The 56,654-nt window shown below is 37.3% G+C and carries 62 protein-coding genes, 1 other RNA gene and 1 pseudogene (1 of these 64 running past the window's edge); 28 read left to right on the top strand and 36 right to left on the bottom strand.

Features of this window, described 5'->3' with window-relative positions:
• Nucleotides 1-705, bottom strand: the 5' portion of a protein-coding gene (locus tag BM207_RS17650) for a GlxA family transcriptional regulator (RefSeq protein ID WP_090997562.1). 258 nt of this gene lie to the left of the window's left edge; 705 of the gene's 963 nt are visible here — the first part of the coding sequence; it begins with the start codon at nucleotides 703-705; its stop codon lies beyond the left edge, outside the window.
• A gap of 121 nt (nucleotides 706-826) precedes the next feature.
• Here BM207_RS17650 and BM207_RS17645 point away from each other — a divergent pair, with 121 nt between their 5' ends.
• The 9 genes from BM207_RS17645 to BM207_RS17605 all read left to right on the top strand — a co-directional run bounded on the left by BM207_RS17645 (nucleotide 827) and on the right by BM207_RS17605 (nucleotide 10,135).
• Complete coding sequence (locus BM207_RS17645) at nucleotides 827-1,321, top strand: hypothetical protein (RefSeq protein ID WP_090997752.1); 495 nt, start codon at nucleotides 827-829, stop codon at nucleotides 1,319-1,321.
• A gap of 1 nt (nucleotide 1,322) precedes the next feature.
• Nucleotides 1,323-1,835, top strand: a complete 513-nt coding sequence (locus BM207_RS17640) for a DinB family protein (protein ID WP_090997560.1) — start codon at nucleotides 1,323-1,325, stop codon at nucleotides 1,833-1,835.
• 33 nt (nucleotides 1,836-1,868) lie between these two features.
• Nucleotides 1,869-2,102 (top strand): hypothetical protein, encoded by a 234-nt coding sequence (locus BM207_RS17635; RefSeq protein ID WP_090997559.1) that lies wholly within the window; start codon nucleotides 1,869-1,871, stop codon nucleotides 2,100-2,102.
• A gap of 75 nt (nucleotides 2,103-2,177) precedes the next feature.
• Nucleotides 2,178-2,612: a DUF2147 domain-containing protein gene (locus BM207_RS17630; RefSeq protein WP_090997557.1), complete on the top strand. Its 435-nt coding sequence runs from the start codon at nucleotides 2,178-2,180 to the stop codon at nucleotides 2,610-2,612.
• Nucleotides 2,613-2,635: 23 nt separating this feature from the next.
• A complete protein-coding gene (locus tag BM207_RS17625) occupies nucleotides 2,636-3,667 on the top strand; it encodes a WD40/YVTN/BNR-like repeat-containing protein (RefSeq protein ID WP_090997555.1) in 1,032 nt (343 codons plus the stop codon).
• A 79-nt stretch (nucleotides 3,668-3,746) separates the two neighbouring features.
• Complete coding sequence (locus BM207_RS17620; protein ID WP_090997553.1) at nucleotides 3,747-4,331, top strand: TetR/AcrR family transcriptional regulator; 585 nt, start codon at nucleotides 3,747-3,749, stop codon at nucleotides 4,329-4,331.
• A 34-nt stretch (nucleotides 4,332-4,365) separates the two neighbouring features.
• Nucleotides 4,366-5,535, top strand: coding sequence for an efflux RND transporter periplasmic adaptor subunit (locus BM207_RS17615; RefSeq protein ID WP_090997749.1), 1,170 nt, complete (start codon nucleotides 4,366-4,368; stop codon nucleotides 5,533-5,535).
• Nucleotides 5,536-5,544: 9 nt separating this feature from the next.
• A complete protein-coding gene (locus BM207_RS17610) occupies nucleotides 5,545-8,721 on the top strand; it encodes an efflux RND transporter permease subunit (protein ID WP_090997551.1) in 3,177 nt (1,058 codons plus the stop codon).
• 10 nt (nucleotides 8,722-8,731) lie between these two features.
• Nucleotides 8,732-10,135, top strand: coding sequence for an efflux transporter outer membrane subunit (locus BM207_RS17605; RefSeq protein WP_090997746.1), 1,404 nt, complete (start codon nucleotides 8,732-8,734; stop codon nucleotides 10,133-10,135).
• Nucleotides 10,136-10,152: 17 nt separating this feature from the next.
• Here BM207_RS17605 and BM207_RS17600 read toward each other — a convergent pair whose 3' ends face one another.
• Both BM207_RS17600 and BM207_RS17595 read right to left on the bottom strand, forming a co-directional pair.
• Nucleotides 10,153-10,860 carry a LytR/AlgR family response regulator transcription factor gene (locus tag BM207_RS17600; protein ID WP_090997548.1) on the bottom strand — a complete coding sequence of 236 codons (708 nt, stop codon included), beginning with the start codon at nucleotides 10,858-10,860 and terminating at the stop codon, nucleotides 10,153-10,155.
• Nucleotides 10,857-12,353, bottom strand: a complete 1,497-nt coding sequence (locus BM207_RS17595) for a sensor histidine kinase (RefSeq protein WP_090997545.1) — start codon at nucleotides 12,351-12,353, stop codon at nucleotides 10,857-10,859. Before BM207_RS17595 ends, BM207_RS17600 begins: the two co-directional genes overlap by 4 nt.
• Nucleotides 12,354-12,365: 12 nt before the next feature.
• Here BM207_RS17595 and BM207_RS17590 point away from each other — a divergent pair, with 12 nt between their 5' ends.
• From BM207_RS17590 to BM207_RS17570, 5 genes are all read left to right on the top strand, one after another.
• Nucleotides 12,366-13,382 carry an ABC transporter ATP-binding protein gene (locus BM207_RS17590; RefSeq protein ID WP_245768160.1) on the top strand — a complete coding sequence of 339 codons (1,017 nt, stop codon included), beginning with the start codon at nucleotides 12,366-12,368 and terminating at the stop codon, nucleotides 13,380-13,382.
• Between the two features lie 5 nt (nucleotides 13,383-13,387).
• Complete coding sequence (locus BM207_RS17585) at nucleotides 13,388-16,906, top strand: ABC transporter permease/M1 family aminopeptidase (protein WP_177217171.1); 3,519 nt, start codon at nucleotides 13,388-13,390, stop codon at nucleotides 16,904-16,906.
• Between the two features lie 131 nt (nucleotides 16,907-17,037).
• Complete coding sequence (locus BM207_RS17580) at nucleotides 17,038-18,393, top strand: sn-glycerol-1-phosphate dehydrogenase (protein WP_090997539.1); 1,356 nt, start codon at nucleotides 17,038-17,040, stop codon at nucleotides 18,391-18,393.
• Nucleotides 18,394-18,410: 17 nt separating this feature from the next.
• Nucleotides 18,411-19,904 carry an MFS transporter gene (locus tag BM207_RS17575; RefSeq protein ID WP_090997536.1) on the top strand — a complete coding sequence of 498 codons (1,494 nt, stop codon included), beginning with the start codon at nucleotides 18,411-18,413 and terminating at the stop codon, nucleotides 19,902-19,904.
• 5 nt (nucleotides 19,905-19,909) lie between these two features.
• Entirely contained in the window at nucleotides 19,910-20,785 is an 876-nt protein-coding gene (locus BM207_RS17570) for an HAD-IIA family hydrolase (RefSeq protein WP_090997534.1), read from the top strand.
• Between the two features lie 10 nt (nucleotides 20,786-20,795).
• Here BM207_RS17570 and BM207_RS17565 read toward each other — a convergent pair whose 3' ends face one another.
• A complete protein-coding gene (locus BM207_RS17565) occupies nucleotides 20,796-21,137 on the bottom strand; it encodes a carboxypeptidase-like regulatory domain-containing protein (protein ID WP_090997531.1) in 342 nt (113 codons plus the stop codon).
• 150 nt (nucleotides 21,138-21,287) lie between these two features.
• Between BM207_RS17565 and BM207_RS17560 the strand changes: the two genes are divergently transcribed.
• A complete protein-coding gene (locus BM207_RS17560) occupies nucleotides 21,288-22,121 on the top strand; it encodes an SDR family oxidoreductase (RefSeq protein ID WP_245768159.1) in 834 nt (277 codons plus the stop codon).
• 4 nt (nucleotides 22,122-22,125) lie between these two features.
• On the opposite strand, the gene BM207_RS17555 is transcribed toward BM207_RS17560, so the two are convergent.
• From BM207_RS17555 to BM207_RS17545, 3 genes are all read right to left on the bottom strand, one after another.
• Entirely contained in the window at nucleotides 22,126-22,323 is a 198-nt protein-coding gene (locus tag BM207_RS17555; protein WP_090997529.1) for a hypothetical protein, read from the bottom strand.
• 210 nt (nucleotides 22,324-22,533) lie between these two features.
• On the bottom strand, nucleotides 22,534-22,995 hold the full coding sequence (locus BM207_RS17550) for a GNAT family N-acetyltransferase (RefSeq protein ID WP_090997526.1): 462 nt from the start codon (nucleotides 22,993-22,995) through the stop codon (nucleotides 22,534-22,536).
• A gap of 24 nt (nucleotides 22,996-23,019) precedes the next feature.
• Entirely contained in the window at nucleotides 23,020-23,397 is a 378-nt protein-coding gene (locus BM207_RS17545) for a hypothetical protein (protein ID WP_090997523.1), read from the bottom strand.
• Nucleotides 23,398-23,557: 160 nt separating this feature from the next.
• Between BM207_RS17545 and BM207_RS17540 the strand changes: the two genes are divergently transcribed.
• Nucleotides 23,558-23,782: a helix-turn-helix domain-containing protein gene (locus BM207_RS17540; RefSeq protein WP_090997520.1), complete on the top strand. Its 225-nt coding sequence runs from the start codon at nucleotides 23,558-23,560 to the stop codon at nucleotides 23,780-23,782.
• Between the two features lie 15 nt (nucleotides 23,783-23,797).
• Here BM207_RS17540 and BM207_RS19170 read toward each other — a convergent pair whose 3' ends face one another.
• Nucleotides 23,798-24,313, bottom strand: a complete 516-nt coding sequence (locus BM207_RS19170; protein WP_177217170.1) for a hypothetical protein — start codon at nucleotides 24,311-24,313, stop codon at nucleotides 23,798-23,800.
• A 144-nt stretch (nucleotides 24,314-24,457) separates the two neighbouring features.
• Here BM207_RS19170 and BM207_RS17530 point away from each other — a divergent pair, with 144 nt between their 5' ends.
• Entirely contained in the window at nucleotides 24,458-24,652 is a 195-nt protein-coding gene (locus BM207_RS17530; protein WP_090997517.1) for a hypothetical protein, read from the top strand.
• A gap of 12 nt (nucleotides 24,653-24,664) precedes the next feature.
• Here BM207_RS17530 and BM207_RS17525 read toward each other — a convergent pair whose 3' ends face one another.
• On the bottom strand, nucleotides 24,665-25,408 hold the full coding sequence (locus BM207_RS17525) for an SIMPL domain-containing protein (protein WP_090997513.1): 744 nt from the start codon (nucleotides 25,406-25,408) through the stop codon (nucleotides 24,665-24,667).
• A 54-nt stretch (nucleotides 25,409-25,462) separates the two neighbouring features.
• Complete coding sequence (locus tag BM207_RS17520) at nucleotides 25,463-25,825, bottom strand: response regulator transcription factor (RefSeq protein ID WP_090997511.1); 363 nt, start codon at nucleotides 25,823-25,825, stop codon at nucleotides 25,463-25,465.
• Between the two features lie 459 nt (nucleotides 25,826-26,284).
• On the opposite strand from BM207_RS17520, the gene BM207_RS17515 reads away from it, so the two are divergent.
• Nucleotides 26,285-26,875: a hypothetical protein gene (locus BM207_RS17515; protein WP_090997508.1), complete on the top strand. Its 591-nt coding sequence runs from the start codon at nucleotides 26,285-26,287 to the stop codon at nucleotides 26,873-26,875.
• Between the two features lie 8 nt (nucleotides 26,876-26,883).
• Here the strand turns inward: BM207_RS17515 and BM207_RS17510 are convergent, their stop codons facing one another.
• Nucleotides 26,884-27,219, bottom strand: coding sequence for a MerR family transcriptional regulator (locus BM207_RS17510; protein WP_090997504.1), 336 nt, complete (start codon nucleotides 27,217-27,219; stop codon nucleotides 26,884-26,886).
• Nucleotides 27,220-27,319: 100 nt separating this feature from the next.
• On the opposite strand from BM207_RS17510, the gene alaS reads away from it, so the two are divergent.
• Both alaS and BM207_RS17500 read left to right on the top strand, forming a co-directional pair.
• The gene (gene alaS / locus BM207_RS17505; RefSeq protein ID WP_090997501.1) at nucleotides 27,320-29,953 is read left to right on the top strand and encodes an alanine--tRNA ligase; all 2,634 of its coding nucleotides are present in this window, start codon (nucleotides 27,320-27,322) and stop codon (nucleotides 29,951-29,953) included.
• 53 nt (nucleotides 29,954-30,006) lie between these two features.
• Nucleotides 30,007-30,588 (top strand): DUF3575 domain-containing protein, encoded by a 582-nt coding sequence (locus tag BM207_RS17500; RefSeq protein WP_090997497.1) that lies wholly within the window; start codon nucleotides 30,007-30,009, stop codon nucleotides 30,586-30,588.
• 93 nt (nucleotides 30,589-30,681) lie between these two features.
• Here BM207_RS17500 and BM207_RS17495 read toward each other — a convergent pair whose 3' ends face one another.
• Nucleotides 30,682-31,122 (bottom strand): hypothetical protein, encoded by a 441-nt coding sequence (locus BM207_RS17495; protein ID WP_090997494.1) that lies wholly within the window; start codon nucleotides 31,120-31,122, stop codon nucleotides 30,682-30,684.
• 139 nt (nucleotides 31,123-31,261) lie between these two features.
• Between BM207_RS17495 and gatB the strand changes: the two genes are divergently transcribed.
• From gatB to BM207_RS17480, 3 genes are all read left to right on the top strand, one after another.
• The gene (gatB, locus tag BM207_RS17490) at nucleotides 31,262-32,707 is read left to right on the top strand and encodes an Asp-tRNA(Asn)/Glu-tRNA(Gln) amidotransferase subunit GatB (protein WP_090997491.1); all 1,446 of its coding nucleotides are present in this window, start codon (nucleotides 31,262-31,264) and stop codon (nucleotides 32,705-32,707) included.
• Between the two features lie 3 nt (nucleotides 32,708-32,710).
• Nucleotides 32,711-33,820 carry a TlpA disulfide reductase family protein gene (locus BM207_RS17485; protein ID WP_090997488.1) on the top strand — a complete coding sequence of 370 codons (1,110 nt, stop codon included), beginning with the start codon at nucleotides 32,711-32,713 and terminating at the stop codon, nucleotides 33,818-33,820.
• 102 nt (nucleotides 33,821-33,922) lie between these two features.
• Nucleotides 33,923-34,612, top strand: coding sequence for a response regulator transcription factor (locus tag BM207_RS17480; RefSeq protein WP_090997484.1), 690 nt, complete (start codon nucleotides 33,923-33,925; stop codon nucleotides 34,610-34,612).
• Here BM207_RS17480 and BM207_RS17475 read toward each other — a convergent pair.
• From BM207_RS17475 to BM207_RS17430, 10 genes are all read right to left on the bottom strand, one after another.
• Nucleotides 34,609-35,331, bottom strand: a complete 723-nt coding sequence (locus tag BM207_RS17475; protein WP_090997481.1) for an RluA family pseudouridine synthase — start codon at nucleotides 35,329-35,331, stop codon at nucleotides 34,609-34,611. The genes BM207_RS17480 and BM207_RS17475 overlap by 4 nt on opposite strands.
• A 73-nt stretch (nucleotides 35,332-35,404) precedes the next feature.
• Nucleotides 35,405-36,796: a sigma-54-dependent transcriptional regulator gene (locus BM207_RS17470; RefSeq protein WP_090997478.1), complete on the bottom strand. Its 1,392-nt coding sequence runs from the start codon at nucleotides 36,794-36,796 to the stop codon at nucleotides 35,405-35,407.
• Between the two features lie 149 nt (nucleotides 36,797-36,945).
• Nucleotides 36,946-37,315: RNase P RNA component class A (gene rnpB / locus BM207_RS17465), an RNA gene on the bottom strand.
• 69 nt (nucleotides 37,316-37,384) lie between these two features.
• On the bottom strand, nucleotides 37,385-37,822 hold the full coding sequence (locus BM207_RS17460; RefSeq protein ID WP_245768158.1) for a c-type cytochrome: 438 nt from the start codon (nucleotides 37,820-37,822) through the stop codon (nucleotides 37,385-37,387).
• On the bottom strand, nucleotides 37,806-38,444 hold the full coding sequence (locus BM207_RS17455) for an SCO family protein (protein WP_090997475.1): 639 nt from the start codon (nucleotides 38,442-38,444) through the stop codon (nucleotides 37,806-37,808). Before BM207_RS17455 ends, BM207_RS17460 begins: the two co-directional genes overlap by 17 nt.
• Before the next feature lie 70 nt (nucleotides 38,445-38,514).
• Nucleotides 38,515-39,432, bottom strand: coding sequence for a transporter (locus BM207_RS17450; protein WP_090997472.1), 918 nt, complete (start codon nucleotides 39,430-39,432; stop codon nucleotides 38,515-38,517).
• 1 nt (nucleotide 39,433) lies between these two features.
• The gene (locus BM207_RS17445) at nucleotides 39,434-40,456 is read right to left on the bottom strand and encodes a cytochrome-c peroxidase (protein WP_245768157.1); all 1,023 of its coding nucleotides are present in this window, start codon (nucleotides 40,454-40,456) and stop codon (nucleotides 39,434-39,436) included.
• A 29-nt stretch (nucleotides 40,457-40,485) separates the two neighbouring features.
• A complete protein-coding gene (locus BM207_RS17440) occupies nucleotides 40,486-41,322 on the bottom strand; it encodes an MbnP family protein (protein ID WP_090997465.1) in 837 nt (278 codons plus the stop codon).
• 94 nt (nucleotides 41,323-41,416) lie between these two features.
• Entirely contained in the window at nucleotides 41,417-41,794 is a 378-nt protein-coding gene (locus tag BM207_RS17435; protein WP_090997463.1) for a hypothetical protein, read from the bottom strand.
• Between the two features lie 403 nt (nucleotides 41,795-42,197).
• Complete coding sequence (locus tag BM207_RS17430; protein WP_090997460.1) at nucleotides 42,198-43,934, bottom strand: phospho-sugar mutase; 1,737 nt, start codon at nucleotides 43,932-43,934, stop codon at nucleotides 42,198-42,200.
• 117 nt (nucleotides 43,935-44,051) lie between these two features.
• Between BM207_RS17430 and BM207_RS17425 the strand changes: the two genes are divergently transcribed.
• Complete coding sequence (locus BM207_RS17425) at nucleotides 44,052-45,365, top strand: aspartate kinase (RefSeq protein ID WP_090997458.1); 1,314 nt, start codon at nucleotides 44,052-44,054, stop codon at nucleotides 45,363-45,365.
• Nucleotides 45,366-45,541: 176 nt separating this feature from the next.
• Nucleotides 45,542-46,699, top strand: coding sequence for a diaminopimelate decarboxylase (lysA, locus tag BM207_RS17420; RefSeq protein ID WP_090997455.1), 1,158 nt, complete (start codon nucleotides 45,542-45,544; stop codon nucleotides 46,697-46,699).
• On the opposite strand, the gene BM207_RS17415 is transcribed toward lysA, so the two are convergent.
• The 4 genes from BM207_RS17415 to BM207_RS17400 are packed head-to-tail and all read right to left on the bottom strand — an operon-like array spanning nucleotide 46,696 to nucleotide 48,941.
• Nucleotides 46,696-46,914, bottom strand: coding sequence for a YidH family protein (locus BM207_RS17415; protein WP_090997452.1), 219 nt, complete (start codon nucleotides 46,912-46,914; stop codon nucleotides 46,696-46,698). The two genes, lysA and BM207_RS17415, sit on opposite strands and share 4 nt — an antisense overlap.
• A 52-nt stretch (nucleotides 46,915-46,966) precedes the next feature.
• Nucleotides 46,967-47,320, bottom strand: coding sequence for a DUF1801 domain-containing protein (locus tag BM207_RS17410; protein WP_090997449.1), 354 nt, complete (start codon nucleotides 47,318-47,320; stop codon nucleotides 46,967-46,969).
• 2 nt (nucleotides 47,321-47,322) lie between these two features.
• A complete protein-coding gene (locus tag BM207_RS17405) occupies nucleotides 47,323-47,706 on the bottom strand; it encodes an SRPBCC domain-containing protein (protein ID WP_090997446.1) in 384 nt (127 codons plus the stop codon).
• Between the two features lie 44 nt (nucleotides 47,707-47,750).
• Entirely contained in the window at nucleotides 47,751-48,941 is a 1,191-nt protein-coding gene (locus BM207_RS17400) for an acyl-CoA dehydrogenase family protein (protein WP_090997444.1), read from the bottom strand.
• Nucleotides 48,942-49,033: 92 nt separating this feature from the next.
• Here BM207_RS17400 and BM207_RS17395 point away from each other — a divergent pair, with 92 nt between their 5' ends.
• Nucleotides 49,034-49,393: a dihydroneopterin aldolase gene (locus tag BM207_RS17395; RefSeq protein WP_090997441.1), complete on the top strand. Its 360-nt coding sequence runs from the start codon at nucleotides 49,034-49,036 to the stop codon at nucleotides 49,391-49,393.
• A gap of 6 nt (nucleotides 49,394-49,399) precedes the next feature.
• Here BM207_RS17395 and BM207_RS17390 read toward each other — a convergent pair whose 3' ends face one another.
• Entirely contained in the window at nucleotides 49,400-49,882 is a 483-nt protein-coding gene (locus BM207_RS17390; protein ID WP_090997438.1) for an acyl-CoA thioesterase, read from the bottom strand.
• Between the two features lie 75 nt (nucleotides 49,883-49,957).
• Here BM207_RS17390 and BM207_RS17385 point away from each other — a divergent pair, with 75 nt between their 5' ends.
• Nucleotides 49,958-50,392, top strand: a complete 435-nt coding sequence (locus BM207_RS17385; protein ID WP_090997435.1) for an Hsp20/alpha crystallin family protein — start codon at nucleotides 49,958-49,960, stop codon at nucleotides 50,390-50,392.
• 68 nt (nucleotides 50,393-50,460) lie between these two features.
• Here BM207_RS17385 and BM207_RS17380 read toward each other — a convergent pair whose 3' ends face one another.
• The 9 genes and pseudogenes from BM207_RS17380 to BM207_RS17340 all read right to left on the bottom strand — a co-directional run bounded on the left by BM207_RS17380 (nucleotide 50,461) and on the right by BM207_RS17340 (nucleotide 56,173).
• Nucleotides 50,461-51,030, bottom strand: coding sequence for a dihydrofolate reductase family protein (locus BM207_RS17380; protein ID WP_090997734.1), 570 nt, complete (start codon nucleotides 51,028-51,030; stop codon nucleotides 50,461-50,463).
• A 97-nt stretch (nucleotides 51,031-51,127) separates the two neighbouring features.
• Nucleotides 51,128-51,694 (bottom strand): dihydrofolate reductase family protein, encoded by a 567-nt coding sequence (locus tag BM207_RS17375; protein WP_090997432.1) that lies wholly within the window; start codon nucleotides 51,692-51,694, stop codon nucleotides 51,128-51,130.
• A 35-nt stretch (nucleotides 51,695-51,729) separates the two neighbouring features.
• The gene (locus BM207_RS17370) at nucleotides 51,730-52,566 is read right to left on the bottom strand and encodes a hypothetical protein (protein WP_143095996.1); all 837 of its coding nucleotides are present in this window, start codon (nucleotides 52,564-52,566) and stop codon (nucleotides 51,730-51,732) included.
• Between the two features lie 278 nt (nucleotides 52,567-52,844).
• Nucleotides 52,845-53,603, bottom strand: a pseudogene (locus tag BM207_RS19470) (PDDEXK nuclease domain-containing protein); the annotation flags it as partial.
• 361 nt (nucleotides 53,604-53,964) lie between these two features.
• Nucleotides 53,965-54,255, bottom strand: coding sequence for a helix-turn-helix domain-containing protein (locus BM207_RS17360; protein ID WP_090997427.1), 291 nt, complete (start codon nucleotides 54,253-54,255; stop codon nucleotides 53,965-53,967).
• A complete protein-coding gene (locus BM207_RS17355) occupies nucleotides 54,245-54,604 on the bottom strand; it encodes a type II toxin-antitoxin system RelE/ParE family toxin (protein WP_090997424.1) in 360 nt (119 codons plus the stop codon). The genes BM207_RS17360 and BM207_RS17355 overlap by 11 nt, the downstream gene beginning before the upstream one ends.
• A gap of 197 nt (nucleotides 54,605-54,801) precedes the next feature.
• Complete coding sequence (locus BM207_RS17350; protein WP_090997421.1) at nucleotides 54,802-55,107, bottom strand: helix-turn-helix domain-containing protein; 306 nt, start codon at nucleotides 55,105-55,107, stop codon at nucleotides 54,802-54,804.
• Complete coding sequence (locus BM207_RS17345; RefSeq protein ID WP_177217169.1) at nucleotides 55,091-55,441, bottom strand: type II toxin-antitoxin system RelE/ParE family toxin; 351 nt, start codon at nucleotides 55,439-55,441, stop codon at nucleotides 55,091-55,093. The genes BM207_RS17350 and BM207_RS17345 overlap by 17 nt, the downstream gene beginning before the upstream one ends.
• Before the next feature lie 207 nt (nucleotides 55,442-55,648).
• Entirely contained in the window at nucleotides 55,649-56,173 is a 525-nt protein-coding gene (locus BM207_RS17340) for a hypothetical protein (protein ID WP_245768156.1), read from the bottom strand.
• 313 nt (nucleotides 56,174-56,486) lie between these two features.
• Here BM207_RS17340 and BM207_RS17335 point away from each other — a divergent pair.
• Nucleotides 56,487-56,654: LuxR C-terminal-related transcriptional regulator (locus BM207_RS17335; protein ID WP_177217168.1), on the top strand; the 168-nt coding region annotated here is incomplete at its 3' end.

Raw genomic sequence — 56,654 nt, 5'->3', positions numbered from 1 at the left:
TTCAATGGTAGCTGTATCGTGATAATTGCTTTCTATTTTTTGCTGTGCCGAGGCGACTAGCTCATCTTTATGGTTTTTTGAAGGCTGAAATGTGCTAAAGTATGATTGCTTATCTCTATCCATATCAATTGCAAAAAGCTTGGCGGTTTTAACTGCCATTCGATTCCCGCAAAACTCGTGAATTATATGCAGAAGCAAGTGAAAAGATGAAGTTGCCCCACCACTTGTGTACAATCTGCCATCTTGTGTTACTGTCTTGTCGGCCTTTAATTTCACCTCTGGAAAGGCGAGTGCGAAAGTACTGCAGGCGTCGACGTGCGTAGTGGCGATTTTTCCATTTAATAATCCGCTTGCGCCAAGCAAGAATGCACCAGTACATACAGTGCCAATACTTGCTCCTTTTTGAAACTGTTTAAGGAGGTAAGGGATGTAGATACTATTTTCTTTTAAAGTTTCTGGCATATTCGGAGAAGTAAATGCCGGAATTAGGATTAAATCTACTGTTTCTGAATCATGAATAGATTTTATTGGATAGCCAAAGGCCTCTTTTTCAATGGCATTATCTACCCCTAAAAGGTTAATTTTAAATGGGATTTCTTGTTGCTCATCAGCATGAAATTTATTGACAGTTTCGAATACCTCCAAAATAGCCGCAATGCTCAGGAGTTTATAGTTTTTGGTTAATAACACGCCTATTTTCCTCATTGTTAAATAATTATTGATTAAAGATAGGGATTTTGTCGCAAATGCCCCCTATTGTTGACTTTAATAGCTATCAATTTATGTTTTAAGATGTAATATCTTAGTATTATTAAAACCAATGACCATGAAACAAGCACCAATCAGTAACAGATTGTATGCATTAATAGATTTATTCGATTTGCATACTACTTATTTTAACAATGCCCTGGAAGGAATATCAGATGAGAATTCTTTAAATCGTTTGGGTACCAAAGCAAATCATATTGCGTGGCTTGCTGGTAGTTTAGTTCAAGAGCGGTACGAATTAGCTAATTTATTTGGCTCAAGCTTGAAGTCGTCGGCTAACGAACTTTTCAAAGATCATAAAGGTATCCAAGAAGGCGCAGTTTATCCCTCTTTGGATTCTTATAAAAACGATTGGAAACAGATCTCCCCAGATTTGAAAGAGCACTTACTTAAGGCAACTGAAGAAGAACTTGATCGCATACTTGAATTTCCGGAAATGAGCTTTCCGATGTACGAAATGATTTCTTTTCAAATGTATAGAGAAGCAAATTGTATCGGTCAAATTGCCTTATGGCGTAGGTTATTGAATTATGAAGCTATGAAATATATGTAAGATGGAAAGACAAATAGTATTAAATGATTTTACCCAAACATTTTCTGATTTAGAAAATGTAATAAGCTTATTTAAAAGTGAGAATTTTAATGAGGTACCTTTTAATGACAGTTGGACACCAGCGCAGGTTGTTCAGCATCTTATCCTGGCAAATGAAAATTTTGCTGCAATATTAAATGGATCTACAAAGGAAACAACTAGGGCTATAGATGAACAGCTTAGCAGGTTGAAATCTCTTTTTTTAAATTTTGAATTAAAGATGAAGTCGCCGGTATTTATTTTACCTGCCATTGGCCCTTATGATCAGCAGCAACAAGTCGAAATTATCAGCAATATTAAAAATGACTGTCTCAATGCGATTACTGCACTTGATCTTTCGAGAACCTGTTTGGATTTTGAATTACCTTCTTTTGAGTTATTAACAAGGTTAGAAGCCATATATTTTGTGATTTACCACACGCAAAGGCATACCCGTCAATTAAAGGAAATTGCTAAATTTTTAAAACTATATTGAAACCCATTATCCTATAAGCTATATCAAAAAAATATGGTAGAAGTTTTTAAAACCAATGTGACCGAAACCGAAGATGCGCAAGAAATAATCGACGAGATCCACCGTAGTTTTAGTCATTATCGAGCCAATTTTGCATTGGATGATTGTGACAAGATATTAAGGATTAAGTGTACATGGGGGATAGTTTCTACAACTGAGGTCATAGCAATCGTTTCTGCACATGGCTTCGAGGCAGCCATTTTGCCTGAGTTAATTATTCCTGTATAGACTTAGTCTTATCTGATGAGAAGGTTTTATTTTTTAAAAAGATTACTAACTTTATAGGAGCATATAATTATCCCTATGATTAAGAAATTATCTTTTATACTCTTTTTACTGGCTCTTACGGCGACTGCTTTTGCTCAAAATAAAGATGCGGTTTTAGGAAAGTGGCTTAATGCTACAGGAGAGGGACAGATTGAGATTTACAAAAGAGCGGATAAATATTTCGGTAAACTTGTGTGGGTTAAAGAACCAAATGATCAAGCGGGAAAGCCCAAAACAGATCATAAAAATCCAAACGCCAATTTAAAGTCAAAACCCATTTTAGGGTTAGAAATTTTAAAAGACTTTGTTTTTGAAGATGGGCGTTGGACAGATGGGACTGTTTATGATCCCAAGACTGGTAAAACTTATTCCTGTAATTTGAGCCTGAAAGAAAATGGTCAACTTAATATTCGGGGCTATATCGGCGTTTCTTTAATTGGACGTTCAGAAAGTTGGAAAAGAGTTAAATAATCAATCATACAATCAACCTTTTTATGAAAAATCTATTCCTATTTTTGTTTTTATTCCCTCTGTTTTGCTTTTCACAGCAATACTCTCTTAAACAACTTACTACAGGCAAAAATACGAGTATGCGTGGCATTGCAGTTGTATCTGATCAAGTAGCATGGGTAAGTGGCAGCAATGGCCATGTTGGTAAAACCAAAGATGGTGGGGGAACGTGGGAGTGGACTCAGCCAAAAGGTTATGAAAAGTTAGACTTTAGAGATATTGAAGCATTTGATGATCAGCATGCAATTGTGGTAAATGCAGGTTCACCGGCATATATTCTCATTACATCCGATGGGGGAAAGCACTGGAAGGAAGTCTATAAAAATGCTGACTCTTTAATCTTTTTAGACGGAATGGGCTTTTGGAACAGGAACGAAGGAATCATTTTTGGCGATCCGATCAATAATAAAATGCAGTTATTGAAGACTAATGATGGTGGCCTAACCTGGAATGATATTTCGGCTAATTTAAAACAAGATCTCGCGATTGGGGAAGCGGGTTTTGCTGCAAGTGGTACTACAATCAGAACCAGTGACGACGGTAAGGTATGGATAGCTAGCGGGGGGAAAGTTTCTAACATTTATTATTCTCCCAATTATGGAAAAAAATGGGAAATCTATAGCTGTCCGATTATACAAGGTGAAAGTAGTACCGGTCCGTTTTCTATTGCTTTTGCAGATAACAAAAGAGGTATTGTAGTAGGGGGCAATTATTTAAAGGATAAAGAAAACAGTAATAATGTGTTATTGACCAAAAACGGGGGTAAAAAATGGACTAGACCTGCAACGCCTGTTTTAGGATATAGATCGGCTGTTGAACATATCAAAGATCAATTTTGGGTTGCCACAGGGAGTTCAGGCACTGATTATTCAATAGACGGTGGTCAAAACTGGACCAATATCTCTACTTTAAATTTTAATGCCATTCAAAAAGCGAAAAATGGTAAATTGGTGCTGTTAACTGGTAATCGCGGAAATATTTATCAATTACTTTATCAATCCTCTGTCATAAATTAGCGACAATTTCGATAGGTATAAATTAGTTCTGCATATATGTATACTTTTGGTTTAACAAAATTGTTAAACATAATTGTAAATGGCGCAAAGAGATACCGGAACGGAGCAATTAATTAAGGATACTGCCAAGCGAATTTTCTTTTCAGAAGGTAAACTACATGCTACCACGCAAGATATTGCGGATGCTGCTGGCGTGAACAGAACCTTGGTTAATTATTATTTTAGATCGCGCGATATTTTGTTTGAGCAGGTTGCCGATGAAGCCAGAGCAGAAATGTCTGCGGTATTGGATTCAGTTTTTTCTGCGAAATTAGCATTCAAAGAAAAAGTCCAGCGACTGATCAATGACTTTATGGATCAAGCGATGAAGTTTCCGTATAGAGAAATGTATGTAGTGACTGAATTTAAGCGTACCGAGAAAACTGTTCCAGAAGAAAAGAAGAATAGAATCAAACAATTCCTAGCAGAGATTAAAGCAGAGATGGAACTTGGGCGCATAAAAAAAATGGATCCACGCCATTTTCTAATGAACTTATTTGCTCTAATGGCTTATCCCTTAATTACTACATGCTTAAATAAATCACTTTACAATATTAATGACAATGAATATTTGAAATTAATGAAAGAGCGCAAGCAGCTCATTTTTGATATGGTTTATCAATAAGCAAATAATGAACACACATAAATCTTATATAATTATGAAGACAACAATACACTTTTCAATCCTTTTATGCTTAGGCGCTATGCTTGCATCGTGTGGAGGAAAAGACGATAAAGCGGCGCAGGCAGCCGCTGCCGCAAGTACGCCTCAACCTTATCCCGTATTTGAAGTCAACCCCCAATCGACTACACTTGATTCTGATTATCCGGCGACAATTGAGGGCATTGAAAATGTAGATATAAGGCCAAAAGTTGACGGGTTTATTGAAAGAATTTACGTTGATGAAGGTGCGTTAGTCAAAAAAGGACAGCTTTTGTTTACAATTAATGCTCCGCAATACGAACAACAGGTTAGAACAGCTAGTGCAGCAATCAGTAGCGCAGAAGCAGACGTAAATGCGGCGCAACTCCAAGTTAATAAAACAAAACCACTGGTTGAAAAGGACATCATTAGTAAATATGAATTAGAATCGGCACAATTAACCTTACAAAGTAAAAAGGCTGCATTAGCACAAACCAAGGCAGCGTTGGTTAATGCAAAGGTAAATTTAGGCTATACGAAAATTACCAGCCCTGTTAATGGAGTTGTTGGGGCTATACCTTTTAAAACTGGTAGTTTAGTAAGCGGAACAAGTGCACAACCCCTTACCACCGTTTCAAATACCAGCAAAGTTTATGCTTATTTTTCTTTGAACGAAAAGCAATTACTTGATTTTTCTAATACTTATCAAGGCAAAACCTTGGCGGAACAAATGAGAAATATCCCTCCCGTAGGCTTGGTGTTAGCAAATGGATCTGTTTATGCTCAGAAAGGAAAAATAGAATCAATCAATAGTCAGATCAATAAAAGTACTGGTGCGGTAAGTTTAAGAGCTACGTTTCCAAATCCGGCAGCTGTATTGAAAAATGGGGCCAGTGCCTCTGTGCGCATTCCACAACATATTGATGAAGTAATACTAATTCCTCAAAAATCGACTACCGACCTGCAAGGGAAGAAATTTGTGTACGTTTTAGGCGATTCTGCCAAAGTAGTGAACACACTTATAGAAGTGATGCAAAATACCAAAGGCAAGTTTTATGTGGTAACGAAGGGCCTTAAAGCTGGCGACAAAGTCGTTCTAGAAGGTTTTCAATCTTTACGAGACGGCACCAAAATCAACCCACAAGAAAAAAATACAGATTCAGTGTACGCTGAGATAAAAAAATAAACAGAAAATATGTTTAAGAAATTTATAGATAGACCAGTTTTATCAACTGTTATATCGATTATCATCGTGGTACTCGGGGTCCTGGGCTTAATAACTTTACCAGTGTCACAGTATCCTGAAATAGCCCCACCAACTGTCCAAGTATCTGCATCCTATCAAGGAGCAAATGCGGATGTAGTAATGAACAGTGTGGTTATACCACTCGAAGAACAAATTAATGGCGTAGAAGACATGACCTACATGACTTCTAGTGCCAGCAACGAAGGTACGGCCACAATTACCGTGAACTTTAAGCTTGGTACAAATCCAGATTTGGCTGCGGTAAATGTGCAAAACAGGGTTGCCAGAGCCACTAGTTTATTGCCTGCCGAGGTTACCCGTTCGGGCGTGGTTACGGCGAAAAGACAGGCAAGTAACGTATTAATTTTTGTTATCCACAGTGATAATCCGGCATATGATCAAACATTTTTGCAAAATTATGCAAACATTAACATTATCCCACAAATTAAAAGGATAACCGGTGTTGGTGATGCAAGTTCATTTGGACAAATGGATTATAGTATGCGTATCTGGCTTAAGCCAGATGTGATGGCAACTTATGGTCTGGTTCCGAGCGATGTGAGTGCAGCGCTGGCAGAGCAAAACGTAGAGGCTGCACCGGGGCAGTTTGGTGAGAAAGGTGACCAATCATTTCAATACACGTTAAAATATACAGGTAGGCTCAAAAGTGAAGAAGCATTTAGCAATATTATTATCAAAGCTGATGCAACCGGACAAATACTTCGCTTAAAGGATGTGGCGCGTATCGAATTGGGAGCCTTAAGTTATGGAAGTACCTCCAAATACAATGGAAATTCTTCTATTGGGATAGCAATTAACCAAACAGCCGGCTCTAATGCAAAGGAAGTAATCGAAAATTCCATAAAAACATTAGAAGAAGCCTCCAAATCTTTTCCAAAAGGTATTAGCTATACTCCCTTGGTAAATGTGAATGATTTCTTGGATGCCTCAATTGAGAAAGTAATCCATACGCTAATCGAAGCATTTATTTTGGTGTTCATTGTAGTTTTTATCTTCCTGCAAGACTTCCGTTCGACTTTAATACCGGCAATTTCGGTTCCTGTAGCTATTATTGGCACATTTTTCTTCTTAAGCTTATTTGGCTTTACCATTAACCTATTAACATTATTTGCATTGGTGCTTGCCATAGGTATTGTAGTGGATGATGCTATCGTGGTCGTCGAGGCCGTTCATGCCAAGTTAGATCATGGTTATAAATCGGCCAAGAAAGCTACTGTTGATGCAATGGAAGATATAACGGGTGCGATTATCTCTATTACACTGGTGATGGCTGCGGTATTTATCCCGGTAAGTTTTATTGAAGGTTCATCGGGTGTATTCTATAAGCAATTTGGCTTAACATTGGCGATTGCAATTATCTTATCTGCAATTAACGCATTGACATTAAGTCCGGCATTATGTGCTTTGCTTTTAAAGCCACATGCAGATGACCATGCCAAGCCGAAAAACTTTTTACAGCGATTTTATATAGGCTTTAATACCTCATTCGATTTGATGACCCTTCGGTATAAAAAGTCTATTTCATTCTTGTCGCGTAAAAAATGGATTGCCGGGTTAGGGATTTTAGCCTTCATAGGTATTTTATTATGGACGATGAATACAACGCCTAAAGGTTTCGTGCCCAACGAAGATCTGGGTGTAATCATGTCTGATATATCTTTACCTGCGGGAACTTCTCAAGAAGAGACCCAGGTAATTATTACCCAAATTGATAAAATCGTGAGAGATATTCCCGAAGTCCAAAGCGCATTAAGGATTGTGGGTCGAAGTATGATTAGTGGAGCAGGTAGCTCTTACGGAATGGTAATTTCTCGATTAAAACCATGGGATGAGCGTAAACGGGATGTAAAAGCAATTATCGGTGAGCTATTTGCAAAAACTGCAGCCATCAAAGGTGCAAAGATTATTTTCTTCGCTCCTCCAACTATACAAGGTTTTGGTACCAGCGGGGGCTTTGAGTTTCAATTGCAAGATAAAACAGGTGGCGATATTAATAAGTTTAATGAAGTTGGAAACGCATTTTTAGCATCATTGGCTAAGCGCCCTGAAATTCAGTATGCGTCGACATCCTTTAACCCTAATTTTCCGCAGTATCAAATTGAGGTTAATGTGGCTAAGATTAAGCAAGCTGGGCTAACTGTTACTGATGTGTTAAGCGTATTACAAGGCTATTTTGGGGGTGTATACGCTTCAAACTTTAATAAGTTTGGTAAGCAGTTTAGGGTAATGTACCAAGCAGACGCAGCATATCGTGCTAATCAACAAAGTTTAAATAGTATTTACGTGCGTAACGCTAAAGGTCTTATGGCACCTATTAGTGAGTTTATTACACTTGAAAAGGTTTATGGTCCGCAAGCTATTTCCCGTTTCAACCTCTATACTTCAATTGCTGTAACAGGCAGCCCTAAGCCAGGTTTCAGTTCGGGCGATGCGCTAAGGGCCGTACAAGAGGAAGCTGCCTTGCATTTACCAACAGGTTACGGATATGAATTTTCCGGCTTGTCGCGTGAAGAAATGAGCAGTGGTAGTCAGACAGTGTTTATATTTTTGCTTTGTGTAGTATTTGTATATTTCTTGCTATGTGCCCAATATGAGAGTTATATTTTACCTCTGGCAGTGCTTATCTCTCTTCCTATCGGGTTGGCCGGAGTATTTATTTTTGATAAGATTTTCGGAGTAGATAACAATATATATACACAGATTACACTAATTATGCTGGTTGGTCTGCTAGCTAAAAATGCAATTTTAATTGTGGAATATGCGGTAGATCGGAGGCGAAAAGGGATGGGCATTGTAGATGCCGCAATCCAGGGCGCAACTGCGCGTTTACGACCGATTCTAATGACTTCATTTGCGTTTATTTTGGGACTTCTTCCCTTAATGCTTTCTACTGGGGTTGGTGCAGCAGGTAATAAATCCATTGGTACCGGAGCTGTTGGAGGAATGTTAATAGGGACGATCTTTGGGGTTTTTGTAATTCCCGCACTATTTATCATTTTCCAAACGCTTCAAGAAAAAGTGAGTAGTAAATCTCCGTTTAATGACGATGTTGATATGGAGCAATCAGCATTAACATTTCCGGAAGTTGATGAACGCGAACATTAATTTACAATTTATGACATTCAAAAATAAACACACTTTAATCATATTAGGTATTTTAACGGTTAGTTTGAGTGCCTGTATCAACCAAAAATATACTGGTCCTGTGGCAAATGCCAACCACCTCTATCGTGATCAAACAAGTACAGATACAACAACGATTGCACAACTGCCTTGGAAAAATTTATTTACAGACCCTATTTTGCAATCGTTAATCGAAACAGGTTTGGCGCAAAATTTGGATTTGAAGCAAGCGATAGAAAGGATTAAAATTGCAGATGCCAGCTTACAACAAAGTCGGTCTGCATTGTTTCCCAGTTTACAAGGCGATTTATCTGTAACTGACGCTAAGCAATCTCGTGCAGCTTTAAATTTTCCTCCTGGAATTAATATAAACCTCGAAACGCAAACTTATAGGGCGCAACTGAGTACCAGTTGGGAGGCTGATATATGGGGCAAATTGAGTAGTGCTAAACGCTCCGCCTATGCCTCGCTCTTGCAAAGTGACGCGGCAAAAAGAGCCGTGCAAACACAGTTGATTGCTAATATTGCTAATACATATTATAATTTGTTAGCGCTTGATAAACAATTGGAAATTACGCTCCAAACTATCAAAAGTAGAAGAACCAATGTGGAAACCATGAAAGCTTTGAAAGATGCTGCGAAAGTTACGGGAGCAGCCGTAGTTCAAAGTGAGGCAAACCTATACGCCGCAGAGGTGTCGTTGCCGGATTTGAAAAAAAGTATCAGAGAAAACGAAAATGCTCTTAGTGTTTTACTGGCAAATGCTCCGTCTGCTGTAAATCGTTCTTCAATAGACCAGCAGGTTCCTTTTAAAGAGCTAAGCATTGGAGTTTCTGCACAATTGTTGCAGAACAGACCCGACGTGCAGGCAGCAGAATTCGCCTTTAGAGCTTCTTTTGAAAACACTAAAGTTGCGAAATCCTATTTTTATCCTGCCCTAACTTTAACTGCAAGTGGCGGCTTGTCTACCCTACAGTTAAAAGATTTTTTTAGCCAGTCTGTTTTTTACAATTTGGTTGGCGGGTTAACCCAACCCATCTTTGCAAGAGGACAAAATAAAGCTCGCTTAAAAACTGCTCAGGCCCAACAGCAGATTGCGTTTTACGCTTTTCAACAAACGCTTTTAATGAGTGGCTCTGAGGTTTCCAACGCTTTATATGCCTATCAAACGGCAGCAGAAAAGCAAGAAACCAGGGCGAAACAAATTGCATCCTTAACCAAGGCAGTAGATTTTACCCAGGAATTGTTACGCTATAGCTCTGCTACAAATTATACCGATGTATTAACATCAGAGCAAAGTTTGTTAAGCGCTCAATTAAGTGGTGTGGGAGATCAACTGCAGCAACTTCAAGCCATCGTAAATTTGTACCGTTCGCTTGGAGGAGGTTGGAAATAGCTTGGAGAAAAGAGGCGCTAATAACTATCAATATCAAGTAATTGCTTGATAATTGACTTGTAATTTTTTCCAATTGGTATTTGTGTGCCGTTTTTAAGAATAAGCATATTCCCTTCCAGGTAATGAACGAACTTTTTATTGACAATATAAGATTTATGCACTTTGATAAATAGTTCTTTAGGCAATTGTTCTTCAAAGCTAGTTAGCGTTCTGGGGGTAAGTTGGAAGTTCCCATCTTTCCAAACTTTCACATAGTTCCCCAGGCTTTCTAAATACTGCAGCTCATTTAATTTGATGAGGATATGTTTCTTATCAACCTTTATCCCGATATGATCTTCTTCAATTTGCTGCTTAACCTGGTTCTTAAGCTGGTGTATTTCCAAAGCGCGGTTAGCCGCTTTTAAAATCCGGTCAAAACGAAATGGCTTCAGGAGATAATCACAAACATCGAGATCAAAGCTTTCCAGCGCATACTCTTCAAATGCCGAGGTGATAATGATGATTGGTTTTTGTTTTAGCGTTCTAATAAAGTCAAGTCCGTTTAATTTTGGCATACGAATATCCAAAAAGAGTACATCAATTTCATTTTTACTTAGAAAATTGAAAGCGTCGGTAGCACGATAACATTGACCAATTACTTTCAAAAAAGGAATATCCTCAAGATGGGTTAAAATCACATCGTGTGCCAAAGGTTCATCGTCAATAATTAAGCAGCTTAAACTCATACGCTCAACGTTAATTCCGCTCTGTAAATACTTTTTGTTTTTGTTATTTCGAAACTATGCCTTTCCGGGTATAACAAAGCTAATCGTTTTTGGAGATTTGTTAATCCGATGCCGTTGGTTTTAATAGAGTTTTCTTCTTCAAATGAATTTTCGCAGCTAAAATATAGTTTCTTTTGATCTGATTTAAGTTGTAATGTCAAAAATGATTGGTTCTCAGCGGTTTCAATCCCATGTTTAAAGGCATTTTCTATCAATACGATTAACAAAAGCGGCGCTATTTGTAAATTTTCATCGATAATATGCTTGTCGAAGTTAAAAAGTAATGGTTTCTTTAGTCTTATTTGTTGCAATTGAACATAATCTTCGATGTAATTAATTTCCTGAATCAAATCAACGTAGTCTTGTTGTCCTTTGTAAATAGTATAACGCATTAACTCTGCTAACTGAAGTATGCTATCTGAGGTTTTTTCCGACCGCTGTAAACTCAGTCCATAGAGGTTATTGAGCGTATTGAAAAAGAAATGAGGGTTTAATTGTTGTTTCAATAAATCCAATTCAGTTTGCGACTTTTGTTTTTCTAACGAAAGTATCTGTGTATTTTGGTTTCCCCATTGAATAGCTAATACAATCGGAAGACTAAATAACATTACGCCAAACACCCCAAAAGCATTTTCTAGATCGAAAGCACTGTCAGAAAAGATATCTCTTCCTAATGTTTTATTAATGGGCAATGATATTAAAAGTTGTGCAATAACCGGATACAGGAACACGATTGTTGCTAATACACTCAAAATATATAAAAGCAGACCACGCTGTTTAAGTACTTGCGAAACTAATATTCGACTGTTAATAATAAAGAATAAATAACCGCATAGATACATCAGTAAAAACTGGGCGAAGAAAATCAGGAAAGTGCCAAAGTTGCGGTACACTTTTTCTAAACTGAATTCGAATCCAATAAGTAATCTGTGTTCGTTGTGGTAAGCAGGATTGTTCAAACTTGAAACTCCCATCACTGCAATTAAAAATGAAATGAGTATCAAGCTAATCAACACAGCTTTTTCAAGCCCGATTTTCTTTAGCCACTTAGCATCTTTCGCTTTCTTTTGATAATAGGAATTAACAATCAATAACAATTCAAGTGCCAACGCAGAGATCGATGAGGTGATGAATAGGGAAGAGTCAAATTTGTTGGTTGCGAGTGAAATGCAAAAGACGGTAAACACTGGTTGAACTAGAACAAAACACAATAACCAATACAGAACATATTGTTTAGGAGCTAAATTTTGTTTCCAATCCGCTTTATTGAAGGAAAAAACAAGCACAGGCAATTGATTAATTCCCAAAACTAAAACGCAACTCAAATAATCAGCCCATTGAAGTGTTCTCGCTTCTGTTATGCGAAAAATCGATACCCAAAGAATAAGGCCAATAAAGAGTATAAACTCTTGATACTTAAATATAAGTTGTAGGCCGCTGGCATTTTTTGTCATATAACGAAAGTAATGAATTTAATGATAAAGGAAATTTCGTTCATCACTGATTTCCGTGCGTTCATCACTTTAATTGAGAACCAAAAGTTAAGTATGGTTTCTTTGCATCATCTTAATAAAAACAACATGAGCAGACTTCTAATTCAAAATCTAAGTAAAAGTTATAGCAATGGAGTAAGAGCATTGGACAATGTTTCATTGAGTATTTCAAATGGGATGTTTGGTTTGTTAGGGCCAAATGGGGCCGGGAAATCGTCCTTAATGCGTACACTCGCAACTTTGCAACTTCCAGATAGTGGCAAACTTTTTTTTGACGGAAATGACATCTTAAAGAACCCACAAGAAATGCGTAATCAATTAGGGTACTTACCGCAAGATTTTGGTGTTTATCCTAAGATATCAGCATTCGATCTCCTTAGCCACCTTGCGGTATTAAAGGGGTTAGTTAACAAAAGCGACCGGAAAGAGCAGGTTTTATCGTTGTTACAGCAAACTAATTTGTTTGAGGTAAGAAACAGAGCAGTTGGTAACTTTTCGGGTGGCATGCGACAAAGATTTGGTATTGCTCAAGCATTATTAGGCAACCCTCAGTTAATTATTGTCGATGAGCCCACCGCCGGATTAGATCCCTTAGAACGTAACCGTTTTCATGATTTGCTTAATGAGATTGGCGAACAGAAAGTTGTAATGCTTTCGACCCACATTGTAGAAGATGTACACGATCTGTGCCCTGAAATGGCAATATTGGCAAATGGGCAACTAATTTTAAAAGGAAAACCTGCTGATTTGACAGAGAGGTTGAATGGCAAGATTTGGAGAAAAGTTATTGATAAGTCGACATTAAGCGAACACCAGTCACTGTTTACGGTAATTTCAACACGAATTATCGCAGGTAAGATTCAGTTGTTCGTTTTAGCCGACGAATGCCCTGCCTCTGGTTTTGAACAATTTTATCCCGGTTTGGAGGAGGTATATTTCGCTGCATTATTTGGTTTACAGCACAACATACAGGAGGGATTTTCATGTTAATCTCGATGTTAAAATTTGAACTGAAATATCATTTCAAACAGACTTCTTTTCAGCTTGCCTGCATACTTTTTTTAGCGTTAGCAATGGTTACAGTGGCCAAAGGCTCATTCGGAGGACCAGAGGTTTACAAGAACTCAGCCTATGTCGGTACCTATATGATTTCCTTTTTGTCGCTATTTGCTATTTTTTCGAGTACGTTATTTTGTGCAAATGTGGTGCTTCGTGATCATAGGTATAACATGGAGTCTGTTGTTTATTCGACCTCTGTCAATCGTCTTCCCTATTTTGTTGTGAGGTTGCTGGGATTATTGATTGCCGTTTTTATACATCTTTGTTTTGCGGTTATTGGGTTGTTTGTGGGAGCTTTCTTCGTAGAAAGTGCTAGCCTTGGGCAATTTAACCTAAGCTATTATCTCTATCCATTGTTTGTTTTTGGATTGCCAAACGTGTTTTTATCAGTAAGTTGTATTTTTTGTGCCGGACTGTTAACCAAAAATGTGCGGGCCATTTATGCCGCTGGTGTATTCCTATATATTGGCTATATGGTTGCTTCCATTTTAGGCAACTCACCCTTATTTGCGACTTCAACTTTAAAGGTAAATGATCCAAGTATGCTGCCCTTTTTGTTTGATCCTTTTGGGATGACCTCTTTTTTTACGGAGACCAAAAAATGGCCGGATATTGTAAAAAATTATCAGCTTTTTCCCGTAGGTGGCTTGTTTTTGGCTAATAGGTTGATTTGGTTAAGTGTGAGTAGCTTAATTATATTGATAACCTACAATCTCTTTAATTTCAGATTGTCGGTTCCTAAACAGTTGAAAACAAAAAGTAAAGAAAAAAGTAAATCAGTTAAAATTCCTTTTAAACATTTTAATGTACAGCCAACTGGGTTTAATTATAATTTTTACTCATTTGCCTCGCAGTTTAAACTCGAACTAATCTCATTGTTTAAGCATATCCCCTTTATGGTGATGTTACTGCTTTGGTTATTCGTCTTTGGGGTCGAGTTAAAGGATGCGCTTTTTAATGGAGCTTATGGAATTCAGGCCTATCCAACAACGGGATTTATTTTAGAGCAAATAAGATCCATAAATTTTGGTCTCATTTTAATTGTCTTCTATGCCGCTGAGCTTGTAGGTAAAGAAAAAGCTGCGAAAATCGAAGCCTTGATTTACAGTACGCCGGTAAGAGGAGGAGTGTTATGGGCGGCAAAATGTTTAACCTTAAGTGTATTGGTGATGGTATTGGTTACGCTAAATATCGCCATAGGTATTAGCGTACAGGTTGTAAATGGCTACTTTGAATTCGAACTATTAAAATATTTTTCTTTATATTATTATAGTGCCTTTCCCTTGCTTCTTTTTGTTGTACTCATTGTATTTGTTCAAAATTTATCAGATAATAAATACTTAAGTCTGTTGATGAGTATGATGGTCGTCCTACTTTTTATTTTCTCCTCGCAAATTGGAATAAATCATTTTATGCTTCGATTTGCTAATGTTCCCACACTTCAATTTTCTTATTTCAATGGATTTGGCCATTATGTACGGGCCTTTAACTGGTATATGTTGTACTGGTCTGGTTTTGCGATAATTTTAGCTATAACAACAGTTGGGATGTGGCAAGGTAGTGTACAGCGAACTTTTTTTAACCGACTAAAAGCCATACCCAAAACAATCGGCAAAACTAAGTTTATTTTCTTATTGGGCGTTGTAGTGTGGTTAGGGAGCGGGGTCTTTATTTATCACCGCACAAATGTGATTGGTAATTATCGTAATAAAGAGGCAAAATTAGCATGGCAGGTTAATTATGAGAAAAAATACGCATCGCTTGCTCACCTTCCCCAACCTATTATCAAATCTGTTAAAACTACTGTTGATCTTTTGACCAATGATGGTACTTATCTAGTTAGCGGAACTTATCGATTAAGAAATGAAACAAACGACCCCATTCGTCAGGTGTGGGTGAGCTTGGATCAATCTGTCAATCATTTTGAAGTTACTATTCCAAATGGAGAGAACCAACGACAGGACCCACTATTTAACCAGCAGTTCATTAATTTAAAAAAACCGTTGCTGCCAAATACAGAAACAACTATGTATTTCAAATTAAGAATAGTTAGAGATGGCTTTGTACCGTTTAATACGGAAAATTCTTTATCCTCTGATGGAACTTATATCGAACTGGAGAAATATGTACCTCATTTTGGCTTTGATGAAAGCCTGTTAACAAATGATATAAGAACCAGACGAAATGCAAATCTTCCAGTAAAGATTAAACAGGTTAAAGTTAATGGCAATTATCATCTAATTAATCTGGAAACGGTGATTTCTACAGCACTGGATCAAGAGGTTGTTACTGTTGGAACCTTACAGAAATCCTGGGTTGCTAATAAACGCCGTTTTTTTCACTATAAAACTACTCATCCAATCAATTTCATGTTCGCATTAAGTTCGGCTAACTATGAGATCAAGATGGAAAAACACAAGGGCATTAACCTAAGTATTTATTATAGAAAGGGACACGAATACAATTTAAACAGCATGATGAAGGGAGTTAAAGAGGCAATTGATTACTGTGCTAGTAACTTTGGATCTTACCCTTTAAAGCAATTTGTGCTGGCCGAAATACCACATTATCGAGGAGCAGCTACCGCTTATCCCGGAGTGGTATTTAGTTCAGAAAAGATTAATTTCTTAAGTAATTTCAATAATCCAAGCCAAATAGACCAAGCTTATGCAATTACTACACATGAGGTTGCGCATCAATGGTGGGCTAATAAATTGGATCCCGCAAATGTTGCTGGAAGGTCGATGCTTACCGAATCTTTAGCAAAGTATACAGAGGCTGTCCTTATAGAAAAAGCTTTCGGTAAAATGTATTTGAGCAATTATTTCCAGCTAGATAACCGCCTTTATTTTGCCAATCGCAGCCCCAACGAAAAAGAGCTGCCTATGACTAAAGTCATCGATCAAGCATACGTATATTATCAAAAAGGAGGAATAAACATGTATGCTGTTATGGAGGCGGTTGGAGAAAAAGAATTTAATAACGTATTAAAAAAGTTAATCAATACTCATGAAAACCCAAACCAAAAGGCTACAACAGCAGATTTTATGCGTTTGTTAAATGAGTACCTGCCCTCAAACCAAAAGAAATTCGTCGATGATAGTTTTAATCAGGTAGTCGAGTATGAGATGAATATAAAAGTGCTATCATGTAAACCTACAGATGATGGTAATTATCTGGTGAAACTTCAAGTTAATGTGGGATTGAATAAGTTGGGTACAAAAAAACTTCTTCCACCTGATATGGATGTTTCTATCGCTTTATTTGATAAACTAAAACCTGAATGGGATAATCTTACTAAACCTGTTTTTATAAAGAAATATCGCATTCAGCATTTAGAGACCAAATTATCACTTATTGTTCACCAAAAGCCAAAAATTGCTGTTATAGATCCTTATTGTTATCTGCTTGATGCCAATTTGGAAGATAACTCCCACGAAATATTGCAAAGATAGAAGCGTACAAACATATATAGTGCTTTCGATTTGTTTTATTTGTTTTTATTTTATTTCTTTGATTTAGATGATGCGTTTAATAACGATACGATATGAAACATTTAGGTACAGAGAAATGAATATAAAAAACGATGTCGAACATTGAAAATGCATTGACGGCCGCAAGAGAAACTAAAGCGCTTAAAATTGGGATTGGGGTTTTAGCGGGAGTGGCGGAATTATTTAATGAGCAGTTTCCGGGGAAAAAGGCGGTTATTGTTGCCGACCGAATCACTTTTTCTATTGCGGGAGAGGAGGTTTTCAGTCGATTTAAAGAAGCTGGAATTGAACAGGAAGAGCCATTTATCTTTCAGGCCCCGCATTTGTATGCCGAGTATGCTTTTGTTGAGGAACTGGTTTTGTTTTTAAAAACTAACAACGCGATTCCGGTTGCCATTGGCTCAGGTACGATTAATGATTTAACTAAACTCGCATCGCATTTATCTAATCGGCAATACTTATGTGTCGCAACCGCAGCTTCAATGGATGGATATACTGCCTTTGGTGCTTCCATAACAGCAAATGGCGCAAAGCAAACCTTTAATTGTCCCGCGCCTCAAGCCTGTCTAGCAGATATAGCCATCATCTGCAAAGCCCCATCTGAAATGACAGCCTCGGGTTATGCAGATTTGTTTGCAAAGGTTACAGCTGGCGCTGATTGGATATTAGCTGACCAATTGCAAGTTGAACCTATCGATCAGAAGGCATGGTCTATTATTCAGGATGGTTTACATCAAGCGCTTGCTGATCCCGAAGGCGTACGCAAAGGAGATCCCGAAGCAATTACTAAATTGGTTGAAGGATTGATGCTGGGTGGGTTTGCGATGCAATGGTCTCAATCAAGTCGCCCCGCCTCTGGAGCCGAACATCAATTTAGCCATTTATGGAATATGGAAGCTCATTTACACAATGGGGAGCATATTTCGCATGGCTTTCAGGTAAGTATTGGAACCTTGGCAATAACTGCATTCTATGAAAGCTTGCTAGCTACAAATGTGGAGGATTTAAACGTAGCAACTAGTTGTGAGAAGTGGCCAACACCTACGGAATCAGACGTAGCAGCTTTAAAAATGTTTGAAGGAACAGATTTCTCTGAAGTTGGTTTGCAAGAAACCAAAGCAAAATACACCAATCGGGAAGAGCTAAATGCTCAACTAACCCTATTCAAAAATGATTGGGAAATATTAAAGGGTCGACTGACTAAACAGCTTGTCCCGTTGAAGGAAGCAAAATCTAGGTTAGCTTTAGTGGGTGCGCCGACAGAACCCGAACAAATCGGGATTTCAAGGGAAAGGCTTCGCAACACCTTTATTCGAGCTCAGTTTATACGTCGACGTTTTACCATATTAGATCTAGCGGTCCGAACTGGATATCTGAATCAATGGCTAAATTCTCTGTTTGGAAAGGACGGCATTTGGGAAATAGGACAAGCCAATATTAAAACCTAAAAAAATAACCAATCAATATGGATCACAATGTTAATCAAGGGCAGCCATTAACTGATGCTACTTCAAGTAAAAAATTTAAATATTGGCAAGTGCGTACGATCATTGCCACTATGGTTGGTTACGCCATATTTTATTTTGTTCGAAAGAATTTTTCTTTTGCCATTCCGGGATTAACAGCTGAATACGGGATCACTAAAACTAGTTTCGGGATTATTATGACTCTGGTAACCATTGTTTATGGGATATCTCGGTTTTTAAATGGGATACTTGCAGACAGGATGAATGCGCGCTATCATATGTCTATTGGTTTATTTTTATGTGCGGTGGCTAATTTTGCATTTGGTTGGGGGGCTGATTTAAGTAGCTTGTTTACAGGGCAAACAGGCGGACCTATGTTCACCAATACTATGGTTCTCATTTTCGGTGTTATTCTAATCCTTAACAACTTCATACAGGGAAGTGGTTTCCCACCTGTAGCACGCTTATTAACCCATTGGATACCACAAAACGAACTGGCTACTAAAATGTCGGTTTGGAATACCTCGCATTCTATTGGCGCTGCACTGGTGGCTATACTTGCAGGTTATATCATGGGCACTTTGGGTACAGATATGAGTGCTAATCCCGAGATAGTCAATTCAATCGCTGCCAATTTGAAGATTAATGTCAATGATGCAGACAAAATGAAAAGCGTAATCGAATCGGCTACTCATTATGGTGCATGGAGATGGTGTTTTTGGATACCTGCCGCAATCGCATTAGCAGGTTCTATTGGCTTATTTATAACCTTGCGTGATACGCCATCTTCGGTAGACTTGCCAGAGCTTCATAAAACCTACAAAAAAGGGAGGGAGTCTTCTGCTGAATTTAAAGCTTTTCTCCGCAAATCTGTGTATCGTAACAAATGGATTTGGATATTGGGAATAGCCAATTTTTTTGTATATGTAGTTCGTTTTGCTGTATTGGACTGGGGTCCAACATTTCTAAAAGAAGCCCATGGAATGACTTTGTCGAACGCTGGCTGGACAGTGGCCGTTTTTGAAATTTTCGGAATTTTAGGTATGCTTGCAGCAGGATGGGCTACCGATAAATACTTCGCCGGAAAGGCTCACCGAACTTCATTGTACTGTATGGTGGGTGTGGCCATATTTATGACGATTTTCTTATACTTGCCAGATAGTAGCCCACAATGGATCATGATATCGGTATTGGCTATGGCTGGATTTTTTATTTATGGTCCACAGGCGCTTATTGGTATAGCGGCAGCAAACCAGGCAACCAATAGAGCCGCAGCCACTGCAAACGGTTTAACCGGCTTGTTTGGTTATGCGAGTGGGTTAGTTTCGGGAGTTGGGGTAGGATACATGGTTGATTCGATAAATAAGGTAAACCCCGGAAAAGCTTGGGATTATGTGTTTATGATGATGATTGGAATGGCATTGGCTGGAGTACTTATTTTTGCCTTAATGTGGAAAGCTAAGGCTCACGGATACGACGAGTTGGAAAATTAATTATAATGAAATTGGAAGATAAAATATTTGAAGGGATTCACCAACCTGTTTCGCCTCAATTGAATGAAAAGTTGAAGCGAATTAAACACGTTGCACTCGATATGGATGGTACCATTTATAATGGAAGCACTTTGTTTCCGTATACGATTGAGTTCTTAGCTGGTTTAAGAAAGGCTGGGATCGGTTACTCTTTTTTAACTAATAATCCATCGAAGAACACCCACGATTATTTAAGTCATTTGGCTAAAATGGGGATCAAGGCCAATATCGAAGAAATGTACACTTCGGCATTGGGCACTATCGATTATCTTAAAAATAATTACCCTGAAGTTAAGCGCCTTTTCATTTTAGGCACGCCAAGTATGATTGCCGAATTTGAAGAAAACGGATTTATTTCAACTGCTGATGATGCAGATGACATACCCGATGCTGTTGTGGTTAGTTTTGATACCTCATTAACATATGCCAGATTGTGCAGAGCTGCCTGGTGGATAAGTCGGCAATTAGTTTACATAGCAACCAACCCTGATTGGGTTTGTCCGACAGATCAAGCCGTTATTTTGGTCGATTGCGGTGCAATTTGTGCATGCTTGGAAGGTGCTACAAAAAGGCAGCCCGATGTGGTGGTTGGAAAGCCAGATCCCAGAATGTTGGATGGTATTTTACAACGTTATGGGTTAAGATCTGATGAGATTGCTATGGTAGGCGATCGATTATATACAGATGTTAAAATGGCTGTCAATGCAAATGCTTTGGGTGTCCTAGTGCTTTCGGGCGAGGCCACAATTACCGATACCATTCATGCAGCAGTAAAGGCCGATATAATAGCCGATAATGTAGCTACATTTGGAGCATTACTATTAGCAGCTAAGAATTCATAAATTGATTTATTTAGTCGGCTGAAGGACTTAATGCTATTTCGCGGAAATCCCTTGATGGTTTACTTTCAGTTAGCTGAAAAAAGCCTGTTGTAAATTTTTTATAACCGGAAATCATGATTAAAATTCTATAATTTCCCTGAGGAAGCTTGTCGAACACAAAATTTCCTTTATCGTTAGTTCGAGTCATTCTCACAACTAACGAATCGGAGGCCAGAGAAACTAACTTGTTTTTTAGAGGTGCTGCTTTCTCATTCATCACTTTACCGCTCACTTTTCCCACAATATTTGTAGTAGATGAGGAACTCCATTTGACTAATAATGCTATAAAAAGATACCGAATAATAATTAACATAATTTACTGAGAGTTAAGATTTAGCTAAAGCTAATAGCTTGATTAATTAATTAAAACCCTTTAACATAGTTTAACTTGTTGTTTAACAAAGTTTAACAGATTTCATTCCTTTCCTAAGCATTCATCCTTAATTATATTATCTTCGGGCTTATGATTAATATAGGAACAAGCATGACAAATTTTTCTTTACAAGATAAGGTAATAGTAGTAACCGGAGGGACAGGCATTATTGGACAATCATTTATAAAAGGTATAACCGAAGCAGGTGGTACGGTTGCTATATTAGGGCGTAATGAAGATGTAGCGAAGAGCAGAGTGGCCGACGTGAAAAAAAATGGAGGGAAAGCAATCGCACTCATCGCTGATGTATTAAATGAAGCGACTTTGGAAGTAGCACGAGACAAAGTATTAAACGAGTTTGGAAGAATAGATGGTTTAGTAAATGCTGCGGGAGGAAACATACCAGAAGCAATTATTTTAAAAGACGACGATATTTTTGGGATGAATATCAATGGAATGCGCAAAGCCATGGAACTGAATCTTTGGGGAACCTTAATTCCCACTCAGATTTTTGGGAAAGTAATGCTTGAAAGGGGAAAAGGTAGCATTGTAAATATATCTTCTATGAGTTCAAAAAGGGTAATTACTAGAGTTTTGGGATACAGTATGGGTAAGGCCGCAATAGATTGTTATACCCAGTGGTTTGCTGTTGAGCTCGCTAATAGGTTTGGAGATAAAGTGAGGATGAATGCAATTGCCCCAGGTTTTTTTTTAACAGAGCAAAATAGAGCCTTGCTTACCCAGCCAGATGGCAGTTATACAGAACGTGGAAACCTGGTCATTAAGCAAACTCCGTTTAAACGTTTTGGTAATACTGATGAGTTGATTGGCGCACTGCAATGGTTATTGAGCGATGCCTCCTCATTTGTAACAGGTACTGTAATTAATGTGGATGGTGGTTTTTTTGTAAATAGCGGAGTGTAGTTCGCTATTTTTTAAGAGCAAGATATCCTCCTAAGGAAGCAATTGCACATAATGCAAATAATAAATCACCGTTTAGCGGTAAAGCAGTTACCGGAATTTGACTGCTTATTTCTAAATGATTAAAAGATACATTACTTGCGCTTACGGTATAGGTCAATATCAAAATCGTAATTAAAACAAGAATGGGTTTTGCAAATTTCATTGGTATATAATTTACATATGAATAGGCAACAGTAATGCCATTCGCTTGGTTTACTTTTTAGTAGATTGATTTTTCGAAAAATAAGCTGCTTAAGCTATTTAAAAGGATGTTTTTCAATGCGCCCCAAACTTAACGGTTTTGTAGGGAATGGTGTTGGTATTTAAAAATCGGGTAAAAATGGGGAATTGGTTGCCTAACCTTCTCCTATATTCAACAGTGACCCTCATTGGCTTTTGAAAAACAAATGCTGTTTGTTATTCCTTCGTATTGGCCATAATTTGGGATTTGTCGATATCCCATTTTGTGGTACAAAGCTACTGCGGCGGTCTGTTTAATGCCCGTTTCTAAAATATAATGATTAAATCCTAATGCTGAGGCCCAATTTTCTAGCTCGGTTAGTATTTTCGAGGCAATTCTTTGCCCTCTAGCCTCCTCCTTCACAAACATTCTTTTGATTTCAACCTTATTGTCATCAATAGGTTTGAATGCCCCGCATCCAATTGGAGTATTGTCATCAAAGGCTATGACGACATTGTTGAGCAGCGTAATTTTGTTGAATTGCGAATAAAATGAGTGTTCAGCACCATCCATAAGTGCTAAATATTCATCTAATGATTTTACCAACGCTATGAAATCTGTATTTGTAGCATCAGTTCTTAATAGCGTAATCATACGTTAAATGTAAGAAAATTGCTTCTAATCTACCAATTGTTTAGACATGATCTGCAAGCATTTAGCCTGGGCATCCGCGGCGTTTTTAGCAGACAATGTAATTCTTAAGGGCGATTTTGGATCGTTTTCTATGGTTAAGCCTCTAAAATCTTCAGGGTCTAAAATTCGTTCAATGGCAAATGTAGTGTTGTTGATTGCCAATACCTGATAAGCATATTCTTGATTGTCCAAGCTCTTTACTTCATTCGGAAAGTCGAATGTTTCCACTTCGAAGTCATCATCTTCAAATAGATAAAGATCAATGTATTTTGAAACTGCTTCTTCGTTTTCAAATATTCCCGCTATCCAGTACCCATCTCCGTTTTTCCTGTCGACAGTTAAAATTTGTAGTTTTTTATTCATGGAGATCTTTTTTTGGCTTTAACTAAGTTAAAAAATTGGACCGCAAATTAATATTCTTGGGAATCCTTGGGGGTTAGTTGATATGAATAAATCTAAGAAAAAATAGACAACTAAACAAATACGTTTAGGTGTTTTTATTGAAATCTTTTGAGTTTGCGCCATGTCAAAAGATGTAGAGCTTTTTAAGAAAACTTTAGGTAAACATGTTGCGCGTTTACGGAAGGAAAAAGGCTTAAAGCAGGCAGAGCTTAGTGCTTTAATAAATAAAGATTTTCAAAGCATAAGTAGGATAGAAAATGGGAAAATTAACCCGTCATGCTACCTCATCCTGCAAATTGCTAAGGCGCTAGAGGTTAATGTAGAAGAGTTTTTTAAGGAGTTGTAATTATTTAAGTCAGACTTATTCAGTTTTCTTTTTAACGACTACTTTTGGTTTTTTAATCGTAGTATTTTTCTCATCATCCTCGTTTTTAAGCGCCACTTTAGCTTTTTTAATCTTCTCACTAGATTTTTCCGTACTGCTTACTTGAGCTTTTTTAGTTTCAACGGCTGGTTTGGATTCGACTGTTTTTTTAGCAGGAGATTTGGGTTTAGCTGTTTTGGTAACCTTTTTTTCTTTCGGCACTATTGGCTCAGTGGCTATAGCTTCTTCTTTGGTGACTGCAGTACTAGGTTCTGTTCTCTGATTTAAGAAGATTTCTAAAATTTGTTTCAAATAGAGTTCTGGCTTAGGCATATGAATTACGGTACCAGGTTCTTTATCTTGAGATGCCTTAATGTATGCCGACTTAATTTTACCCCAATCTTTAGAGTATAGCTTTATAAACATTGCTACAAAATCATCTGAATTGTATTTTTTTGGTAATCTACCAAGCACTGCTTGAATTTTTTCTTCTTTACGATGTAATACTGCCATTTTTTTTCTTTGGCCAAAGATAGTTAAATATCTGGAGTTGAGAGCCAAAACTCGGTCCGCTATTTTCCCAAGAAAGTTTATCGAGTTTAAGGAAAACCATTCAATTTAGAAACTGTTAGTTAAGTAATTAATAAACATACTTATATGGAAACTCAAGATAAGACTCCTGTTAAAAAAGAAAAGTTTGTAGATAAGAGCGTTCACCAAACGCATAACGGTGCTAAACCTGTAGGGTATGGGAGCAGCATTCAAAACAGCGGAAATGGTAACAGAACTCGGCCACAAAATCATGATGATCAAAACATAGAAAGGCCGGATAATGTTAAAGAAACCGAGTAACCAACATTGAATCTACTTTACGGCATATTCAGTACGGATGGTAATGCTTGCAGTTTTATTTTTTGAAGAAGTATTAAATGCTCCTCCATAGCTAAAATCTTCATTGCTGTTCTTACCTGTAATTTGAAAAACCCCCATATTGGCATATTTTAAATCGCCTAAACTGCTTCCGGCGTTCTCAGCAATGCTTTGAGAACGATCTTTGGCATCTTTACTTGCTTTAGCTAGCAAATCTATTTTTAATTCCGACATTTTAGTGTAATAGTAGGAAGGAGGTGCTGAATTCAGTTCAATTCCACTTTGGATGAGTTCTGTAATCTCACGACTGATCTTCTCGACTTGATCAATATTGGTAGACTCGACTTTTACATTTTGAGTTAGGCTATAGCCTCCGAAATTATTGGAAATTAATCGACCATTATTGTCGTACTGCGGATTATAAAGCTTATTGATGTTAACAGCCGAGAAAACAACTTCACTATCTTTTATGCCCTTTTTATTCAAATAAGAGCGAATAGCAAGCTCATCGTTTTTTAAACTGGAATATGATTCCTTTAAATCCATGCTAATACGAGAATAGTCTCCACGCCATACAATTAAATCGCTTACAAAATCTTTTTCTGCCTTTCCGGTAACCAATACCCGTCTTTTGTCTTTGTATTTATAAGTATAAGCCCCAGCGATGATAAAAGCTGATAGCAGTAGTCCGATTGCGATAATTGCTGGAAATGAATAACTTTTGTCTACAGGCCTCATATTAGTAGAATAAGCTGAATTGTTCTTACGATTTAAATATACTAATTATTTTATTTATCCAGCAAGGTGTCGGTTAACCTTACTCATGAAATTATTTATATCGAAAGGTTTACTTATAAACTCTTCGGCTTTGCATGTCTGTTCGATGTCTGCATTTTGATAGTTTGCAGACATCATCATAACAGGAATATCATATGTTTTGCGCTCATTTTTCATCTTTTCACAAATATCTAAACCATTGCCGTCTGGTAACATAATATCTAACACAACCATGTCAGGTAGATGTTTTTTCATTTGCATCCAAAACTCTTTCACAGTTGGACATGTTTTAACTAGGTAGTGTTCGTCGATTAAGAGGTATTCCAATATCTCTCTTATGTCCTGGTTGTCCTCAACAATATATATACATTTTTTCATGGATATGCCTTTACATTGATTAAGTAAAGGACAGTGAAAGGCGACAATTGTTTTAATTACAACTAAGACGTTTAGTTATTTAGGTGTGTAATTAAAAAGCTCAATAATCTGAATTATTTTAATTGGGCAATAATTTGCCCAATATGGGTAATAAATTATACGATATGGGTAATACAGGCCACTGTAATTTTCTATTTTAATTAACAAAAAATAATGTTGATAAAAATATTTATAAATATTTTGCAGATGTTAACTCGTTATTAATCAGTGAAATTAGCCTTATTTGACTATTTTTGACAACATTTAGGAGTATTTAATTTTGAGAAAAAATTATAAAATTTAAAATAAATAATTTAGATTAGATTATTGGCACGGCCTATTTGATTTAAGATAAATATTCATCTACCTATGAAAAATTTAAAATAGATCAAATAAATATAAACCCTAAACATTATCACCATGAAAAATTACGCTTTCGAAACCTCTTGCTTTAGTAAAATTTCTTTTATGTTTTTGCTGGTTACATTGCTAATTGGTACGACATTGCAAAGTGATGCTCAAACCTTATATCGGGCTGTGATGGCCGCTGATTTGGATTTGGTTCAAGAACCATTGAGCGAGCTTGTTGTAGAAGCAGCGAATGAAGTTAAGTGTGAGGGTAGGTATTTGATTAAAGACGGACAACTGGATGAAATTTATAATCTAAAGTTTGTTTTACCGAGCGTTCAATTGAATGTGCAGTCCACAAATAGTAATCTGGGAGGTAAAAAAGTTACCTTCGAGCAAACCCAGGTTATGGTATTGCCTATGATGGGAATGGTGCATGTAGTAGGTTTCTTAACCATTGGCGGTGTGAGCAATACAAGTAGTTTTCTTTTAAAATTTAAAGTAAATAGCGATCAAAGTATTTCTTTTAATGGTGAAAAGTCAGTTAAATTACTGGAGTATTTTCCCGCTGTATCCCATGAAATGATGGACGAAGTACAGCTTAATATTGACTTTGTGCTTAAAAATGCTAAAAATAATACTGGCTTTGTAACTGCTGATTAATTAGCTAGCTAAATTTCTTCATTTAACTTTAGTAAGAAATCTTTAAGTTTTTCTAAAGAAGCAATTACTTTTTGATTTTCTTTAACCTCACTTGTATTGTTTTTTAAATGGTCTTTTGCGCCTTTTAAAGTGAAACCCTTATCATTCACTAAATGGAAAATAATCTTAAGATTTTCGATGTCTTCAGGAGTAAATAATCGGTTTCCTTTTTTGTTTTTTTTAGGTTGCAGTACATCAAATTCTTTCTCATAAAACCTAATTTGAGAAGCATTGGCACCAAACATTTCGGTTACCTCACCCATGGTATAATACATTTTATTAATGTCTCTCTCTTTGTATGGCATGGTTTTGTCTGATTATTAGTGAATTGTAGGTTTTACTTAAAGTATTCAAATGTAAATGGATTTTAGTAGAATACCGCAATAAAATTTTAATTTTGTAACCATGACCGCTAAAGAAATAAGACAGACCTATTTAGACTTTTTTAAGAGCAAACAACATCATATAGTAGCTTCCGCCCCAATAGTAGTGAAAAACGACCCCACTTTGATGTTCACCAACGCAGGGATGAACCAATTTAAAGACTTGTTTTTGGGTGAAGCATCTATTAAATATGCCCGTGTTGCCGATACCCAAAGATGTTTAAGGGTGTCTGGAAAACACAATGACCTGGAAGAGGTGGGTATTGACACTTATCATCATACCATGTTTGAGATGTTGGGTAACTGGAGTTTTGGCGATTATTTTAAGAAAGAAGCGATAGCTTGGAGTTGGGAATTGTTAACTGATGTTTTTAAAATTCCGAAAGACCAGTTATATGTATCGATTTTTGAGGGCGATGAGAAAGAAGGTCTGCCACGTGACAGCGAGGCGTTTGAATTATGGAAACAATTTGTTCCAGAAGATCGCATTATTCTAGGTAATAAAAAGGATAACTTTTGGGAGATGGGAGATACTGGCCCATGTGGACCGTGTTCTGAAATTCATGTTGATTGTAGGCCGCTTGCAGAAAGAAATGCCTTAAACGGTAAGGATCTGGTAAATGCTGACCACCCTCAGGTAATTGAGATCTGGAATAATGTATTTATGCAATTTAACCGTTTAAAAGACGGGTCGTTAAAATCATTGCCCGCGCAGCACGTTGATACTGGAATGGGTTTTGAGCGTTTAGTGAGAGTATTGCAAGGCAAGACGTCAAATTACGATAGTGATGTGTTTCAGCCGCTTATTCAGTTTATTTCCAGAAAGTCGGGTTTTGAGTATATAGGTGATGCCGAACCAGGACATAAAGGATGGAATGAAGCCGTTGCTATGCGGGTTATGGCAGATCATATCAGGGCTATTTCATTTGTGATAGCTGACGGACAATTGCCTTCTAACAATAAAGCAGGCTATGTAATCCGCCGTATTCTTAGAAGAGCCGTACGTTATGCTTATACATTCTTAAATTTGAAAGAACCCTTTTTGAATCAACTAGTTCCTGTTTTAGCCGAGCAGTTTAAAGGTGTGTTCGACGAGTTATATCTGCAAAAGGAATTTGTACAAAAAGTAGTTTTAGAAGAAGAGGCTTCATTTCTGAGAACGCTAGCTACCGGTATTCAACGGTTTGAAAAATATGAAAGCAAATCTATAATTGATGGAGATTTTGCGTTTGAGTTGTATGATACATTTGGGTTTCCAATTGATTTAACAGAGCTAATGGCTCGCGAGAAAGGGTTGACGGTTGATATGGAAGGCTTTAATAGTGCACTTGAGCAACAAAAAAATCGCTCACGTGCAGCTACAGCAATAGATACCAGCGACTGGGTAATCGTTAATCCTAGCAATGATACGGAGTTTGTTGGTTACGATTTAACGGAGATAGAAACGGATATCTTAAAGTACCGAAAAGTAAGTGCAAAAGGAAAAGATCAATATCAAATTGTATTGCGTCAAACTCCGTTTTATGCGGAAAGTGGTGGTCAGGTTGGCGATAAAGGTCGTTTAGAAGATCATAGTAGGCAGTTTTGGGTAGGAATAACTGATACTAAGAAAGAAAATGGTGTAATTGTTCACTATACAGACACTTTGCCAACGGACGTTGAAGGGAAGTTTTGGGCGGTTATTGATGAGGAGCAACGGATTTTGACGGAGGATAACCATTCGGCCACACACTTGCTACATGCGGCATTGAAGAAAGTTTTAGGGACTCATGTGAATCAAAAAGGTAGTTTAGTAAATGCCGATAATCTGCGTTTCGATTTTTCTCACTTTGCAAAGATAAATGAGGCTGATTTAACTGAGATTGAGCGAATTGTTAACCAAAAGATTAGAGAAAATATTCCGTTAAAGGAACAACGGGAAGTACCATACGATGAAGCAATCACTTCAGGCGTAACTGCACTTTTTGGTGAAAAATATGGCGATTTTGTACGGGTAATTACATTTGATGATCATTTTTCAAAAGAGCTTTGTGGCGGTACTCACGTAAAAGCAACCGGACAAATAGGCTATTTTAAAATTGTTGCTGAAAGTGCAGTGGCGGCAGGAGTTCGTCGTATTGAAGCCATTACAGCTCACAGGGCAGAAGAGTTTATTGTAAACCAAAGCAATCAAATTGCCCAGTTAAAAAGTTTATTCAAAGGTAGCCAAAATATCACTGCTGCTGTTCAGGCTTTGCTAGAAGAAAATGCGAAGCTTAAAAAAGAAGTGGAGAAAAGTATGCTTGCAAAAGCAGGTGATATGAAGCAAGAAATTGCGGATAAAGCAGAACTTGTGAATGGGGTTAACTTTATTGCTGCTCATGTAGATTTGCCAAGTGCTGAAGCAGTTAAGAATCTGGCCTTTGAGGTAAAGGCTATGGTGCCAGACTTATACCTTGTTTTAACAACTTTAATTGACGACAAACCAGGGATTACGGTTATAATTGCAGAAAATAAAGTATCTGATCAATTGAATGCAGCTAAAATAGTACGAGAATTAGGAAAAGAAATACAGGGTGGTGGCGGTGGCCAAGCATTTTATGCAACGGCTGGTGGTAAAAATGCTCAAGGGTTAGCAAGCGTGTTGGTTAAAGCCCGATCTTTTTTAAATTTATAGATTGTAACTTTTTCTTGAATTTTAACGTTTTACAAATAAATAAACCAATAAACATGAAAAAAACTTTTCTAATAGGCTTAGTTTCAGTCTTATCCTTTGCAAGTTACGCTCAGGAAGCTGACACGTTAAAAAAAGCTATTCAAAAAAACGCTGAGTCCATAGGGCATGGAGGTGTGAATGAAATTAAATTTAACCTATTGTATGCGATACTGGGCATGCCGGAAGTGAGCTATGAACGGATTTTAGCAGATAACATGGGGGTAGGGGCTTCATTGTTTATTGGTGTAGATGATAAAGTGGATTATAAGTTCGGTCTTACACCGCACTTTCGTGTTTATTTTGGAAGTCAGAAAGCAAATGGCTTCTTTATTGAAGCAAATGCAACTGTTTTAACTACTAATAGTTACGATTATTATGCGGAGAGCTATCAAAGTCAATCTGGTATGAGGATAGATCAAGTGGAAAAAAATTCTACAAATTTTGGTATGGGCGCTTCCGTTGGTCGCAAGTTTTTGACTCGTAATGGCTTTTCAGGTGAAGCCTTTCTAGGTGTAGGCAGATTGTTTGGTAATAGAACGCCTTATGTTACCGAGGCTTATCCTAGGTTGGGGATAACATTGGGTAAAAGATTTTAATTATAAACGTCTATTCCTCAAGCGAGGCAGGAAGCAATCTTATTTAGATTGCTTCCTGCCTCGCAATGATACTTTGTTGATAGAAAATATAATCTAGTGTCGACCATGGTGACTGTTGCCCCTAGATTTTGATGATCTATGATGAGCAGATTTACCATTTCCTTTACGATAACTGTATTCTACATGTTTCACCCTCTGTCTTGAATGGCTAGCTTGATAGACATGATGCTGTAAATAAGGACGTGGTTGATTAATCACTATTTTTCGGCCTCCATACAAATCATAATTACGGTAACGTGCAGGTAATGATCTGCGGTGTACCCATTTATTTCTTTCAAGGTAGATAAATTGCCTTGTTGGAACATAATAATAGCTTTCTACTTCGGGCAAATAATAGTAATCTACATGGTTGTAGCCTCTTGGGCCCCAATTTGGTTGTGCGCCAATGTTAATTTGAAGGCTAATTTGCGCTTCTGCGGGTTGGTAAATGGCTGTGGCACTGGCCACTAATGCCATTAGGATTAATTTTTTCATCGGTTTTCATTTTTGTGTACTAAGTGTAATACTAATTATGTGCCACAAATAGAATGTTACCTAAAAATCACAATTTTGATACATTTTTGATTTATATTTGGAACAGTATAATCCATGTTTTTAAAAGATATTTCTGTTAATGAGTACAAGTACCACCGCGTTTGAATTAGTTTCTGGGTTAGAGATACATGTGCAGTTAAATACACAATCTAAAATATTTTCAGCAGATAGTGCAACTTTCGGTGCTGATCCAAATACACATATTTCTCCAGTTTCATTAGCTTTGCCAGGTGCACTTCCAAAACTTAATAAGGAAGTGGTTGAGAAGGCCATTAGAATTGGCTTGGCTTTGAACTGCAAAATTAATCAACATAATTTTTTTGATAGAAAGAATTACTTTTATGCTGATCTGCCTAAGGGGTATCAGATTACCCAAGATAATAGTCCGATTTGCGGAAATGGTTACTTAATAGTTTACTTAGCTAACGGACAAGAAAAGAGGATTGGCATTAATCGTATCCACTTAGAAGAAGATGCCGGTAAAAGTATGCATGATCAAGACCCGGCTTTTTCGTATGTTGACTTGAACAGGGCCGGAGTTCCCTTAATTGAAATCGTAACTGAACCAGATATTCGTAGTGCTGAAGAAGCATCAGCTTTACTAACAGAAATTAGACAGTTAGTTAGGCACCTAAATGTAAGTGATGGCAACATGGAAGAGGGTTCGTTACGTTGTGATGCTAATATTTCTATCCGGCCGAAGGGAAGTAGCGATTTTGGTACCCGTTGTGAGGTAAAAAACCTTAATTCGATCCGCAATGTACGTAGAGCAATGGATTTTGAATTTTCTCGTCAGGTTGATGTGATTTCAAACGGCGGTGAAATAGTGCAAAGCACCTTGAATTTTGATGCTGATCAGGGTACAACATCGCCTATGCGGAGTAAGGAAGAAGCTAATGATTATCGGTATTTCCCAGATCCTGACTTGCAGCCTATAGAAATTTCTGATGATTGGTTGGCAAGAATCAAATCTTCTATGCCGTTATTGCCCAAAGATCTTACACTTAAATTGGTAGATGATTTAGGTATTAGCACTGTTGATGCCGGTATAATTGCACAAGATATAGATGCCTATCAATACCTTTTAAAAGCATTACCAATAGTGAACAATCAAAAAAGCTTGGTAAATTGGTTAAATGGTCCCATTAGGGCGTTGTTAAATGAACAAGGAATAAGCATTGCAGAATTTAAGTTGAAACCGGCGCAAATGGCCGATCTCATTAATTTAGTCGACGATAAAAAAATTAGTCAGCAAAATGCACTACAACAATTGTTGCCGGCGTTAAATACCACTGACGATGTATTAGGAGTTGCCAAGCAGTTAAATTTATTAATTGTAGAGGATAATGATGAAATCCTGCAATACATTATAGAAGTTTTAACTAAATATGAAGCGCAAGTACAAGCCTATAAAGGTGGGAAAAAAGGAGTGTTAGGGTTGTTTGTTGGAGAAGTAATGAAATTAGCCAAAGGTAAAGCTGACGCTAAGAAGATAAGTGATTTAATAATAGAAAAATTGAAATAACATATGAAACGTTTAGGATATATTGCCTGTGTGCTCGTAGTTTTTGTAGCTGCATGTAAAGATAAAACCAAGTTTACGATCGACGGGAAAGTTGAAAATTTCGGTACGGAAAATAAAGTTTACCTCTACGGAATGGATAATAGCACTATGTCGGTCATTGATTCGACTACGCTTTCTACAAACGGAGAGTTTAAATTCTCAAGAACAAGTGAAAATGCCGATTTTTATAGGTTGAACATTGGTAGCAATGACTATATGTTCATTGCAAAGAATGGAGATGAGATTAAATTTGCTGCAGATTTAACTGATGCCAATCGGGATTATAAGTTAAGTGGTGCAGACGAAGCGGATAAATTAACTGAGTTTAATACGATGAAATTTAAAGCTTCGGAGGACCTTGATAAAATAAAGGCAGATTTTGATCAAAAGGTTGAGGCAAATCCTGAAGCGAGAGATGCAATCCTTGAGCAAATTAGGCCTCAGTATATGAAAGCACAAGATGATTTGAATGCTAATGTGATCAAGTTTGCGAACGATAACACAAATTCATTGGTGAGTTTTTATGCAATCAGTTCGATTAACCCTATGGGAAATGAAAGCGTACTAGTTGCCTATGCAGAAAAGGTTGATGAAAATGTGAAAAAGAACCCTGCGGTAAAGAGCTTTGTAGAGCGTGTGAATAAATTGAAATCGCTATTGGTTGGGCAAACCGCACCGGCCTTTACAATCAATTCATTTGATAATAAGCCGATAAACCTGGCAGATTTTAAAGGTAAGTATGTTTTATTAGATTTTTGGGCATCGTGGTGTGGACCATGCAGAGCGGAAAACCCGAACCTAGTAAAGGCCTATAATACCTACAAGGATAAAAATTTTACCGTTCTTGGGATTTCATTGGATAAAGATAAAGCGGCTTGGGCGCAAGCTATTAAGCAAGATGGACTAACGTGGACACATGCGGGTGAGTTGGCGGATTTTGAAGGTGAAACAGTGAAACTGTATCAGGTTCAGGCCATACCAAGTTCTTTTCTGTTAGATCCAGCAGGGAAAATTATTGCCCGCGATTTAAGAGGAGATGAACTCGAAAGCTTTTTAAAGAAAACCTTACCTTAAACCGTATTTATTGTTAAGAATTAATTGGCTTAACAATTTGTTAACTTCATTTTAACCCAATAGTACAATTGTATACTTACTTTCGTAACAAATAATTAAACAATGAGTACAGCCAAGCAAAAAATATTAATCGTTGATGATGAACCGGATATTTTAGAATTGATAGAGTACAATCTAAAAAAAGAAGGTTATCAGGTATATTTAGCTAGCAATGGTCAGGAAGGGGTTGCAACGGCTAAAAAGATACATCCCGATCTAATTATTTTGGATATTATGATGCCCAAAATGGATGGCATTGAAGCTTGTAGGTTAATGCGGGCTATCCCTGAGTTTAAGCATACATTTATGGTATTTTTAACGGCGCGGAGTGAAGAATACTCAGAAATTGCTGGTTTTAATGTAGGGGCGGATGATTATATAGCAAAGCCAATTAAGCCAAGAGCCCTAGTTAGCCGCATTAATGCTATTTTACGAAGGAACAGTAGCGGTGAAGAAATTGTAGATAACAAAGTTGAAATAGGTGATCTTGTAATCGATAGGGAAGCTTATTTAGTTTTTCAAGGGGGTGCAAAAGTAGTTTTGGCCAAAAAGGAGTTTGAATTACTTTACTTATTAGCATCGAAACCCGGTAAAGTTTATACTAGGGAATCAATTCTAAAAAACATATGGGAAGATTCGGTGGTTGTAACCAACCGAACCATTGATGTGCACATCCGTAAACTTCGCGAAAAATTAGGCGAGAATTATGTAACTACGGTTAAAGGAGTAGGGTATAAATTTGAGTTAAGTTAACAATCAAACTTATCCAGCAATTTTAACAAGGTTGTGAAGTCTTTCGGATAAGCCGCCTGGATGCTTATATCTTGTTCATCTAAGCCTTTGAAAACGATTTCTTTGGCGTGTAACGCAAACCTTTTCATAATTGGTAACTCCTCTTCATCTTTCGAAAGGCGATAACCCTTTTTGATTGCCGATAAATACACTGGTTTACCCTTATACATATGATCGCCAGCAATTGCAGCCCTCTGGGTTGCTAAGTGAATTCTTATTTGGTGCATTCGGCCTGTAACTGGCTTACATTCTACTAAAGTGTAGTGCTTATAGTATTTTAAGGTATTGAAATAAGTTTCTGCTCTTTTCCCTTCTTGTCTGTCGATACTCACATTCTTGTTGCCATCATTCAAAATAGGAAGGTCAACGAAAAGATTGTCGAATTGAAATTGTCCATCTACCACTGCGTGATAAACTTTCTTAACCTTTCTTCTTTCAAATTGCATAGCTAAATTTCTGTAAGCCTCTGGATTTTTAGCAATCACAATAGCTCCCGACGTCTCTTTATCCAGTCGGTGGCAAACCTGTGCGTCGGGCGAGTATTGTTTAGCCAAACGAAGGATATTAACTTCTCCGGCAGCACCACGCTCATCTAAGGATGCAATAAAGGGAGGTTTGTTTACAACGATGTAATCGTCGTTTTCGAAAATGATTAGCTCTTTAAAGTTCGGATATTTCACGGAGTAAAGATAGGAAAGACTTACGAAGTTTCTTGTATGTTGTCGTACATTAACTTCGTAAGTCGACCGTTTTCTATTCGGCTCTCTTTAATCCAAATTTCTCAATTTTACTGTAAAGGTGACTGCGTTGAATATCGATATCGTCGGCTGTTTTAGAAACATTCCAATTGTTTTTTTCCAGTTTGAATTTGATAAATTCTTTTTCGGCGTGGTCTTTATAATCTTGGAAGTTGCTGAATTTATCGTAATTCATGGTAGAATTAGTTGTCGCCGTTTGTCCGGCTACCGAACCAATATTTGTTCCACCTGTTGGGTTTGCAAAGATATTCACGTCGTTTTCAGTAATTGTTTTATCACTTAATATAATTAATCTTTCAATCATATTATGTAATTCACGTACGTTACCTGTCCACGGCAACCCTTTAAGCGCATTCATAGCACCCTCGCTTATTTTTTTAACGGGCATTCCATATTCACTGCATATCTCCTCTAAGAAATTTTGTGCTATCTCAGGAATATCGTCGGTCCGTTCTGTTAAATGTGGAACATGAATATTAATTACGTTTAATCTGTGGTAAAGGTCCATTCTGAAATTACCCTCCTCGATCTCTTTTAAAAGATCTTTATTGGTTGCGGCCAATACACGTACATTTACTTCCTGTTCTTTTTCGCCACCAACTTTGGTAATTTTATGTTCTTGTAAAGCTCTAAGTACTTTTGCCTGCGCCGAGAGGCTCATATCTCCGATTTCATCCAAAAACAAAGTTCCTCCATTGGCAAGCTCAAATTTTCCGATCCGTTGTTTAACGGCCGAGGTAAATGAACCCTTTTCGTGGCCAAAAAGTTCGCTTTCAATTAATTCTGAAGGGATCGCTGCGCAATTAACTTCTACTAAAGGCGCATCTGCTCTGTTGGATTTTTCGTGTATCCAACGCGCTACTAATTCTTTACCGCTACCATTTGCACCTGTAATTAATACTCTGGCTTCGGTAGGGGCCACCCTTTCAATGGTTTCTTTGATTTTATTGATACTGTCTGAAGCCCCTAAAATATGACGGGTTTTACTGACTCTTCTTTTTAATACCTTAGTCTCTGTTACTAAATTGCCGCGATCTAACGCATTTCTAACTGTAATGAGCAAACGATTTAAATCTGGTGGTTTCGATACAAAATCGAACGCACCTTTTTTACTCGCTTCTACTGCTGTTTCAACGGTTCCGTGACCGGAAATCATAATGAAAGGAAGATCTGGTTTAAAAGTAAGCGCTTGTTCTAGCACCTCCATACCGTCCATTTTATTCATTTTAATATCACATAGGACTAAATCAAAATCGTTCTTTTTAATAAGCTCTAATCCCTCTATTCCATTATCTATATCTTCTACTTCGTAGCTCTCGTACTCTAATATTTCCCTAAGCGTGCTTCTTATCGCGCGTTCATCATCAATAATTAACAGTTTTGCCATTTTTCGCTATTACGTTTTAATTTGGTGCTAATATATGTATAGTTTTTAATACAACGATAATTTAGGTGAATTGTTTAGGGTTGGATATTGGGAGGTGTGGAGATTGGAAGAAAACTTTGCAACTATCAAGTTTAAAGCAATAGAAAAGAAAAAAATGTAAGCCTATAAGCCGGGTTCTGTTGCTGATAAATCAGCTTCTATCATTAATCTAATATAAATGTTGCCATTTATCTTTAACGACCTACCCACTAACATCGGACGAGCAGCCCTACGTGCGTTAGCCTATTTGGTCTTTCAACTCCCGGGGTTTACCAAAATCCCAATCACTTGAGAAGTTCGTGAGCTCTTACCTCACGTTTTCACCCTTCCCCGATTTACATCGGGAGGTTTATTTTCTGTAGCACTTTCCGTAATTCAGGTTTTCATTCCTAAATCCCTTCCCGTTAGGAAGCGAGATGCTCTGTGTTGCCCGGACTTTCCTCCTCAATCTAAGATTGCGGCGATAGAATGGCTTACATTTTTTACAAAGATAGGGAATAGTAACGACTTACGGAGTTGCCGAGCTAAATCGTAAGTCGTTAGTTCGACTTATTTACATGAACTCAAGTCTTTCGCAACCTGCTCATAAGTGTACATACCCTGCTTGTTGCCAAATGAATTAGTGATGTACACGGTTACTTGAGCAATATCTATTGTAGCTAAGTTAAAACTTGGCATTTTACCTTCGTATTTTTTCCCATTGATGATCACTCCTTTATTGCTTCCATTTTTAACGATGCAAGCCAGATCTGCCTTATTTGTTTTTAAGAACACAGTATCTGTTAGGGGTGGAGCTAATTCTCCTAGTCCTTCACCGTTTGTACCATGGCAATTTTGACAATGGGCAATATAAAGATCTTTACCATTGCTCATATACTTTGCGTATTCTATTTCCTCGGCACTCTGGCATGAATAGATCATGCAGGAAAGAAAAGCTGAGAAAATTCCAAAAAGCAAATAACTCCGCATGCTATTTCTTATATTCATTTAGTAAAATTACAATATCCTTTTTCAATTGTTCCACTTGTTCTGTTTTGGTACCATCATAAGCACCTCTCATTCTCTTTTCTTTATCTACCAAAACCAACCATCCTTGATGGATATAGCCATCTCTGGCCGTACTGTCCTCTCCAACAGCCACCAAATAGTTTTGCTCAGCCATCTGGTAAATGCTATCTTTTGGGCCATAAACAAACTGCCATTTGTTGCCATCAACGCCTAGCTTTTGTGCATATTTTTTTAATACAGATGGTTTATCGTATTTAAAATCGATCGTGTGCGACAAAAACATTACATCAGGATTGTCTTTAAATTGATCGAAAATCATTTTTAAGTTCCTGTGCATTACCGGGCAAATAGTTGAGCACGATGTGAAGAAGAAATCTGCTATGTATATTTTATTCTTAAAAGCATCCTGCGTAATCATTACGCTGTCTTGATTTAAGAAACTCCATGCCGGAATGGTTTGATAAACTGTGTCTACCTTTTCAGCGCCACTGGCATCTTTGGTAATTTTTGCTTCTCTTTCGCCGTAGATAGGCAGTTTCTTTTCGTTAGTACATGAACTTAAAATAGCGATACTAATTAGTAAAAAAGCGAGATTTTTCATATTGATTATTTATAAGGTAAAGTTAGGACAAAAAATGTGTTATATCGCAAGCCATTCATAAAAGGGCAAGCTAAAAGGGTAAGGAAAGATGAACCAATAACCTATTGCCGGCTAAGGCTCTATTGCCGGCTAAGTTTTGAGCTCGTACGTTCTGGTAATTTGCACCAAAAGAAAGTCCTTTCATTGCAAATTCGGCACCTATTACGGCCGACAAAGAATGGCCACCTGATGTCGCAATTTCATATTTGTTGTTTTCGATATCCTGTTGAGCAGTTTCATATAGCATACCTGCGTTGGGTGCTATGGTAAATGCCTGCGCAATTCTGAACTTGTAATAGAGCAATGTATTTGCTGTAAGTTTGTTCCCATACCGATATTGATACTCATTTTCGGTATTTACCTTATAATTTGCATTTGCATTTAAGCCCAGGTCATTGTATCGAATATCGTAGGCAGCATTGAAACTAAAATCGGTACTGGCTGTACCTAATTGGAAGTTATTTGGTGATTCTTGAATAGCCAAACGTTCAGCAGGTTCATACTTCCCAGTTGGGGCTTTAACTCCGGCACCTAGCCAAAGCGACTGTACCAATAGTTTATTTCCCACGGTGCCTGCTTTGTTAAACAGGTTATAATAGCCCATTAACGCAATATCGCCTAAACCATTTTTACTGCCAATTTCGGCTTGACTTTCACGCCGATTAAAGTTATAGGGGAGAAATGCCAAGATTCTGAACTTATTGCCGATGTTCCAACCACCCCAGATTTCGGCGCTTTGATAGGTTTCATTGGCCGTAATTGGGGTAACTTGTCCTAGCGGACCTAAATGCGTTTGCAAGGTTTTATACTGGTATCTAACCCCGAGAAATCGTTTATTGTATGCTGGCAAGATGCCGATATAGTAACTACCTACACCACATCCACAAATGTCGCATGCTTTAGCACCCAGGCTAATGCAAGTCAGTATTAAAAGAATTTTTATTTTCATTTTATTGTTCCGCTAAAAGTGGGTTATTGATGAATTTTTCGTCATTAAGTGTGTTCAAAAAAGCAAGTAATGCTTGCCGTTCTGATGGTGATAGCGAAATGCCTAACCCAGGCCGCTGTGTTAAAAATGGGTCGAGATTTGGTAAATCTGCTACTTGGTGATCATAGTGTGCTAGAACGACATCTAATGTTAAAAATCTACCATCGTGCATATAGGGCGCTGTGTAGCGTAAATTCCTGAGCGACGGGACTTTAAACTTATAACGGTCAGTAACATTCAATGTCGACTCATATAAACCTTGATCATCGATCTCACTGGGTAATAGACCACTGTTCCTAAATTTACCATCAGTAAATAGTGGTTCGGTATGACAGGCTGCACATTTTTCCCTAAAGAATAACAACCCTTCTTGCTCTAACTCGCTAAATGCAACATGCTGCTCTTTACGCATAACCTGGTCGTATTTCGAATCACTACTGATGCACATGAGCATGAACTGCGATAAGGCTTTCATCAGCTTGGCTGTAGTAATTTCTGCCGAGCCATAAGCTGCCTTAAACAGCTGCTGATATTTTGGAAGTTGGCTTAGCTTATCCATCACACGATCAATTTGTTCGTCCATTTCTTCATGTGCGGTAATAGGCACAATGGGTTGAAGGTCGAGGTCGTACACCCCACCTCCCCACATAAATGCTTTATTCCAAGCCAGGTTCATAATAGGTGGTGAGTTTCGTACACCCAATCTATCGTCTATACCATGACTAACATCATGGCCATGCTGGGTAAAAGCGGCCGACTGCATATGGCAAGAACCGCAAGAGATGGTGTTGTTTCTAGATAGCCGACCTTCATAGAACAAATTTCTTCCAAGTTCGAAACCTGCTTTAGTAATCGTATTATTAGCAAAATTATAGCTCGGTTCGGGAAAGTTTGCCGGCTTGGTAAAACCTCCGAATAGCGTTGTATCTTCTATAAGATCGGCTGATTTTTTACAAGCAATAATGAATAAGCAACATGCTATCATTATTATCCAATGTTTGGTTCCCATGATCACTAATTTTCGGTATGATCATGCTTAAACATTTCAGTCAGATTTTTTGCGATACTTACGCTATATTCACTAAACATAACCGTAGGGTGTTCGGCTATGCTAAATGCATTGTTCCCATCGAAAAATTTCATGACATCAACAAATAGATGCACATTGCTTTTTCGATCTTTGCGTACTCTTGCAATACCTGCCTTGGTTAAATCAATATCAATAAGCTTAATATTATTAATAGTGGGTGTGCTATATCCGCCAAATCCGCCAATGTGGTAACGGAATTTCTTATTTCCCGTTGGGTCACCATTTGTATCGTTGCTAATCACAGCCGAGGTTCCTTCCAGTTTGAAGAATATATAGCCCGAGTTCCATCCCCAATACATTCCCTCGCTCATCCCACCCGCAGGATCTAATGGGCCAGTTCTTTTAGAGATATCCATTGTACTCCGCAAACTATCTACGCCCAGTGTAAAGGTAAGCTGCGAATAATCGCCTTCAGGTACATTTATTTTAGCAAAACGTGTGCTTTTATCGGCGCCTTTGATCAAAAAATAGCTACTATCAGCATTTACCGTATAAATTTTCCCGTTTGTGCTGGTTAGTTTGATATTGCTGATAAAGTATTGCAACTGCGATATGCTAAAGGCTTCACCTTTCGAATTTACGTAAGGCGTTGCCGTATTATTTATAGATAAAATTCTATCTCCCACGATGTTGTCGAACTCAACGGAAAAAGGCACCAGTTTAGTCTGATCGAAATCTGGGGTAATGTCTGATTTATTTGTACAGGCTAGGAAGCTCATTGCCAAAAGAAGCAATAAGCTAATATTTTTGAGAATATTCATTGTATAATTTTTAGAAATATAAGATTGTATACACCTGGCTCGGCTTCTTTTGAAGCGGGCGCGGTATAGTTATTAATAGTATTTGTATGGAAATTTAAACCTGTTTGGGCGGTTGAAAGATACTTACTGCATTACCAATTGGCTTTTGTTGTAAGTAAGGAGGGATTTCCAATTTGATCGAAATCTCAAATACTTGAGCAAGTAAGTTGGCAGATACCGGAGCCAATGTTTCGATCATCCTTTTTAAATTTTCTTGGGCGTGTTTATTTTTCTCTTCTAAATCTTTGAGCTTAATATCCATAAAACACTTGCCTTCACAATGAAGTTCGGGTTTGTCTTTATTGGTACATAATACCGAGGCGATGTAAGCCTTATTATAAGAATAAGAAGAAAATAACAGCCAATGATTGAAGCAATTAATTACAATTCCTATCAATAAGAAAATGGCGACAATTTTTCTATATGCTGTCATTGCTGCAAATTTAACAATAGAAATGACGTTTATAGGCAAATTTATAGGTTAATTTTTTTTCAACATTGATATGACGAAGGGGTGGAGGAGTTGTTGTTCGGGAAGTCTTCGGGATTCCTTCGTACTTTTTTCGAGATGAGTCCAATATGAGTCCAGTATGAGTCCAATATAAGTCCAACTTTTACTGTAAAAACCTGGACTTACACTAGATTCAATTTTCACGCTATTTAGATTTATCTCGAAGCAGTTTCGAACGAGGTACGAACCTCTCCCGAACAAGACAAGAAGAACTAAAATCTGTTTAAATTGATTGTGAGCTAAATAATCAAGCCGAATGGTTGATTAATTGAAATATGGTTTAACCAATATAGTCAAAATTTAGCTAAAAAGCAAGTAGCTTTAATTAGTTTTCCTGCAGATCTGCCATAATTTCCTTTATCTTATTGGCTAATTTTATTTCTGTTGTTTTAAATTCATCAGCTGAGGCTAAAGGGGTATTTACACTACAATAAAACTTGATTTTTGGTTCTGTGCCACTTGGGCGAGCAGAAATAATGCTGCCATCAGCGGTGATGAATTGTAGCACATCTGATTTAGGGAAACCTAATTCCTTACTTGTACCGGTTTTGATATCGGTTTCTTTATTAAGTTCGTAGTCTTTTAAAGTAACTACTTCAGAGCCACCTAACGTAGCTGGTGGGGTATTTCTGAATTGTTCCATCATCGCTTTGATTTCTTCTGCGCCAGTTTTTCCTTTTTTGGTAATTGAAACCAGATCTTCTTTATACATGCCGTAATCTACATACATGTTAATCATTGCCTCATATAAACTGCTTCCTTTATCTTTGTAAAAGGCGGTCATTTCGGCTATGAAGGCACAGGAGATGACTGCATCTTTATCACGTACCAGCTCGCCAACAGCATAACCATAGCTTTCTTCGCCACCTGCAATAAATGTTTTCTCGCCTTGTAATTTAGTGATTAGCTGACCAATCCATTTAAAACCTGTTAGCGTATTGAAGTATTCCACATTTTTCGCATCGCAGATGGTTTTTATCAAGCTGGTTGTTACAATGGTTGATACGACATATTCTTTTCCTGTTAGTTTACCTTTTTCTTCCCAAGCGCTTAATATATAGTTAATCAATAAGCTTCCGGTTTGGTTACCGTTCAATAGCACAAATTCCCCGTCTGTATTTTTCACGGCGATCCCTACCCGGTCTGCATCCGGGTCGGTGGCTAAAACCAGATCGGCATCAATTTCTTCAGCTTTTTTAAGTGCTAAAGTCAATGCCTCTTTCTCTTCTGGGTTAGGATAAACAACTGTAGGGAAATTGCCATCAGGTTTACTTTGTTCTTCAACAATTGTTATGTTGGTGAAGCCAAAGTTGGCCAGTGCCTGAGGCACCAAGGTAATACCAGTACCATGAATGGGGGAGTACACAATTTTCAGGTCTTTCTGACGTGCAATGGCGTCAGGTGAAACGGAGAGTTCCGTTATTTTATTTAAATATAGCTCATCTATTTCTTCTCCGATTAACTCAATATTGCTTTCTATCGCATCAAACTTAACTTCATCAATACTGTTAATGGCTGCCACTTCATCCATTACCAATTGATCATCTGGTGAGGTAAATTGACCTCCATCTTCCCCGTAAGCCTTATAACCATTATATTCTTTCGGATTGTGCGAAGCTGTTAACATTACCCCACTTTTACATCCCAAGGTACGTACCGCAAATGAGAGTTCGGGTGTTGGTCTGAGGGCAGAGAAGAAATACACTTTAATGCCATTTGCAGAAAATACATCAGCAGTTATTTTCGCAAACACATCAGAATTATTCCGGCTATCATGCGCAATGGCGACACTAATTTTTTGCCCGGCATATTTTTTTAGCAGGTAATTAGCTAGGCCTTGTGTAGCTGTACCAATGGTATATTTATTAATTCTGTTGGATCCGGGGCCCATAATGCCACGTAAACCACCTGTTCCGAATTCCAGGTTTCTGTAAAAACTATCCGTTAGTTCGGTATTTGCTTCCTGATCTATTAAAGTTTGAATTGCTGCTTTTGTTTCAGCATCATAATTGCCTTTAAGCCATTGCTGAATAGCTGTAGCGGTATTTTGGTCTAGTTGCATAATTAATATTGTTCAATTCCGAATTTTATTCCGTCCGTTTAGCAGAAATTAGCGCCCTTTTTGCTAATTTCACGCCCTATTACAAGTATAAAGAAAAATAGCTATTCTTAAATTAAAATGAAGATATTAAAATTTGGAGGCACTTCTGTAGGTAGTCCTGAGCGTATGAAAAAATTGTTGGATATCATTAATCCAACCGAAGAACAAATTGTTGTGTTGTCGGCAGTGTCTGGTACAACCAATAGTTTAGTAGAAATTTCATCAAAGCTACTGAAGGAAGAAAAGCAGGAAGCCCTAGATTTAATAGCTGCATTGCAGGCTAAATACAATGATTTTGTGATTGAATTGCTTCCAGAGAGCGATTTTAGAACACAAGGGCAGGAGGTTGTTGACTATCACTTTGGTTTTTTAGCCAATTTAACCAATGATCTGTTCACACCCGTAGAAGAGAAGGTTGTTTTAGCACAAGGTGAGTTATTGTCTACCACTTTATATCATATTTATTTAAAGTCTATCGGTATTGCCTCTGTGCTTTTACCGGCTTTAGATTTTATGAAAATTGATGAAGACAACGAACCTGATATCCCTTTTACAACCGCTAACCTGATGCCAGTATTGGCAGGCCATAAGGGTACGAATTTGTTTATTACCCAAGGCTTTATCTGCAGGAACAGTTTTGGTGAAGTGGATAACTTACGTCGCGGTGGTAGTGATTATACGGCTTCTTTACTTGGTGCGGCAATTCTGGCTGAAGAAGTTCAGATTTGGACCGACATAGACGGGATGCACAACAATGATCCCAGGATTGTGAAAGGTACCAAGCCAATTTCACATTTATCGTTTGATGAGGCGGCAGAATTGGCCTATTTCGGAGCGAAGATTCTTCATCCCCAATCGGTATTTCCTGCGCAGAAGTATAAAATTCCGGTTCGTTTGTTAAATACCATGGAGCCTAAGGCCACTGGTACAGTAATTAGTACGGAAAGTGAAAAAGGCAAGATTAAATCCATTGCCGCAAAAGACGGGATTACCGCAATTAAAATTCAATCGAGCCGAATGTTATTGGCTTATGGATTTTTACGTCGTATTTTCGAAATTTTCGAACGATATAAAACACCGATCGATATGATTACGACCTCTGAGGTGGCTGTATCATTAACAATTGACTTTACAGATAACCTGGATGAAATTGTAAAAGAGCTCCATTCTTTCGGTACGGTAGACATTGATACCGATCAAAGCATTGTGTGTGTAGTAGGTGATTTTGGAGCTGAAAAGCATGGTTATGCCGCAAGAGTTTTAGATTCTATCAAACATATTCCGGTGAGAATGATTTCTTATGGCGGAAGTGCCTATAATATCTCCATGCTGATTAATACGGAAGATAAGACCGAGGCTTTAAGAAGCTTACACAATCGTATTTTTGAATAATTATTATTTAAAATAGAAGAAAAGAAATAGCATAAATATAGCGAAGACAATGAAGAATCTAATTCTTCGTTCAAACTCTCTTCGAGTAATGGCTTGTCGCCGGTAATCGAGATAATTCCCTATATAAACTATGATTAAAAAGACAAAGAAAATTATTACTAGAAATTTCAAATTTTATGTTTTCCGATAAAGATATAGCACATTTTTCTAAATTAGAAACTCCTTTCTATTATTACGACCTTAATTTGCTAGAGCAGACATTAAATGCCTGTTATGCTGCAGCTAAGTCGCATCAGTTTCACGTACATTATGCCATGAAGGCGAATTTTAATGACATGGTACTGAATAAGATTAAGGCGGTTGGTTTTGGAGCCGACTGTGTGAGCGGGGGCGAAGTGGACAAGGCTTTGGCTGTTGGTTTTGCCAAGGAACAAGTGGTTTTTGCTGGTGTGGGGAAATCTGATAAAGAAATAATCGACGCCTTGGAAAATGATATTTTTTGTTTCAATGTAGAGTCTTTACAAGAACTTGAGGTGATTAATGAATTGGCTGCGGCGAGGCAGAAGATTGCCAAGGTGGCTATTAGGATTAATCCGAATGTGGATGCGCATACCCATGCAAATATTACTACTGGATTAGATGAAAATAAATTTGGGATTAATTCTTGGGATATGCCAGCTTGTGCTGCACTGTTAAAAAGTTCAGCAAATTTAGAATTTATTGGAATTCACTTCCATATTGGTTCTCAAATTACCAATTTGGATGTATATAAAAATCTTTGCAACCGCGTAAATGAATTTGCTGCCTGGTTTGAAGATCACGGCTTTACCGTAAAGGTTTTAAATGTTGGCGGGGGCTTGGGAATTGATTATCACAACCCAAATCAGCAAATCCCTGACTTTACTGCGTATTTTAAAATTTTTGCCGACTTTTTGGAGGTAAAACCTTATCAAGAGGTTCATTTTGAATTAGGTAGGGCATTGGTTGGTCAATGTGCCTCTTTGATTACCAAAGTATTGTACGTTAAAAACGGAAAGAAAAAGAATTTCATTGTACTTGATGCTGGTATGACTGAGTTAATGCGTCCGGCATTATATCAAGCTTATCATTTGATTGAGAATATCAGCAGATTAGCTGCTCAGGCTTCAACCAAGTACGATGTGGTTGGTCCGATTTGTGAAAGTACCGATTGCTTTGGCAAAGAAGTTCCCTTGCCAGAGAGTTTTAGGAATGACTTAATTGCTATTAGAAGTGCTGGCGCTTACGGTGAGGTAATGGCTTCGCATTATAACCTGCGTGAGCAAGTGAGAAGTTATAGTGGTGAGGAAGCTTAGCTATTTTCTTTTTTTCCGAAGATAAATAATACAGCGCCTACTACTAGCACAATGCCTCCGGCATAAGGAGGCCAGTTAACTGTTTTTTCGCGGTCGGCAGAAATCTGTACAGGTCCTGCGTCGATGATTTTTTCCTTTTTGGTGTAGGTGAAACCTGTCCATACTAAAAGTACTATGCCTACCACTATCAATATTAGTCCTATAGTTCTGCCCATGTCAATATTTTTTCAATAAAACACGGGTTGCAGCTTTAATGTTTTAACAAAGCTACTTTTTATGGCAAAGCGCTATTGCTTGTGTTAATATCCCATTAATTACTTTGACTGGTAAGTCGCTATGTTGATCAACTAATAAGATTTTCATGCGCGATCTTTTCTCTTGCAGCAGATGTGGGTTGTCTATTAAGCCTCCGTCCACAAAACCAATATAAGGTTGCTTATATTTTTTATGAATCCAGAAATAACACACCGGTTTTCTTCTGTAATAAAAAAAGGGAAGTTTATATTTCCATTCTTGAGTTATTTCTTTGTCGAAATTTAAGATAGTAGTTTTTAGTGCCAAAAGACAGTCTCTTATTTGAGTTTCTTGTTTCAAATAGAAAAAATCTAATTCGGTAGTCATCTTTACTCTACTTCAAAAAAGTCGGCAAGTCCGCCCAAATAAAATTCATTTATGCCACTTGTAAAATCATCATAATCCTCATCTGGGATATTGGTTTGTACAAACTCTAAAGACGTTCCTTTTTTATCAGGATGGAGCTTAATGGTAACAATAGAAGGTTCATCATCCTCGCCAAAATACCATTGTTGTACTATTTTGTTGGGAGCATCGAATGAAATATTCTTGCCTACAATATCACCATCCCAAAAGGAGAATTCTGTTCCTACTTCTTCGGTAAATTCAACTTCGGCGCCAGTCCATAATTGGATGCTCTGTGCTTTTGTTAAGGCTAAATATACCTCCTCTGGTGGAGCGGGAAGCGGGTAATATTTTTTAAATGTCTTCATGTTAGGGGTTGCTAGGATTAATAGGATAGCTAGGATTAATAGGGTTATTTGAAAGCGTTTAATCCTGTTACATCCATACCTGTAATTAATAGATGAACATCATGGGTTCCTTCATAGGTTACTACCGATTCTAGGTTCATCATATGGCGCATGATGGAGTATTCGCCTGTAATACCCATTCCGCCTAGCATTTGTCGGGCATTTCTGGCAATATCCAAGGCAATTTCAACACTATTGCGTTTAGCCATCGATATTTGTTCGGCTGTTGCCCTGTTTTCACTTTTTAAGGTACCTAAACGCCATACTAATAGCTGCCCTTTAGTTATTTCAGTAATCATTTCGGCTAATTTCTTCTGTTGTAACTGAAATCCGCCAATTGGTTTTCCAAATTGAATGCGTTCTTTTGAATAGCGTAGGGCAGTGTCATAACAATCCATTGCAGCTCCCAAAGCGCCCCAAGCTATCCCATATCTGGCCTGATTTAAACAGCCTAATGGTCCTTTTAGGCCTTTAATGTCTGGAAATATATTTTCTTTAGGAACTTTAACGTTATCGAATACCAGTTCGCCCGTGGCTGAAGCTCTTAAGCTCCATTTACCATGGGTTTCTGGTGTGCTAAAACCCTCCATACCACGTTCAACAACCATTCCCCTGATCTTTCCTTCTTCATCCTTTGCCCAAACTACAGCGATATCTGCAAAAGGAGCGTTTGAAATCCACATTTTAGCCCCATTTAAAAGATAGTGGTCGCCCATATCCTTAATATTGGTTACCATGCCACCTGGGTTAGATCCATGATCTGGTTCTGTTAAACCAAAGCATCCCATTAGTTCGCCTGTAGCTAATTTTGGTAAGTATTTTTTACGTTGATCTTCGGTGCCATAAGCATAAATTGGGTACATTACTAACGAGCCTTGCACAGATGCTGTTGAGCGAATGCCCGAATCACCACGTTCAAGCTCTTGCATAATAATGCCATAGGCTGTATAATCCAAGCCAGCTCCTCCATATTCAACTGGGATGGTTGGACCAAAAGCACCAATTTCACCCAATCCTTTAATTAGGTGTTTAGGGAATTCGGCTTTTTGGGCATAATCTTCAATTATCGGACTAATTTCTTTTTTTACCCAATCCCTAACCGATTGTCGGATTAGTTTATGTTCTTCAGATAATAGCTCGTCTAATAAGTAATAATCAGGTGCTTCGTAAAGGTCTTTTTTGGCTGATGTGTTCATGTTTTACACTATATTTGGTTCTTGCTTATAGGATAACCAAAGGTAATCATATTTTTTTATCCTAAATTGTTGCTTTAAATTATTTAAATCGAATGTTTGTACAGACTGTAGCGCTAAAAGATGTTAAATGTTACGCTTTTCATGGCTTTTATCCAGAAGAACAACTTACTGGAAACCATTTTTTGACAACTATAGAAGTTACCTTTTCCCCATCCACTGAAACGGAAGACTTGCAGAAAACTGTAAATTATGAAGTGCTTAATTCGATCATTTTAGCAGAGATGAAAGCAACTCAGAAATTATTGGAAACCGTTGTTAAGAATATGATGGATAAAGTATTAAATGCTTATCCCTTTGTCTTAACCGCGAGTGTTGGAATTAGGAAATTACATCCCCCCATGCTAGGAGAAGTGGGGCATTCATTTGTGGAGCTTAGCTATACCAAGCCATAGCTTAAATTATAACTGTTCAAACTCTATCATTTTGTTTCGCTCCTTATCAGGAATTGCGGCAGGTTTTTTAGTGTTATAATCAAAAGCTACGCAAATTGTTTTACCTCTGCTGCAAGTTATTTCTTTGCCGTTTATTGTTTTAACGATTAAGTACTCTAGATCAAAACTAGTTGTTCCAATTCTTGAGGTGCGAATGTACATGCTCACCTTATCGTTTAAGAAAATTGGCGCTAGGTAATCTATAGAAGCTTGACCGATTACTACCCCTGTTTTGTGCCAATCCCACTTAATGGCGTGTTCCCAATATTTGGTTCTACCTATTTCCATGTAGGTGAAGTAAGTTGCGTTGTTTACGTGTCCCATCATATCGATATCTACAAAACGCATTTCGATGGCTGTTTTATACTTAAAAGTGTCGATATGGCTAATGATTACTGACTTTTTGTCTGTTTGTTTTTCTTTTTTGCGCCAAAATGTCTTAAAAAGCATAAATTTCACGATTGGAATAAGGTTTGAACATAGACAATTATAGTTTAAAAAAATTAATTAATAGGAGATATAAAAATGACTTTAGTAAAATTTAACAACAAAACAAGAAACACTGCACCTTACTTTAACAATGTTTTCGACTCTTTGTTTAGTGACGCATTAAATAAAAATTATGGTGTAAATAAAGTACCAAACGTTAATATCTATGAGGATGAAAATGGCTATAAAATTGAATTAGCTGCTCCAGGTTTAACGAAAGAAGATTTTAAGATTGACCTTAAAAAGGATAATCTTTCTATTTGGGCGGAGAAAAAAGCAGTTGAAAACGAGGTGAAAAAAGACTATACCCGTCAAGAATTTGAGTATAGTTCATTTGCAAGGTCTTTTGTTTTGCCTGAAGGAGTTGATGCAGATAAAATAAGTGCTGAATATGTAAATGGCATTTTAAACATCACTATTGGCAAAAAAGACGAAGCAAAATTAGCGCATAAAGAAATTAAAGTTTCATAATAGTTGATTTGGTTAAGGTTGAAAGGAGTCCATCGAAAGATAGGCTCCTTTTTTGTTATGAGTTGTTATTACCTCTCTACTGTATAATTCAGTTCAGTTACCCCACAAGTAAATTGGTGGGTATTTAACAGTTTCAGCTTTGTTTTTTCTTTAACGCCTTTAAAAAGGGGGATGCCTTGTCCCAGAATAATGGGATTAACAAATAGCCAGTAACCATCAATTAAGTTCTCTTGTATAAGCGAATGTGTTGCTGTAGGACTGCCGAAAAGCAAGATATCTTCACCTTCCTGTTGTTTTATTTTATTTATTTCGTTTGAAAGATTGCTGCTGATAATTTTTGTTTTAGTTAAGTCGGCGCCTTTCATCGTTGTTGATAAAACAACTTTGTGGACTTCGCTATACCATTTTGAATGTTCAATGTCGTGTTTAGATGCATTGGGATTGTCGGCTGCGGTTGGCCAGTAACCTTCCATCATCTCATAAGTTACCCGTCCATATAAAGCAGTGTCGCCTTTGCCTATTCGATTGCCAACATAGTCAAAAAGTTCTTGATCAACTTTAATCCAGTCCATTTCTCCGTTCGGACCTGCCACAAAACCGTCAAGCGATATGTGCATAAATGAAATTATTTTTCTCATATAGTTCGTATTTTCCTCTTTTTGGTAGCGAGGCTTCATTCAGATACTATCAAATATAGGAAATATTATAAAAATCTTGTTCTGATAGAAATGCTTGCTAGCGGTTTGATGTTTTCTCTTGAGTGGGCCTATAATAAAACACCGTTACGCCAGAGTTTAGTGATTTTGTTTTGATAAGTTTCAGCATAATCCTGTTCTTGATTTTGTCGAATAGTTGTAGCCCTTTTCCTTCAATGATAGGGTGAATGCAAATTTGAAATTCATCAATAAGATTATTATTTAAAAGTTGAATGATTAAACTCCTGCTTCCAACCAAAATATCCTTTCCGGGTTGTTGTTTAAGCTCTAGGACCATTTCTTCAAGAGGTTTATTTGCAAGTTTTGCACTATTCCAGTTTGTGTCTTTTAACGTATTAGAAAAAACAAGTTTTGGAATTTTGTTTATTGAAATTGCAAATTCATCCATTGATTTTTCGCCAGAGGGATTTGTTACTAATGTTTGCCAGAATTGCATTAGTTGGTATGTTATCCTACCATATAAGATTACTCCTGCATTATCTATCAGATCAGCATAATGCTGATGCAATTCTTCGTCAGCAATTCCGGCTGTGTGATCGCAAACACCGTCAAGTGTCATATTAAATGCTGCAATTACCTTTCTCATTATGTTGTGGGTGTGTGCTCTCCGTTGTCACTACTTTAATTAATTATGATATTTCCATTCCCGTCATAAATAAAAGTCCACTTTCTTTCAATCGACGCATTCAAAATTCCATCAACGGAACGAACTTCAGTGTATTTTCTGAAATTATTTTTAGAGAGTGATCTGTAGAAATATTCATCCAATAAAAAAAATCTTTTAGTTGGATTTATTGATCTATCATAATCTTCAAATGTCCGAACGATTTTTTCTCCTTTTTCGATTCCATTATTCTTTCTTAAATATTCAGTTTTTATTAGATTGTTATTAGAATCATAGTAAAATTTTTCTGAATATGTTAAAATAAAATCACCAGGTTCGATGGGGGAACGTGGTGATTTTAAATAAGTTTCTATTTCGACCAAATTATTTCCAGAATAGATATAAGATTGTTTTTCCTCAATTAGAGAATTAAATTTATTAGGAATCTCTCTTTGAGCTATTTTATTGGAATTATTTAATGTGTAATAAGAGGGGTTTCTTGCGATAGTGGATAGAGATGAACCCGAAAGTTCTGAAACAGTAACTTTATTGTCATTATAAATTAATGAAACGTATACATCTTTTGTGAAAACGTCAATAAAACCATTGTAGACTGGAACTTGGATAAATCCACCGGTTTTTTTAATTAAACGTTTTTGACTATCATAATCAAAAATCAAATCCTTTACATCCCCAGAATTAGGGTTAAATGGATCAACTGTCATTTTACTGATTAAAGGTTCTTCGTTTTTAACATTTTTTGGATCATCCTCTTTTGAACAAGAACTTAATATTGTTCCGAATAGCAAAATGGTAATTATTTTTGTTATTTCTTTTTTTGAAGGTAAATTCATGTAATAAAGGTGATTATATTTAATATAAGATGCGTCCATTTATACTATCAAATATATTGAAATATATAGGAATCTATACACCCGTGATGCTATTTTGATTGGCAATATGGTGATGGTTTCAATGTTGGAGACCATGTTATTGTTTCCGAAAAAAAAGACTGCTAACCGTCAAACTAGAAACGGAACAGTATCTTAAAAAGTCTTGTGGATGTTCAACGAAGTATCCAATCAATTTCATTTATTGCAATTTTAATATCGTAAAGCCACTTCAAAAATTCTCATCCATAAACGAGTTCTTTTGATCTGTTTATAGATTTAATAAGAATAGTGTTTTTTAAAGTTTGTTCTTCAACTAGGTCAATGTCACGTCCAAACAAGTTTTTGAGTTTGTAATAATTGAGATAGAGGTTCATTTGTCCAATGTCCTGATGTTTTATCTTTTTGGTCTTCAGGTCGATGAGTACGAAACATTTTAATATTCTATGATAAAAAACAAGGTCAATAAAGAAATGTTCATTGTCAACCGTTATTTTGAATTGTCTTGCAAGAAACGAAAAGCCTTTCCCGAGTTCGAGAAGAAATTCCTGGAGATTATTAATGAGCCTGGTTTCTAGGTCTCTTTCTTTTACAATGCTTTCTTTGGGGAGTTCGAGAAATTCAAAAATATAAGGGTCTTTTATTGTGTCCTGTGGTTTAGTAATTTCTTGCCCTTTTTCAGCGAGTGCTAAAACGCCATCTTTATCTTTGCTAAGTGCAAGCCGCTGAAACAAGGCCGAGTCAATTTGTCGCTTTAGTTCACGGAAGCTCCAGTTTTCGTTCGCGGTTTGTTTTTCATAAAAGCTTCTCGAATGTTCGTCGCTGATTGTCAATAATTCGGCATAATGGCTCCAACTCAATTTTCCGGACACTGTCTGGAAAATTGAATATTTTAGATAGAACTGACGGCAGAGGTAGATGTTACTTTTTCCAAATCCCTTGCCATATGAGTTTTTGAGATCTTTTGAAAGGTTGGTTAATAGTGAACTTCCATATTCTGTCTTATCCTCACCATTCTATTCAAACTCAACAATGTGCCTCCCTATTTCCCAGTTGGCTTTTACAAGCTCATGATTAATAGCCTTGACCGCATTTTCTCTAGCCTTTAAAAGTGTGGAGCCAATATCGTCAATAAGTTTTTGTAGGTCGTTTTTATGTTAGGCATTAGGTAAATTTTATCAATTGCAATTTACGAAAACTCTGTTAGTAGGGCGGTAGAAAGGTTATGCGTTTTGGAAAGGGTTTCTGCTAACGTTCGGCGGCTTGGCGAAGTTTGGTTGTTACGTTAAATTTTTATGAAATAGAATAGGCAGGAGATAAATCTCCGCCACTTTTGCTAAACCGCTGTTATATGCAGTATGGCTATAGTTCGATAGAGATTTTTACTTTTCCACCAAGCCCCTTTTCTACAATATCAAATAAAGTTTTTAAGGTTAGGTTACTCCCGTTGTTTTCAATCCTAGAAATATATTCACGTTTCCTATCCACAAGCTCTCCAAGTTCACTTTGGGTTAGGTGTTTGTCTTCCCTTGCCTTGCGCAGCATTAATCCGATTTTAAAACTTGCAAAATCTCTGTCAAGTTCGTCGCGTCTTTCCGTTCCCTTTTTTCCGTAGACCGTATTCTTGACATCTTTCCAGCTTTTAGTTTCCATTTTTCTTGTTTTTTTGTTCGTAGTATTCTGCCATTAGGCGCAATCCCTTTTCAATTTCGTTTTTTGGTGTCTTCTGAGTCTTTTTTTGAAATCCGTTCAATAAGATTACAAGTTTGTCGTTATCAAAGAAACAAAACACACGCCAAATATTCGAACCCAGCTGTATTCTTGCTTCATAAAGGCCATCCGCGCCAACAAGAAATTTCAGATAGTTCGAAGGCACACGCTCAAGAGTTTCAATAGCTTCGATGATTTTGAATATCTTATCCTGAACCTTTTTAGGCTGCTCAAGTAGGAATTTTTCAAAGTAATTTTTAAATGCTATAACCTCTCTTACCTTCCTGAACAAAGGTAACTTATAAGTTACTGTAAAGCAAATTTATTTTGATAGAAGTTGACGGCGGGTTAGGGCGTTTTGCATTGCATATAACGCCCCAGGGCTTTACGCAAGTTGGCGGACTCGGGATAAATTTATTAATAGATTGGAACGGCGAAGAAGATCTCCCGCCAATTTCGCCAAACCCTTGTTAGTGGTAGTGCGGTTGCTTAGATTTCAACTTTGAACTTTAGGTGCTTGCCAAAGCCTTCACGTATAATCCTCATTAATGTTGAAAGTCTGATGTCACTTGCGTTATTTTCTATGCGTGAAATATAAGTTTTTGTAGTCCCACATTTTTCTGCGAGCTGTCCCTGTGTTAGTCCTTGTTCCCTACGGAGTTCCTGTAACATCACACCAAGTCTGAAAGCCTCAAATCCTTCTTCAAATTCCTCTCTCGTCTCAGTTCCAGGTTTTCCGTATTGGCTGTCCAAATGGTCAGCAAATGAGGTTAGATTTTTATTTGTCTTTTTCATCAAGGTAAAGTTTTTTTAATTTCTCGGCCAATTCAATTTCTTTCATTGGTGTTTTCTGGGTTTTCTTTTGAAATCCGTTCACCAATATTACCAGCTGTCCCTTATCAAAAAACGAAAAGATGCGGAATATGTTTGAACCAACTTCAACCCTGACCTCATAAATTCCGGTTGAGCCTGTAATGTGCTTGAAATATTTTTCGGGAACCCTATCTAATGTCGCTATAAGCTGTAAAGTCCAGTTGGTCTTTTTCTTAACTTCTGGACTTAGTTTTTCAAAGAAGTCCAAATAGTAATTTTTGTAATAGAAGATGTTCCTTATAATTTTTTCCTTCACTTTGTAAAGTTAGCTAATTAGGTAACATTTTCAAAATATATTAGGAAATATTGGCAGGCGATCGGTGGGGGCGTAGCATTACCACTAACGTTTTGCGGCTTGGCGAAGTGCGGGTTTTCTAGCACTGAACTTCATTAGAAGCACTTCGTTTGATTTAGCACTTCACTGTTATAGAAGCACCAAACCCCGCCTTTTGCCAAACCGCTGTTAGCCGTTCGTTGTTTTTTTGTTCGTTATTATTTCAGTTTTATATTTCATTAATTGTCTGATTGATGTTAGATGTCCAAATAATACGATTGGTACAATAAATGTAGGCAACCAACTAAATGGAAAATTTAAAATCGCTATGTTTGGTTGTTCAAATGCAAATTTTTGTATTGGTGAAGGTGCTGAAAATATAGCGTTCACAACTATACTAAGTAAAAGTCCAAGGCAAATAAAATTCCAAACTAAAATTACTTGTCTGCTTAATTTGTTTTTTGTCAGTCCAAAATAGGCAATAAATGGTGCTGTAATTCCTGCGATTATGTCAAAGTTTCTTCCTTCAAAAGTCATAAGTTCTGGAACTGCTTTGTTTAGAAAAAGCCAAAACAAAACGATTTCTACTGGAATTCTTACCACGTTTAAATAAGTCAAATTTTTGAGCGGTAAACTGTCAATAAATTGTCGTCCTTTTTGTGTTACAAATAAAATAATTATTGTCAAAATTGTCGGCAAAATCCCCAATAACATAATTTTCGGTGGAAATGAATTTGTGTCCGTGTTGTAAATGTTTTTGCTTGTCAAAATAGCTTGAATAATCAACCAAATTGTCAAACCGATAAAAATTGGCGTTGCTTTTTTTCTTGTCAGGTCAGAATTTGAGCTTCTTGGATATTACGGTTCGAATAGTGCCAGCTATTTCGGTCTGTTAGTGCCAGCGATTACGGTTTAAATGATGCCACTTTAATGGTTTAGTTTTTATCCCTATCCATTTTTACGGTTCGAATTGTGCCACTTTAAAAGATCAAGAAAGAATTACCTTATCGCTCTTAAATACAGCGATATGGCCAACAAACTTGATCCGATGGACTTAAAACAAATACTCACATTACATCTGGAGGGTTACAGCAACCGTAAAATAGGTTCTGTTCTCGGTATTTCCCGCAATACAGTCAATACCTATATGCAACTCTTTGCTGGTAGCGACTATTCATGTCAGGAGCTTTTGGGG

The sequence above is a fragment of the Pedobacter insulae genome (assembly GCF_900113525.1).
Lineage (GTDB): Bacteria > Bacteroidota > Bacteroidia > Sphingobacteriales > Sphingobacteriaceae > Pedobacter > Pedobacter insulae.
Note: the sequence above shows the minus strand (reverse complement) of the source record. Positions and strands in the feature narration are given on the sequence as shown.

Bases quoted from the DNA above. Each gene is read 5' to 3' on its own strand.
- BM207_RS17645 (WP_090997752.1), top strand. From the start codon at position 827: ATGAAACAAGCACCAATCAGTAACAGATTGTATGCATTAATAGATTTA.
- BM207_RS17640 (WP_090997560.1), top strand. From the start codon at position 1,323: ATGGAAAGACAAATAGTATTAAATGATTTTACCCAAACATTTTCTGAT.
- BM207_RS17635 (WP_090997559.1), top strand. From the start codon at position 1,869: ATGGTAGAAGTTTTTAAAACCAATGTGACCGAAACCGAAGATGCGCAA.
- BM207_RS17630 (WP_090997557.1), top strand. From the start codon at position 2,178: ATGATTAAGAAATTATCTTTTATACTCTTTTTACTGGCTCTTACGGCG.
- BM207_RS17625 (WP_090997555.1), top strand. From the start codon at position 2,636: ATGAAAAATCTATTCCTATTTTTGTTTTTATTCCCTCTGTTTTGCTTT.
- BM207_RS17620 (WP_090997553.1), top strand. From the start codon at position 3,747: ATGGCGCAAAGAGATACCGGAACGGAGCAATTAATTAAGGATACTGCC.
- BM207_RS17615 (WP_090997749.1), top strand. From the start codon at position 4,366: ATGAAGACAACAATACACTTTTCAATCCTTTTATGCTTAGGCGCTATG.
- BM207_RS17610 (WP_090997551.1), top strand. From the start codon at position 5,545: ATGTTTAAGAAATTTATAGATAGACCAGTTTTATCAACTGTTATATCG.
- BM207_RS17605 (WP_090997746.1), top strand. From the start codon at position 8,732: ATGACATTCAAAAATAAACACACTTTAATCATATTAGGTATTTTAACG.
- BM207_RS17600 (WP_090997548.1), bottom strand. From the start codon at position 10,860: ATGAGTTTAAGCTGCTTAATTATTGACGATGAACCTTTGGCACACGAT.
- BM207_RS17595 (WP_090997545.1), bottom strand. From the start codon at position 12,353: ATGACAAAAAATGCCAGCGGCCTACAACTTATATTTAAGTATCAAGAG.
- BM207_RS17590 (WP_245768160.1), top strand. From the start codon at position 12,366: ATGAATTTAATGATAAAGGAAATTTCGTTCATCACTGATTTCCGTGCG.
- BM207_RS17585 (WP_177217171.1), top strand. From the start codon at position 13,388: ATGTTAAAATTTGAACTGAAATATCATTTCAAACAGACTTCTTTTCAG.
- BM207_RS17580 (WP_090997539.1), top strand. From the start codon at position 17,038: ATGTCGAACATTGAAAATGCATTGACGGCCGCAAGAGAAACTAAAGCG.
- BM207_RS17575 (WP_090997536.1), top strand. From the start codon at position 18,411: ATGGATCACAATGTTAATCAAGGGCAGCCATTAACTGATGCTACTTCA.
- BM207_RS17570 (WP_090997534.1), top strand. From the start codon at position 19,910: ATGAAATTGGAAGATAAAATATTTGAAGGGATTCACCAACCTGTTTCG.
- BM207_RS17565 (WP_090997531.1), bottom strand. From the start codon at position 21,137: ATGTTAATTATTATTCGGTATCTTTTTATAGCATTATTAGTCAAATGG.
- BM207_RS17560 (WP_245768159.1), top strand. From the start codon at position 21,288: ATGATTAATATAGGAACAAGCATGACAAATTTTTCTTTACAAGATAAG.
- BM207_RS17555 (WP_090997529.1), bottom strand. From the start codon at position 22,323: ATGAAATTTGCAAAACCCATTCTTGTTTTAATTACGATTTTGATATTG.
- BM207_RS17550 (WP_090997526.1), bottom strand. From the start codon at position 22,995: ATGATTACGCTATTAAGAACTGATGCTACAAATACAGATTTCATAGCG.
- BM207_RS17545 (WP_090997523.1), bottom strand. From the start codon at position 23,397: ATGAATAAAAAACTACAAATTTTAACTGTCGACAGGAAAAACGGAGAT.
- BM207_RS17540 (WP_090997520.1), top strand. From the start codon at position 23,558: ATGTCAAAAGATGTAGAGCTTTTTAAGAAAACTTTAGGTAAACATGTT.
- BM207_RS19170 (WP_177217170.1), bottom strand. From the start codon at position 24,313: ATGGCAGTATTACATCGTAAAGAAGAAAAAATTCAAGCAGTGCTTGGT.
- BM207_RS17530 (WP_090997517.1), top strand. From the start codon at position 24,458: ATGGAAACTCAAGATAAGACTCCTGTTAAAAAAGAAAAGTTTGTAGAT.
- BM207_RS17525 (WP_090997513.1), bottom strand. From the start codon at position 25,408: ATGAGGCCTGTAGACAAAAGTTATTCATTTCCAGCAATTATCGCAATC.
- BM207_RS17520 (WP_090997511.1), bottom strand. From the start codon at position 25,825: ATGAAAAAATGTATATATATTGTTGAGGACAACCAGGACATAAGAGAG.
- BM207_RS17515 (WP_090997508.1), top strand. From the start codon at position 26,285: ATGAAAAATTACGCTTTCGAAACCTCTTGCTTTAGTAAAATTTCTTTT.
- BM207_RS17510 (WP_090997504.1), bottom strand. From the start codon at position 27,219: ATGCCATACAAAGAGAGAGACATTAATAAAATGTATTATACCATGGGT.
- alaS (WP_090997501.1), top strand. From the start codon at position 27,320: ATGACCGCTAAAGAAATAAGACAGACCTATTTAGACTTTTTTAAGAGC.
- BM207_RS17500 (WP_090997497.1), top strand. From the start codon at position 30,007: ATGAAAAAAACTTTTCTAATAGGCTTAGTTTCAGTCTTATCCTTTGCA.
- BM207_RS17495 (WP_090997494.1), bottom strand. From the start codon at position 31,122: ATGAAAAAATTAATCCTAATGGCATTAGTGGCCAGTGCCACAGCCATT.
- gatB (WP_090997491.1), top strand. From the start codon at position 31,262: ATGAGTACAAGTACCACCGCGTTTGAATTAGTTTCTGGGTTAGAGATA.
- BM207_RS17485 (WP_090997488.1), top strand. From the start codon at position 32,711: ATGAAACGTTTAGGATATATTGCCTGTGTGCTCGTAGTTTTTGTAGCT.
- BM207_RS17480 (WP_090997484.1), top strand. From the start codon at position 33,923: ATGAGTACAGCCAAGCAAAAAATATTAATCGTTGATGATGAACCGGAT.
- BM207_RS17470 (WP_090997478.1), bottom strand. From the start codon at position 36,796: ATGGCAAAACTGTTAATTATTGATGATGAACGCGCGATAAGAAGCACG.
- BM207_RS17460 (WP_245768158.1), bottom strand. From the start codon at position 37,822: ATGAATATAAGAAATAGCATGCGGAGTTATTTGCTTTTTGGAATTTTC.
- BM207_RS17455 (WP_090997475.1), bottom strand. From the start codon at position 38,444: ATGAAAAATCTCGCTTTTTTACTAATTAGTATCGCTATTTTAAGTTCA.
- BM207_RS17450 (WP_090997472.1), bottom strand. From the start codon at position 39,432: ATGAAAATAAAAATTCTTTTAATACTGACTTGCATTAGCCTGGGTGCT.
- BM207_RS17445 (WP_245768157.1), bottom strand. From the start codon at position 40,456: ATGATAGCATGTTGCTTATTCATTATTGCTTGTAAAAAATCAGCCGAT.
- BM207_RS17440 (WP_090997465.1), bottom strand. From the start codon at position 41,322: ATGAATATTCTCAAAAATATTAGCTTATTGCTTCTTTTGGCAATGAGC.
- BM207_RS17435 (WP_090997463.1), bottom strand. From the start codon at position 41,794: ATGACAGCATATAGAAAAATTGTCGCCATTTTCTTATTGATAGGAATT.
- BM207_RS17430 (WP_090997460.1), bottom strand. From the start codon at position 43,934: ATGCAACTAGACCAAAATACCGCTACAGCTATTCAGCAATGGCTTAAA.
- BM207_RS17425 (WP_090997458.1), top strand. From the start codon at position 44,052: ATGAAGATATTAAAATTTGGAGGCACTTCTGTAGGTAGTCCTGAGCGT.
- lysA (WP_090997455.1), top strand. From the start codon at position 45,542: ATGTTTTCCGATAAAGATATAGCACATTTTTCTAAATTAGAAACTCCT.
- BM207_RS17415 (WP_090997452.1), bottom strand. From the start codon at position 46,914: ATGGGCAGAACTATAGGACTAATATTGATAGTGGTAGGCATAGTACTT.
- BM207_RS17410 (WP_090997449.1), bottom strand. From the start codon at position 47,320: ATGACTACCGAATTAGATTTTTTCTATTTGAAACAAGAAACTCAAATA.
- BM207_RS17405 (WP_090997446.1), bottom strand. From the start codon at position 47,706: ATGAAGACATTTAAAAAATATTACCCGCTTCCCGCTCCACCAGAGGAG.
- BM207_RS17400 (WP_090997444.1), bottom strand. From the start codon at position 48,941: ATGAACACATCAGCCAAAAAAGACCTTTACGAAGCACCTGATTATTAC.
- BM207_RS17395 (WP_090997441.1), top strand. From the start codon at position 49,034: ATGTTTGTACAGACTGTAGCGCTAAAAGATGTTAAATGTTACGCTTTT.
- BM207_RS17390 (WP_090997438.1), bottom strand. From the start codon at position 49,882: ATGCTTTTTAAGACATTTTGGCGCAAAAAAGAAAAACAAACAGACAAA.
- BM207_RS17385 (WP_090997435.1), top strand. From the start codon at position 49,958: ATGACTTTAGTAAAATTTAACAACAAAACAAGAAACACTGCACCTTAC.
- BM207_RS17380 (WP_090997734.1), bottom strand. From the start codon at position 51,030: ATGAGAAAAATAATTTCATTTATGCACATATCGCTTGACGGTTTTGTG.
- BM207_RS17375 (WP_090997432.1), bottom strand. From the start codon at position 51,694: ATGAGAAAGGTAATTGCAGCATTTAATATGACACTTGACGGTGTTTGC.
- BM207_RS17370 (WP_143095996.1), bottom strand. From the start codon at position 52,566: ATGAATTTACCTTCAAAAAAAGAAATAACAAAAATAATTACCATTTTG.
- BM207_RS17360 (WP_090997427.1), bottom strand. From the start codon at position 54,255: ATGGAAACTAAAAGCTGGAAAGATGTCAAGAATACGGTCTACGGAAAA.
- BM207_RS17350 (WP_090997421.1), bottom strand. From the start codon at position 55,107: ATGAAAAAGACAAATAAAAATCTAACCTCATTTGCTGACCATTTGGAC.
- BM207_RS17340 (WP_245768156.1), bottom strand. From the start codon at position 56,173: ATGTTATTGGGGATTTTGCCGACAATTTTGACAATAATTATTTTATTT.